The sequence below is a fragment of the Paenibacillus sp. sgz302164 genome (assembly GCF_056120505.1).
On record NZ_JBVYOL010000008.1, the window covers coordinates 230,686 to 288,356 of the forward strand.

A 57,671-nucleotide genomic window follows, 5' to 3' on the forward strand; every position below is an offset into this window, starting at 1 on the left:
TGTTGATGATCTCGCTCATCGACGCCTTCAAGTCGTATCCGCTCATGTATGCTCTTACTGGCGGGGGCCCCGGCAAGTCAACGACATTTATCGTGCAGTACATTTATGAAATCGGTTTTACGAAGCAGGAGCTGGGGATGGCGAGCGCCATGTCGGTCGTTCTTTTTGCCATTATCGGGATTTTCTCGGCGCTGCAATTCCGTCTTTCCAAAGGAGGGGTCAACTAGTGAGAAAAGCCGGCATTGGAACTTATGCGATTTTAATCGCATTGGCTTTGTTTTGGATATTTCCCGTCCTTTGGACCGTGTTGTCTTCCTTCAAAACGAAAACCGATTTGTACAGCTGGCCGCCGGCTTTAATTCCTCCGACTTTTTCGTTGGAGCACTTTATCAGCGCTTTCGATAAAGGGCATTTCGGAACGTATTTTCTCAACAGCACGATTGTGACAATTGCGTCTACGCTGCTGCTGCTGTTGATCAATACGATGGCGGGATTCGCGCTGGCCAAATATCGCTTTAAAGGCGATACGATCCTACTGGTCGGATTTATTTCCACGTTGATGATACCGCTTGAGGTTATCATGATTCCGATCTTTAAAGTCATTTCTTTTCTGGGGCTGTACAACAATCTGCTCGGCATCATCATTCCGCCCGCCGCTACGCCCACCGGGGTATTTCTGGTTCGCCAGTACTTGCTGTCCGTCCCGGATGAACTGCTGGAGGCTGCGCGCATTGACGGTGCGGGGGAATGGAAAATATTTTGGCGCATCATACTGCCGATGGCCAAGCCGATTATTGCGGTTCTGGCGATATTCTCGTTCATGTGGCGTTGGGATGACTTCTTGTGGCCTCTCATCGTGATTAGCGATCCTGCCAAATATACGATCCAACTGGCCATATCGAACTTTATCGGAGAATACAACGTCGACTGGGGAAGCTTGCTGGCCATGTCCACGATCACGATGATTCCCGTGCTTGCGGTTTTCCTGATTTTCCAGCGGCAATTTGTACAAGGCATCGCCACATCTGGCATGAAAGGATGATTTCATAAATGACAACCGGCAGTAACTATTTGGCTTATGCCCCGCTGCAGCTGCGGCACCGCGTTATCAACCGTTGGCTGATCACCGGCATTTTAACCCGTAACGTGCGGTTCGAACCGATGACGATGGAAGGGGATATCAACGATTGGCTGATTAAAGGCTTTTCCATCCATGAAAATCCTTGCCGCAAGGAATTTGTAAACGAGAGACGGGCGTCCGAGCCGAAGCTTCCGTTCGCCGCCCCGCCTGCGCTGGGAGAACATTTTGCCCTTTGGAATTCGGAAGCGCAATGGAGCGTTTATTTCCCGTGGGGGAACTCGCGCGTTGAAGAGTCCGGCTTTTATTACGTGCCGACTCATATGCTGAGATATGGCTATACGGTAGTTGTCAGTCCCTCTGCGCATAAAGCCGTGTTCAACTTGAAAACGTGCGGCGGAGTTGCGTTATGGGTGAACGGACGTCTGGTCTGCGATTTCACGCCTTTCACAAGAAATATCGAACAAAAGACGCAGGTGGAAGTGGAGCTTGAAGCCGGGGAGAACACGTTTTTCGTCTGCCATGAGGATCTGGCGGAGCGGGATACGCTGTACCATTTTACGCTGGAATATACGGGAGACGCTTCGCTTGAGCTTCGAATCCCGCTTGCGGATTCGGAAACGGCGGAGGCTGTGCAGGGCATCGAGGATGCGTTAGACCGGGCTTATTTCCCGAAAGACAGCGTTACGGATGAGGAGATTCGGATTGTTTTCGAACAGCCGTTCAGCCAAAAGTTTACTTTTGACGTGAATTACGTCAGCTTCTTTGACGGCCGGCATTCGATGCAGCGGGATCTGGAGCCCGGGGAGCGGAATCTGGTTCTCGGCCATACGGACGATTTCGGAATCGACTACAAGTACTTTGAACTGGTCGCTCATGTCGGCAAAGCTGCGGTACGCAAGCTGTTCGGCATCGAGCTGCACAACAACCGGTTCCAGCCCCTGCTTAGCCAGGACATGACTGTGGAAGAACGCAAACGGGCGGCGCTGGCGTGTGTGGCCGAACTTGGTATCCCCAACATCCATTCCGCCATTGCCAAGCTGAAAACCGGCGGCGCTCCCGAACAATCCCGGGAGATGATTCTTCAAGGACTCGTCGGCATTCAGGAGAGGCGGGATTGCGCCGACTTCTATTTAATCGCCTTGTTCCGGTTTTGGCGGGACTACCGCGAAAGCGGGTTGTTCGACGACCGTTTCTGGTCGCAGATTAAGGAAACGATTCTCGGCTTCCGGTACTGGATCGATGAGCCGGGCGACGATGTCATGTGGTTTTTCAGCGAAAACCACGCGCTGCTGTTCCACAGCTGCCAGCTGTTGGCAGGCCAGCTGTTCCCTGACGACAAGTTTGCCAGCAGTGGCGAGACAGGCCGTCAAAGGCAGAAGAAAGCGGAACAGCAGCTGCAGGGCTGGTTCGAGCGCTTCTTCGACGAAGGGTTAGCCGAGTGGAATTCTAACGCCTACATTCCAATCGATTTCCTCGGACTGATTCAGCTCTATGATCTGGCCGAGCTGCCGGTACTGCGGGAGAAGGCCAAGCAGGCAATGGATCTCTTGTATTACTACATGGCTGCCGAAGCCCATCAAGGTTATTTGACCTCGACGTTCGGCCGCAGCTACGAGAAGGAGCTGTTCGGCAACCATGCTGCCGGTACGACCTCGTTGATCTGGGTCGGCTACGGTATAGGCAATGTGAACAGCACGACCTTTAATGTGTCGGTGTACTTGTCGGATTATACGCCGCCGCAGGAATTTGCCGGTCTGACTTTGCTGCAGCCGGAGGAGGAGATGGAGTTTCAGCTCGAACAAGGAAAAGACGGCTACGCCAAGCTCAGCCACTACCGGACAAGCTCGTTCGCGATGTCGAGCATTTCCGATTTTCGCCCCGGCTTGAAAGGATATCAGGAACACGTGCTGAATCTGGCATTTTCCCCAGTGGTTCAGGTTTGGGTGAACCATCCCGGAGAGATCTATCCTCACGGCTCAGGCCGGCCATGCTTCTGGGCAGGGAACGGCTACTTGCCGAAAGTCGGGCAGTACAAGGGACTGGGAATTCTGCTGTTCGATATCGGCGAGGAGCACGACGCGGATTATACGCATGCCTACTTCCCGACTTATGCGTTTGCCCGCACAGAGCGCCGAGGCTCCTGGTTTTTCGGCGAGACCGATGGCGCCTATTGCGCCGTGTATGCCGCAGGCGGTCTTGAGCTTACGCAGGAGGGCACGAACCGGGGACGCGAGCTCATTTCCAAAGGGCGGCGCAATATTTGGCTGGTAAGGGCGGCGGATCGCGGGGAATTCGGATCTTTCGAGCAGTTCGTCGACAGCATGATCAAGACGCCAGTAGAAGCGTCGATAGAGCTGCTGCAAATTCGCTGGGACGATGCCGTTTACGGGGAAGCCCGTTTCGGTTGGCGGGAGCCACTGGTTGTGAACAGTGAGGCCGTGCAAATCAAGGACTGCGGAGTACAAGGCCGATTGGTGCGAAAAGGAAGGGTGGCTTCATGCAATTGAATCAAGACATGATGATCAGCGCGATACAACGCGTCTCCAATGCGATGAAATTCATGAAAAACGAAGGAATGGACGAGATTTATCCCATCGGGCTTATTGATATTCATCTGTGGGAATGGCCTCAAGGCGTCGGCCTTTACGGCATGTATCAATATTACGAAGAGACGAAGGATGCGGACACTCTTCAGTTTTTGCAGGAGTGGTTCGACGCCCGCCTGCGCGAAGGCTTGCCCGAGAAAAACGTGAACACTTGCTCGCCGCTTTTAACGCTTATTGCTTTATGCGAGATTACGGGCAAAGAGGAATATATCCGGGTATGCGAAGAGTGGAGCGGCTGGATCATGGACCGTGACAACGGATTGATCAGGACCGGGGACGGCGCGTTTCAGCATATGATCAGCGGGGACCCGAACGACGGGCAAATTCTCATCGATACCTTGTTCATGACCGTGCTTTTCCTGACGAAGGCCGGCGTATATTTTAAGCGCCCGGAATATGTCGAAGAAGCGAAAAAACAGCTCCTCGTCCACATCAAATATTTGTACGACCGCCATTCCGGACTGTTTTTTCACGGCTGGGACTTCAATGGAAGGCACAATTACGGGGCTGTACGCTGGGGGCGCGGCAACGGCTGGTATACTTGCGGCATCGTAGATTTCCTGGACATGGCGGAGCTGGAGGACGGAATCAAGCAGTATTTGCTCGACACGCTGCGCAGTCAGGTTCAAGCTTTGGGCGCGCTTCAGGAAAAGGGCGGCATGTGGCATACGGTTCTGGACGATCCGTCGTCCTATGTGGAAACGTCGTGCACGGCCGCTTTCGGCTACGGGATTTTGAAGGCTGTCCGCAAAGGCTATTTGCAGCAGGATGATTTGCCGGCCGGACTTAAGGCGCTGCAGGCTGTGCTGGATCGAATCGACGCGAACGGGGTAGTTCAGGAGGTTTCCTACGGCACGCCGGTCGGCAATGACGCCCAATTTTACAAGGACATTCCGATTTCTCCCATGACTTACGGTCAAGCGCTAACGCTTTTGATTTTGATGGAAGGCTTGCGTTACGCCAATAGTTCCAGCTGACGGCAAATATTAGGGGGCTCATGCCCCGATGGTCCTTGATGCGTTCAATTGGCCTCAGCTGTAAAAAGAGCGGTTCTTAAGTCTTATTGAAGACTTAGGCCGCTTTTTTATTGTTTGTTTAGTTCGGTTTGCCGTATAAAGAAAAAGCTTGAAAACGATAACAAATTGTTGTTTAATACATTTATATCATATTTTTATTAATCAATTTATGTTTTTATTAACTAAATGAAGAGGTGTTTTTGATGTCCCAGAAAGCGAAAATGATTGTAGACAAAGATTTTACGATCGGGGAAGTCGATTCGCGCATTTATGGATCGTTTATCGAACATTTGGGCCGGGCTGTCTATGGCGGCATTTACGAGCCGGGGCACCCGCAGGCGGATGAGCAGGGTTTTCGCGCGGACGTACTGGAATTGGTGAAAGGCCTGGACGTGCCGATTGTCCGTTATCCGGGCGGCAACTTTGTCTCCGGCTACAACTGGGAGGACGGCGTGGGACCGGTCGCACAGCGCAAAAAGCGCCTGGAGTTGGCCTGGCGGACCGTTGAGCCGAACCTGTTCGGCTTGAACGAGTTTATGGATTGGTGCCGCAAAGCGAACACGCAGGCGATGATGGCCGTCAATCTGGGCACTCGCGGACCGGATCAAGCGCGGGAGATCATGGAATACTCGAACCATAAGTCGGGAAGCTACTGGAGCGATCTGCGCATCGAGCACGGCTACAAAGACCCGCATAACATCAAAACGTGGTGTCTGGGCAACGAAATGGACGGACCTTGGCAAATCGGGAGTAAGACAGCTGTAGAATACGGCCGCATCGCCAATGAAACGGCCAAGGTGATGAAGTGGGTCGATCCGACGATCGAGCTCGTCGCATGTGGCAGCTCTTCGCTGAAGATGCCGACTTTCCCGGAATGGGAATCGACCGTTCTGGACCATACTTACGATCATGTCGACTACATTTCCCTGCACCAGTATTACGGCAACCACGACAACGATACGGCGAACTTCCTCGCCCAATCGCTCGGCATGGATAAATTTATTCATACGGTCATCGCCACATGCGATTATGTACAGGCGAAAAAGCGCGGCAAAAAGAAAATCAACCTTTCCTTTGACGAGTGGAACGTCTGGTATCATTCCCATGACGCGGACCGCAAAATCGAGCCCTGGAGCATCGCGCCGCCGCAGCTCGAAGATGTTTATAACCACGAAGACGCCCTGCTCGTAGGCTGCATGCTGATCAGCATGCTCAAACGCGCGGACCGCGTGAAAATGGCCTGCATGGCCCAACTGGTCAACGTCATTGCGCCGATTATGACGGCTAACGGCGGGCCGGCGTGGAAGCAGACCATTTACTACCCGTACATGCATGCGAGCGTATTCGGCCGCGGAACGGCGCTCGTTCCATTGATTCAATCGCCGAAGTACGACGCGAAGGACTATACCGATGTGCCGTACCTGGAGGCGGTTGCGGTGCATAACGAAGAGCGCTCCGAAGTGACGGTATTCGCAGTCAACCGCCATCTGCAGGAGGCGCTGCCGCTGGAGCTGGATTTGCGCAGCTTTGGCTCCAGCCAAGTGATCGAGCATATCGTGCTTGAGCACGACGACATTAAAGCGGCCAATACCCAAGACGCGCCGGACCGCGTGAAGCCGCATGGCGGAGGCGACGCCGCCGTCGCGGGCGGCGGCCAAGTGCAGGCGACGCTGGCCAAAGCGTCCTGGAACGTCATCCGCTTGAAATTGGCGTAACCGGCGGTCGGTTTTAGGCAGCCCTTATCCTCTGACGAGGATGAGGGCTGTTTTGCTTTGGCGGGAGCCGGGGAGGGAGTCCGCCGGGCATTCGTGCGGATGGAGGGGCGCGCCGAAATCCGGCGAAAATGCACCGGCTTTTATGCCGGGCGTGCTGGGGTCTTGCCCTGCGCCGTGTGGCGCCGCAAAGCGCGCCGCCGGTCGAGGCGCAGCGTGGATGGAACGGTTGCACAGCGGAGCCGCATGAGGCGGCTTGGCGGGCACCGGGCCAGTGGAAAACCTGCAAAAGTGCAGGAATTTTCCGTGGAAATGGCCCGTTTCGGCGAAAAGCCTGCGAAAGTACAGGAATTTTCGCCGAAAATGAGCCTTGAGCCCATGCGCGGGTGAAAAGCCTGCACAATTGCAGGGATTTTTCGCTCCCGGTGTATCGGCAAGCAAAAAACTGCACTTTTGCAGGCTTTCTTCACGCAAAACCAGGCAGCATTGTGCTATAGGCCTGACGTGCGGGTGTCTTTCTCGCAAGCTTCTTCGCGCAAAGCCAGGTAACCATGCGGATGGGGGAGCGCCGAAATCCGGCGAAAATGCACCGGCTTTTATGCCGGGCATGGGGTCTTGCCCTGCGCCGTGTGGCGCCGCAAAGCGCCGGTTGAGGCGCAGCGTGGATGGAACGGCTGCACAGCGGAGCCGCATGAGGCGGCTTGGCGGCCACCGGGCCAGTGGAAAACCTGCAAAAGTGCAGGAATTTTCCGTGGAAATGGCCCGTTTTGGCGAAAAGCCTGCGAAAGTACAGGAATTTTCGCCGAAAATGAACCTTGAGCCCATGCGCGGAAGAAAAGCCTGCACAATTGCAGGAATTTTTCGCTCCCGGTGTATCGACAAACAAAAAACTGCGCTTTTGCAGGCTTTCTTCACGCAAAGCCAGGTAACCATGCGGATGGGGGGGCGCCGAAATCCGGCGAAAATGCACCGGCTTTTATGCCGGGCGTGGGGTCTGGACCTACGCCGTGTGGCGCCGCAAAGCGCGCCGCCGGTCGAGGCGCAGCGTGGATGGAACGGTTGCATAGCGGATAGGCGTGAGGCGGCTTGGCGGGCACCGGGCCAGTGGAAAACCTGCAAAAGTGCAGGAATTTTCTGAGGAAATGGCCCGTTTTGGCGAAAAGCCTGCGAAAGTACAGGAATTTTCGCCGAAAATGAGCCTTGAGCCCATGCGCGGGTGAAAAGCCTGCACAATTGCAGGAATTTTTCGCTCTCGGCGTATCGACAAGCAAAAAACTGCACTTTTGCAGGCTTTTTCCGTGCAAAGCCAGGCAGCATTGTGCTATCGGTCCCGTCGCGCGGGATTCTTTTTGCAGGCTTTTTCCGTGCAAAGCCAGGCAGCATAGGCTATCGGCCCTGACGTGCGGGATTCTTTTTGCAGGCTTTTTCCGTGCAAAGCCAGGCAGCATTGTGCTATCGGTCCCGTCGCGCGGGATTCTTTTTGCAGGCTTTTTCCGTGCAAAGCCAGGCAGCATTGTGCTATCGGTCCCGTCGCGCGGGATTCTTTTTGCAGGCTTTTTCCGTGCAAAGCCAGGCAGCATTGTGCTATCGGTCCCGTCGCGCGGGATTCTTTTTGCAGGCTTTTTCCGCGCAAAGCTAGGCAGCGTTGTGCTACTGAGGCCCCGTCGTGCGGGTGTCTTTCTCGCAAACTTTCTCCGCACAAAACCAGGCAGCATTGTGCTATCGGCCCCGTCGCGCGGGATTCTTTTTGCAGGCTTTCTCCGCACAAAACCAGGCAACATTGTGCTATAGACCCCGACGTGCGGGTGTCTTTCTCGCAGGCTTTCTTCACGCAAAGCCAGGCAGCATAGGCTATCGGCCCCGACGTGCGGGATTCTTTTTGCAGGCTTCCTCTGCGCAAAGCCAGGCAGCATTGTTCTACCGGCCCCCACTGTGCGGGTTTCTCCAGCCCTGCCTATGAGCGGCGGAGCCTCATACCGCGCGCGGCTCCCAGTGCGCGGTGCGAGCTGCATGACGGCGGTCGGCCACCCAAGCCGCCAACCTCCGAGCGCCCCCGCTCATCTTCGAAAGACTCTCAACAATTCTGCTCTCTCAATCGCCAAGAATAAAAATTGGAATTTCGATGCACCATAAACTTGTGCGGGGCTTAGGCAGCTCTTGCCGGGCGATCCCTTTATTTTACACCGCGTGGTTTGGTATCATGGTGGAAAAAAGACAGGGAGTTATCGCTTATGAAATTTTTGCCGATTTGCTTGATCGGGCTGACGGTATTTCTTTCCGGCTGCGGCCAGCAAGGGGGACAGGCCCCCGCGGTGGAGTCCGTCAAGGCGGATGCGCCAACTTTGTACAAAAATTACTGCATGTCCTGTCACGGCGGCAATCTGCAGGGCGCCAAGGGGCCAAGCTTGCAAAAGATCGGAGACAGACTGGATGAAGAAGATTTGATTCTCCGCATCCAAAAGGGCGGGGGCGGTATGCCTCCTTTTCAGGTAAGCATGACGGATGAAGATGTAAAAGCGCTCGCGGCCTGGCTGGCAGCGATGAAGTAACTTTCACAAAGCCTTCACAATTTCTTCATAAATATCATTTACAATAGGGGGCTGAAGGAGAGTGATGAAAATGCGCTTGACCTTTCGGCCCCAAAACTTCGTATACACTACGCTGAAGCAAAACCGTATTAGCGCTTACAGCCTTATTATTTGTATGCTGATAGTTGCGCCGTTGTTGTCCATACTGGGAATCGAGTATTTGGTGCGCGGTTCGATCCATCAAACGCTGGATTGGGTCATGTCCAATAAAGTGTATTTTGCGCTGAATGTGTTTTTGGCATTTTGCGTGTACAGTTTGATTTATGCCATTCTCGGTTCGCTGATCGTATCCATGGGAATAAGCACGCTGCTGCTGGGTACCGTATCGTTAATCAGTTATATGAAAACAAGATTGATCGGCGAGCCCTTTTTTCCGTGGGACATCCTGCTGAATAAAGAAAGCATGAGCATCGCCTCACTTGTGACAGGCAAAGCCGCTTTGATCCGGATCGTATCCGTCGCGCTGCTGTTCGTCGTCATTTTGCTGCTGCGCTTTATCGTACCGCGTTTGTCGCTGCCCATCTTCGGGCGTATCGCCTTAGGTCTGTTTTCCCTCTATGCTTTATACGCGTTCGGCGTGAAAACAACGCTGGCCGGGAACATTCTCGATCGCGCAGGTGTCAATGAAATCACCTGGAACCAGAGCGAAAACTATACCGATAACGGGCTGGCGCTCGCTTTTACGATGAATGTCAAAAACTCGATCGTGCAAAAGCCGCCGACCTACAGCAGCGAAGCCATGGCGACTGTAGCCGGCCATATTCAGAACGCCTCGCTGAAGTCTTCGACCGGTGACGGGCTCATTAACGGCAAACAGCCGAACGTCATTTTTGTCATGAATGAAGCGTTTTGGGACCCGACGCTGCTGACGAACGTCAATTTCAGCGAAGATCCCGTTCCGACCATCCACCGTCTGCAAAAGGAATCGTCCTCAGGCTTTTTGCTGTCCCCGCAATTCGGCGGCGGCACGAGCAACGTGGAGTTCGAGGTGCTTACGGGGAATTCCATGAGCTTTTTGCCGGGCGGCTCCATTCCGTACCAGCAATACGTCACGAAACCGGTGCCGAGCCTGGCCAGCTACTTTGAAGGCAAAGGCTACAAAAGCCTGGCCATCCATTCCTACGAAGGCTGGTTCTGGGACCGCAACAACGTCTATAAGCAATTTGGCTTCGAAGGCTTCAAAAGCAGCGAGAACTTTGTCAATCCCGAGGTCAAAGGCTATTACATCTCCGATGACGAAGTATCCCGCTCCATCATGCAGGAAGTCGATAAGTCGGACCGGCCGATGTTCATTTATGCGGTAACGATGCAAAATCACGGTCCTTACGACGAGAACCGCTACGGAGACAATCCGATCAAGGTGCAGGGACCTTTGTCCGACTCGGCCAAATCGATTCTGGAAACGTACACGCACGGCGCCCACGATGCCGATCAGAGCTTGCAGCTTTTGATCGACCATTTTCAGAAATCGGATAAACCGACTTTGATTGTGTTCTACGGCGACCACCTTCCGATGCTGGGCTACGATTACCAAGTGTATCACGAGTCCGGCTTCATCCAGTCAGGCAACGATTCGCAGTGGTCGCTGGAAGAGTTGAAAAAAATGCACAGCGTCCCAATGGTCATGTGGTCGAATTTCGATATGCCGAAAGAACAAATTCCGGTGCTCAGCAACTCTTTCCTGGGCGCCCACGTACTCGACCGGCTGAATATGGAAAAACCGGCCAACTTCTCGATGGATGCCCAGCTTTCCGCGCAAATCCCGGGCATGCTGAGCAATCTGGTTGTCGACAGCAACCAGCAGCTGCATGCGAAAGCCCCCGATTCGGCCAAACAGATGATTGACGATTATCGGAACATGCAGTACGATTTGCTGTTCGGCAAGCAATATTTAGCCGATTATATCGACCATGATTATTTGACCAAAGCCGCAATCCCGAGCTACAGTACCGATCCTGACAAAGAAACGGTTTTGGCGGAGGAAGCCGCACATACTCCGGCGGCCGCAGGCAAATCGCAGTAATCAAGAGAAACATCCTCGTCACATTAAAGTGAGGGGATGTTTTTTTGCTTGCCATTTCCAGGGTAATTTTGATAATATAGAAAACGCTCTCTCTACGCGGCGGCTGCAATGAATACCAATTGTTACCAGGAGGTGTTACATGCTCTTCACGGTGCTGGCACGCAAGGCGTACGCGAGAAATTTGCAGTATCGCGGCTCGCACTTGCTGCACAATTTGGTCAGCATGGCTTTCGGCTTCATTTACGTGAGCATCTGGACCGGACTGGGCCAAGATGCATCGCTCGGCGCTTACGGCCGGCAAGGAATGGTCGGTTACATCGCTTTTAACCAGTCCATACTATGGCTCACCCTGTTTCTTACCAATGGGCTCGGCCTCGAACAATCGGTGCGAACCGGTCAAATTGCGCTCGATCTCATGCGCCCCGTTCATTTGTTTTATCAGGCAATGAGCCGGGAATGGGGACAGATAGTCTACCAGTTTTTGTACAAATTTTTACCGATCTACATCCTCTACTTCTTCATCTTCTCCCTGAAGCATCCGGATCGCGGCTCCGTCTATGTTTGGACCGCGGCAGCACTCGTTTTTGCAGCTTACATCTCCATTTGCATCAATTACTTGATCGGCGTCGCCGCTCTCTGGACAACCGAATCCCGCTGGCTGTACTGGGTCAATTATGCGCTGAGCATGTTGTTATCCGGTTTTTTTATCCCTTTGGAGTGGCTTCCGGCATGGCTGCGCACGGTCAGCTCGCTGTCGCCCTATCCCTATTTGATCTACGTTCCGACCCGAATCTATATGCAGCTTGAGCAAGGAACTGACGCACTCGGCGCCCTCTTATGGTGCATCGGGTTTACTTGTGCCTGTCTGGCGCTTACACGCTGGGCCCGCAAAAAGCTGGAGGTGCAGGGAGGATGAACGCTTTGAAGCTATATTTGCTGCTCGTCCGCTCCAGCTTTCGAGGGCAGATGCAGTACAAATTCAACTTTATTTTTTCAATGCTCATGGCTTCCATGGTACATATTTCCGAATTTTTGATGGTCGCGCTGGTCATGATGCGGTTCGGCAATGTCAAAGGCTGGAGCCTCTATGAAGTGTGCTACTTGTACGGCGTAATGATGATGTCCAAAGCGATTTACCGCTCTTTTGCCTCGGACGTGCACCATCTGGAAAAATATCTCGTCAGTGGAGATCTTGACGCGCTTTTGACCCGGCCCGTTCCGGTGCTGCTCGCGCTCATGACGCAGAACGTAAAGCTTTTGCTTGCCGAAACGGGGCAAGGGCTGCTGCTGCTCGCGATATCCATGCGGGCGCTGATGGCCTCCGGGCAGATCGGATGGGCTTCCGTTCCGCTCACTGCGCTGATCATCCTGACCGGCGCGGTTCTATTATTTGCCATCGGGCTTGCCACGGCGGCGGCCGGTTTTTGGCTGACGCGCATCGAAGCGCTGCAAAACATGACGGAGGACGCGGCCCAGACCGCCTCGCGCTATCCGCTCGCTTTATATCCGAAATGGCTGCAAGGCATGCTGCTCGTACTCATTCCGGTCGGTTTTGTCAACTACATCCCTTCACTGTATATTTTGCGGCAGCAGGGCGGGATGTGGCTTATCGCCGTCACGGCGGCCGCAGCATGCGCTGCGCTGCTGATAGCGCTACGAGTGTGGAAAATAGGCATGTCCCACTACCAAAGCACCGGAAGCTGACGCAGCGGACCGGAAGCCGTTCGCGGGTAACGCTGTGCGGTGAGGAAACGATAAAAGGAGCGATCTCTTTGATTACCGTAACGAATCTGCGCAAAACATTCAAAACCCCGCTCGTCCAAGAAGGAAAATTTGCCGGGCTGCGGAGCTTGTTCTCTAGAAAGTACCGGGAAAAAGAAGCGGTGCGCGACGTGAGCTTTACCGTGGAATCCGGGGAATTCGTCGGGTACATCGGCCCGAACGGAGCGGGCAAATCGACGACGATCAAAATGCTCTCCGGCATCCTTCACCCGACATCGGGGGAGGTGCTGATTCACGGGCTGAGCCCGCAAAAGCACCGAAGGCGCGTCGTCCGCCGCCTGGGCGTCGTTTTCGGGCAGCGCAGCCAGCTGTGGTGGGATTTGCCTGTCAAAGATTCCTACGAAATATTGACGGCGATGTACCGGGTCGAGGAAGCGGACGCCCGCCGCAGGCTCGGAGAGCTGGAGGAACTGCTCGGACTTGGCGAGTTCCTGCACACGCCCGTGCGCAAGCTCTCGCTCGGTCAGCGGATGCGGGCCGATTTGGCCGCGGCGATGCTGCACGATCCGGATATTTTGTTTCTGGATGAGCCTACTATCGGCCTCGATGTCGTGGCCAAGCGCAGCATACGCGGCTTTTTGGAGGCGCTGAACCGCGATTTCGGCAAAACGATTCTGCTCACGACGCACGACATGGACGATATCGAGCAGCTTTGTAAGCGGGTTATCGTCATCAACCACGGCCAGATCGGTTACGACGGCTCGATCGGCGAGTTGCGAGAGAGAATCGGCCTGCCGACGATGATAAAGATTACGTTTCGCGGCGGCTACCGGGTTCCGGCCGGCCGCGAGCTTCCGTTCCGCATCGAGGGGCAGGGAGACCGCACGCTTACGCTGGCCTGCAACCGCCGGGAGCTGAAAGCGATGGAGGTGCTGAACACGGTCAGCGAGTGGGGCGAGATCGACGACGTGCACATGGAAGAGCCCGAATTTGAAGAATTGATCCATGGGGTGTATAAGTAAAGTAAGCATATCTTCATAAAACGATCAAGCTTTGAGGAAAGGAACATTATCGCATGGCTATAGACAAACAGGAGCGGCAGCAGGAAGCAAGCCGGCTGGCCGGAGTCCGGGAACGGATGGTAACGCGCATCGCAGAGCTTGCCCAAACCGTGGATACCCGCCAGTCGGACGTATCGGCGATCCGCCGCAACTTCTGGGACGATATTTCGGTGAACGCCGATAACGACGACGATGTCATTGAAACGGCGGCCAGCATTACGCAGCAAAGCATTGCGCTATCTCGCCAGGAGCGCAGCTACAGGCTGGCGGCAGACGCACTCCGCAAGCTGACGCGCGTAGTGGACGCGCCTTATTTTTGCCGCATCGACTTTGCAGAGGAAGGGGAGAGCCGCCCGGAGCGAATTTATATCGGGCTGACCTCCTTCGTCGATCCGCAAACCGATGAGATTTTGATTTATGACTGGCGCGCCCCGATATCCGGTCTGTTTTACGATTTTCCGCCGGGGCCGGCCGGTTACCGGACGCCGGAGATGGACGTAAGCGGCGAACTGCTGCTGAAGCGGCAGTACATCATCAAAGGCGGCGAACTGCAGGATCTGTTCGACACCGGGATCAGCATCGGCGACGACATGCTGAAGCAGATGCTCAGCCGCAGCGCCGACGAGAAGATGCACAGCATCGTCACGACGATCCAGCGCGAGCAGAACCGGATCATCCGCGACGACCGGCACAAAGTGCTCGTCGTGCAGGGCGCCGCGGGCAGCGGCAAGACGTCCGTCGCGCTGCAGCGCATCGCGTACTTGCTGTACAAATACCGGACGACGCTCAGCGCCGATAATATGATTTTGTTTTCTCCGAACTCGCTGTTCAGCGATTACGTGTCCAACGTCCTGCCGGAGCTCGGCGAAACGAACATGCAGCAGACGACTTTTCAGGACTATTTGACGCACAAGCTTGAAGGGACAGGCCTGTCGGCCGAAGACCCGTACGACCAGCTTGAATATTTGCTGACCGGGAGCGAGCGGGACCCGGACTATGCGGCCCGGCTGGAAAGCATCCGCTACAAAACGTCGGCGGCTTTTCTCGGAGTTATCGAAGCGTACGGCGAAAAGTTGAAAACCGCCGGCATCCGCTTCCGCGACTTCGCGGTCGGCCGCAAAGTTTTGCTCTCCGCAGAGGAGCTCAGCGGCCGCTTTTACGGCAAAGCTTCGAATCAGTCGCTCGGCGACCGGATGGAGCACCTTACCGAGTGGATTGTGGAGAGGCTGAACGGCATTCAGGCCGACGCGGAAAAGCGGTTTTACCGCAAAATGACCAAAGAGCCGACTTACCTGGGCACCGAGCAGGAAATGAAGCGAATGAGCCGCGCCAAGGCGCACCGGGCGATCGAGCCGCTCAAGGAGCGGGCCCGCAATCTGGCGTACATCGATGTGCTCGGCATGTACCGCGAGTTGTACGAAAATGCTGCGCTCCACGCGCAGTTGACTGGGGCCGCCGGGCAAGCGGTCCCTGCGGTCTGGGAGACGATTCGCGCATTCGCCGCCGCCCGGCTCGGGCAGGAGCGGATTTTGTACGAAGACGCCACGCCGCTCGTGTACCTGAAAGGCTTGATCGAAGGCCAGCAGACGGTCAACACGATCCGCTACGTCGTAGTCGACGAGGCGCAGGATTACTCGCCTTTTCATTACGCGTATTTGAAAAAACTGTTCCCCCGCGCGCGCTTTACCCTGCTGGGGGACTGGAACCAGGGCATCTTTACGCACGCGGATCAGGGCGGAGAGTTCGCCTCCATCAGTGAGCTGATGAAAGAGCAGGAAACGGAAACCGTCCGGCTGGTCAAAAGCTATCGCTCAACCCGCGAAATCACCGATTTCGCCAGCCGGATTTTGCCGCACGGCGAGCCCGTCGAGCCGTTCAGCCGGAGCGGCGAGCCGCCGCAGACGGAGCGCGCGGCGGACGAAGCCGACCTCAGCCGCAAGGTGGCGGCGGCTGTCCGCAAGCGCTTGGGCGGCGGAGCCGGGTCCGTCGCGGTCATTTGCAAGACCGAGAGCGAGGCCGTCCGCGCTCACGGGCTATTGCTCCCGCTGCTGCCGGAGCTGCAGCGGATCAGCAAGCAGACGCAGCACTACGAGGCCGGCGTCATGGTCGTGCCCGCGTACCTCGCCAAAGGGCTCGAGTTCGACGCGGTGATCCTCTACGACGCCGGGGCCGATGTCTACGCGGAGCCGAAGGAGCGCAAGCTGTTCTACACGGCTTGCACCCGGGCGCAGCATCATCTGGATCTGTTTTACAGAGGGGCGCTTACCCCTTTTCTTTCGGAAATATAGACGGCAGTCCATACCCATCCGCCCTGTGCCTCATACGATATGTATCAAGCGGGAACGGTAAAGTTCCATGCGCGGAAGGGAGGAATAACCATGTCACATTTCGGATTCCACACGAACACGGCTGTTATTCTCGTGCTTTTCATCCTGTTGGTTATCATCCTGCGCACGTTCTAATTCCGGGCGGGATCATGACGGGGGAGCGACAACGGTTTCGGTTTGGTTTGGTCTGCCGGTCCAAGCCGGGCAGGGCCTGATGAGATTGCTCATCGGGCCTTTTTTTGATAAAAATTACACTGCGCAGAGTATCCCACCGCTGAAAAGGGACGCTTCCGCCCACAGCTTGTTCGCTGTGCCGTTTTTGCGAAGCTGCGTGGGGGAGCGGCCACTCGTCTGCAAAACCTGCAGAAGTGCAGGCTTTCTCCGCGAAAGTGGCTCGTTTTGGCGAAAAGCCTGCGAAAGTGCAGGAATTTTCGGTAAAAGCGGCCCCGAGCCCGCGTGTCCGATGAAAAGCCTGCACATTTGCAGGAATTCCTCGCGGCAAGCGTACTAAGGCGCAAAAAGATGCACTTTTGCAGGTTTTCCGTAGCGTTGACAGGTATGCCGCTAGAAGTCTGTCCGGTGAACCTAAGTAGAAGGTATGTGTATGCGAAATGACGGGTGCTATGCAGCGTTAGCAGCCTATATGCAGTCATGATGCTCAACTCACAGCAGAAAAGCCAAGGCTCCGGCGGCGCGATTTGTTGAAAAGCGGCCCGCAATGCGGATCGGAGATGAAGATTATGTAAACGCTGTCGCTCATCTTCGAAAGACCTTGATAGAGTAGAGATTTTTCTAACAACGTTTTTTTCGACAAATAGCTACAAACTGAGATGCGTGTCCCAAGACTTAGGTCAGTCGTTTCGCCCGGGAGCGCAGCCGCAATTGCTTCCTTGGACACAAGCGGAAGCATTCAATTTGTGTTATCCTACATGAAAAATACAATTATTTCCATCGCATGCTCGATAGTATCCGTTTGCGGAACATTCCCGTTTATTACTTGGTCATGTGCCCAGGGCACCAGATCAATGAAATCCGCCAAAAGTGTTGAAAAATGGAACATCCTAGCGTCACACTACAAGTGAGAATCGTTTGCAACTTAAATGTTGACAAAATTTCATACAGTACTGCAACGGCAATGCAAACGATTCTATTGCAAATGCATCTCTATTTTTTATTTTATGAGGGAGGTGAGTACCGGTACCGGTAACGGCCTCGAATGAGGTTATACTCACAGATGCGGGCCAGACAGGAGCTGCAAGGAAAGAAGGCGAGAGAGCAAGGACAACTGCTCTGCGCCAATAAAGGGAGGGTTATTGATGAGAAAGGTACAACTGGGCAAAAGCGGCTCCAATGTAAGCCAAATCTGTTTGGGCTGCTTGAATTTTGGCACACGCAACAACACAGAGGTATCGTACGGACTGCTGGATCGCTATTTGGATGCAGGAGGCAGCTTTCTGGATACGTCCAACAACTACGCATTCTGGAGCGAAGCGGGCGTAGGCGGCCAGAGTGAAACCCTGCTTGGGGAGTGGATGAAGGAGCGCGGCAACCGCGACCGAATCTTCCTCGCGACGAAAGTCGGCGCGAACCCGACCTTCAAGGGAGGCGGCTTCGATGCCAAGGAAGGACTGTCCGCTGCTGCGATTATGAAGGCTGTCGACGAAAGTCTGACCCGTTTGCAAACTGACTACATTGATCTGTATTATGCGCATATCGACGATATGAGCACGCCGCTTGAGGAGACGATTGAAGCGTTCGACCGGCTGGTCAAGGCAGGCAAGGTCCGGACGCTGGGCTGCAGCAACCACTATACCTACCGGCTGGAACGTGCCAAAGCGATTGCGCATGCCAATGGCTGGACACCGTATAGTTGCATCCAGCAGCGGTATACGTACCTGCGTCCGAAGCCGGGAGCGGATTTCGACGTGCAGATCAGTGTATCCGACGAAATGCTGCAGTACTGCTCATCGCATGACGATGTGACGCTGTTGTCGTATTCCCCGCTGCTTAACGGATCATACACCCGTTCGGACCGCGAGCTTCCCCATCAGTACACCGGAGCGGACGCCGAGGCGCGTATTCGGGTATTGAGGGAGATTGCCGAAGAGACGGGGGCTACGAAAAACCAGGTCATTCTGGCATGGATGCTCCAAAGCAAGCCGCCGGTTGTTCCGGTTATTGCAGCGAGCACTGTAGAGCAGCTTCAGGAGAATCTGGATGCGCTTGAGGTTGTTCTCAGCCCTGAGCAGCTCCATCGATTGAATACGGCTGCTGCGATATAACACAATGAAATTTAATAGAAAAGGGGTGTAACCCTATATGGATAGCGATGAAACCATTGCAACGATTCCCAAGATCTGGGTAAACGTTAAGCACCGAATGCCGTTGTTCGGGCACATCATGAAGCTGCTGCGGTACAAGCAGTGGACGAAGAACGGCTTTATTTTCGCCGGCGTTCTGATTTCGTTCCACCAGATGACTATCGGCATGGTCGAGAACACCATACTGGCCTTACTGCTGTTCTGCGGCATCTCAAGCTGCGTCTATATCATCAACGATATTGTCGATATTGAGGCTGACCGGCTTCATCCCGTCAAGAAGATGAGGCCGCTGCCGGCAGGACATATCAAGATTCATCAAGCGCTTGTGATCCTGTTTATTCTGGGGCCATGCACGCTGGTGCTGTCCTTTCTGTTGAACATCTATTTCGGGGCAGTCATTCTCAGTTATTTTATCCTCAACCTCTTCTACTCCTTCAAGCTCAAGCGGTATGTACTGATCGACGTCATCATTATCTCAATCGGTTTCGTCCTGCGGGCATTGGCCGGATGTCTCGTTACGAGCGGCAAAGTATCCATCTGGTTCCTGCTCAGCATCGCCTTCCTCACCTTGTTCCTCGGCTTCAATAAACGGCGCAAAGAAATTTTGACGCTGGCAGACCACTCCACGCACACACGCAAAAGCTTAAGCGAATACTCGATCGGCTTGCTCAATGAAATTATCCCGATGCTTACCGCCTGCTCCATTCTCACCTACTCCTACTTCATCATCAACGAGACACAATCCAAGTATTTGATTGTCACCATCCCCCTTGTTCTGTACGGCATTCTAAGATATCAGTACCTGACTAATAAAACCGAATACGGGGAAAGTCCGGAGCTTGTGCTGCTCAGGGACAAGCCGATGCGCCTGATCCTGCTGCTGTGGCTTGTCGTCTACGTATCTCTGCAGAGCAATGTGATCGTGTAGCCGCAAGCGGCGGCAGTACAACCAATCCAAGTGGAAATAGGGTAGATGAATATGAGTATGAAGGCATTGTCCCGGGAACGCGCAGGCAGGCTCGCCTCCGGATTGTTGAGCAATCGGGCGATCGCAAGCTTTTTCAGCAATTTGGGCACCGTGTTTATTTTCCGCATGGTAGCGGCTGTTCTGAATATTGCCGGCCTCATTTTGGCTGCCCGGCATCTGGGTGTCGTTGCCCTCGGGGATATCACTCTGGTGCAAAATATCGCGTATTTCCTCATCATTCCAATGGTATTCGGCATTCATCTTTCGACCATCAAGTACTACCCGGCCTATTCCGACCAGCCCTCCGAGCAGGACAAGCTGCAGGAGCAGCAGATCATAGGGACGATTGTGGTCTGCAATACGATACTGGTCATTCTATGGACGGCGTTGTATCTCAGTGTGACCCAGGCGATGAATGTGTTCGGGCATATATCGGCGACGGAGTGGACGCTCAGCATTGTGTTCGCAGTGGCGCTTAATTTCTCGATGGTGTCCGAATCGGTGCTGAGGGCGAAGCAGAAGTTCTTCCTGCTCAGTGTGGCCAAATTAATCGGCACATGCGTGTTCTTCATCATCGTGCTGGCCTGCTATACCCGGCTGGATACGTACCCGTATTTCATTATCGCTTTGATCGTCAGCTTCGTGCTGTTCACACTCATCGCATTGATTGGGCTGCGGGGCAGCAAATTCACCTTCTCCAAGGAGATGGCGGGGAAGCTGTACCGGTATGGCGGCGTGACCATGATCAGTCTGCTGTTCTCGAACATTCTGTTTGCCAGCGACTTGTTCATTGTCAATTATTTTTGCTCCAGCTATGACGTGGGCATGTATTCGGTCTATCAGGTCAATGTGAAGAACTTCTTCAATCTTCTGTTCCATGAGGTGTTCGCGGTCGTCTTTCTGCCGACGGTAGCTCAGTTGGACAAGGGCAGGGTGTACAGCCTGATCGTCAGGTTCATCCCGCTGCTGCTTCCGGTTGCGATCATCGGCAACATGCTGCTGTGTGTCGTGCTGCTGTTCTTCTACGGCAAAGGGTATCCGCTGAACTGGACGTATGTCGGATTGGTATCCGTGAGTACAGGGTTTCATTTCATCTACTGGATTTTCCATTCGGTATTCTCCATGGAGGGGAAGAAGGGGGCCATGATGTGTCTGACGGCACTTGGCATTCCGCTGCCCTTATTGATTGCGGTGTATTTGGTATTGACGAAATATAACGGGATTTGGGGAACGATGGTCGCGAACCTTATCACCCAATGCGTACTGCTCGGAACGTTCGTCCTGCTGATTCGGTTCAAGTATCTCAAGCAGGCGAGACAGACGGCTTCCATACAGCAGATGCAGGCCTAAAAGGCACTCCCGGATGATGGAGGATGAGGGCGTATGAAGATCAGTATTGTCATACCGACCAAGGACAAGCTGTCCCGGCTCCGGTTAACGCTGCAGGGGCTGGAGGGTCAGATTGACCGGGATGCGGAAGTGATTGTTGTGTTCGACGGCTGCGACCCGGCGATGGTGGCGGCGTTCAGGGAGCTGAAATTCGCCTATAAGCCGGTCATGGTCGTCTGCGGGAAAAATGTCGGCCGGTCGGCTGCCCGCAATCTGGGGATCGAGAAGGCAAAAGGCGAGATCGTTGTGTTCCTCGACGACGACCGGGTACCGGGGGCGGACTTCGTGAAGAAGCATATCGAAGGGCAGCGGAAGCCGTGCATTCTGCTTGGCGAGCGACAGGATGTGCTGTTTACGGAGAAGGAAATCGAGGAGCTGTTCCAGTATGGCAATCAGGAGGAGCGGCTGGCGATTTTGCAGGCGAAACTGGTCGATCAGGAGCTTCATAAGCCGCTGCCGATCAAGCCGACCAGCAGGCTCAACTGGCTGTCGTTCTATACCGGCAATGTATCGGTCCGCAGGGAGCATCTGATTAAGGTAGGTATGTTCGATGACAACTTCAAGGGCTGGGGGCATGAGGATCTGGATCTGGGCATCCGTCTCTCCAGGCTCCGGCTGGCGTTCAACAAGGACAGCAGCATCAGAAGCTATCATCTGCTCCATGACAGCAGCTTCAACGTGGCGGAGCGGACGATGCAGTCGATGAAAAATCTCAAGTACATGATGAACAAATATAAATTCAGCCTGACGTACTGGGTACTGTCGGTCTTCTACATTAAGCACAAGCTGTTCGGCCTCAGTATAAACCGGCAGATTATGCAGGAGAAGCCGGCTGCAGAACAATGGAAGGGGTGAATGGTATGAGCCATGGCATGAACCGCGATCTTTTGGTTTCTATCATTATTCCGAACTATAACTACTCGAAAACGTTGCCCAAATGTCTGGATTCGCTGATGCATCAAACCTACGAGCCGATCGAGGTTATCCTGGTCGACGACGGCAGTACGGACAATTCCGTTGAGATCGCGCGGCAGTATCCGTGCACCATCATTCAAACGAAGAACAACGGCGTCTCCGCAGCCCGCAATACCGGCGTTGCCCACGCGAAGGGCGAGATTGTGTTCTTCCTCGACAGCGACGTGGCCCTGTTCCCCGATGCGATCGAGCATACGGTCCGCGCCTTCGAACTTGACCCTTCGCTTGGCTCGGTCTGCGGCATCTATGCGAAGGAAGCGCTGTTCAACGACAGCTTGTTCGAGGAATACCGGACACTGCAGAACTATTATTGGCGGATCAGCTCGGAAGGGTATGTGACGGCCGGCTTCTTCTCTCTCGGCGCGGTCAAGAAATCGGTATTTATCGAGCTCGGCGGCTTCGACCAAAAGCTGAACAATTCCGAGGATATCGAATTTGGCCATCGCATCAATGAGAAATACAAACTTCTCCTGACCAGCGCGGTCATGGGCTATCACGATGAAGAGCACCGGTTCAAACGGCTGGCGAGAAAAATGCATGAGCGTGCCCGGCAGCGGATTCCTTTTTACTTCCACCGCAAGAAATTTACCAAAGGATTCGAAACCCCGCTTCGCGGGCTCGGTATGTTGTTCGTCGGACTCAGCACGCTGCTGCTGCCCTTATCCGTCGTCCATCCTTATTTCTTCTACATGCTGATCGCAAGTCTTGCGATCTTCATTTTGACGGATTTCGGACAGTATGTGTTTGTGCTCAAGGAGAAGGGGCTGCTGTTCACGCTCTATTTTATCGGTGTGCATTGGGGAATTACGGCCGTCTGCTTCTGGGGCTTCGTACGCGGTTTTTTCGAATATTTCGGCAGCAAAGAGTTTCGTCTTAAATATAAATACGGGGAGTGACCATCGATGAAGAAAAATGTGCTGATTACCGGCAATAACGGCGTGCTCGGCAAAAACATGGTAGAGTACCTGCAGACTTATGCCAAGGATGATTATGAGCTGGTTCTGATGGATTTGGTCCATCCGCCCGAGCATGTCATGAAGTTCAAGACCGTCCGCTGCGACATCCGGGACAGGCAGCAGGTGGAAGAGGTGATGAAGGATATCGACATCGTCCTTCACTGCGCATCGGCTTCACCGACGTTCACGGAGGAGCAGATTCTCGACATTATCGTCAACGGCACTCGCACACTTCTGGACGGGGCGTTCCAAACCGGCAGGGCGCAGCGCTTCGTCTACATTTCGTCGACCTCGGTCTATGGCGTTCCGGAGAAGGCGCCGACGACCGAGAATGATGAGGTGCGGCCGTATGACCCGTATAATAAGGGGAAAATCATTGCCGAAGGGCTATGCGAGAAATGGCGCGAGCAGGGCAAATGCGTCACGATTCTGCGACCTCGCTCGTTCCTTGGCCTGCATCGGCTGGGCACCTTCGCCATTCTGTACGAGTGGGCGAGCGAAGGCCGGCATTTCCCGATGTTGGGCAAAGGGACGAACCGCTATCAGCTGCTCGATGTTGAGGATCTGTGCCAGGCGATCTACATGGCGATGATCAATGACGTGGACAAGGTCAACGATCTGTTCAATATCGGGGCCAAAGAGTTCTCTTCGATCCGCGAGGATTATCAGGCGGTTATGGATGAAGCTGGTTTCGGCAAGCGGATCATCTGCTTTCCTGCGCTGCCGATGACCGCGGCGCTGTATGTGCTGGAGAAGCTGAAGCTGTCGCCGTTCTACAAGCGTCTATATATGAAGCTGAACCGCAATCATTATGTCTCGCTCGATAAGGCGATCAATCAGCTTGGCTACCGTCCGAAATATTCGAATCAGGACTCCCTCGTCCGCAATTACCGCTGGTATCTGGAGCATCAGCGCAAGACGACGGATCGTTCGACGGGGCTTGGGAATAATTCGCTTTGGAACCAAGGAGCGATCAAATATGCGAAATATTTTTTCTAAGCGTAATTGGAGAGAGGTCGCTGCAGTTGTACTTGTTTTGGTCGTATTCATCTGTCTGCAATTCATTGCCGGACATGCGGCTTGGTGGAATGTCGTCAGCAGCGTCCCGCCTTTTTCCGTCCTGTTCCTGCCGGTGTTGAGCGCCCTGCTGCTCATTCGGGCAAGACGCAAGGCATTCCTGCTGATCTGCACGCTGCTGCTGCTCATTGTGGTCATTCCGCGGGCGGACATCAACTTCGATGCGCTTCACTTCTCCAGGGCTTCGGCAAGCGGCGATGGGGACAGTGTGAAGGTGATGGACTGGAATACGGAGTTCTGGAATCAGGGCGAGGAGCCCTCCCAAATGTACACCTTCCTGAAGGAGAGCAGGCGGGATCTGTATATTTTGGAGGAATATCTGTACAATACGCCGGATTGGAAGCCGTATTTGATCGACAAGCGGGCCGAGATTGAGGCCGCCTTCCCGGGTTATGAGGTAGTGACGGAGGATCAGTTCGCCGTCATCAGCAAGTACCCGGTGAAGCGGCATACGCTCTCTGCCACCAAGCAGGCGCTGCTGCTGACGCTGGATGTCGGCGGCAAGGAGCTGAATGTCGTTGGCATGCATCTGGAACCGCACGTCGACCTGGGCAACAGCGTTATGACCAAGGCGTTCTGGGACTATGCCGAGCGACGCCATCAGAGCCGAACCATTGGACTCGAAGAAGCGCAAGCCTTCATCGATGAAGTAGGAGACAAGCCGCTGTTCGTCACGGGCGACTTCAATACGACGCTGCTCATGGGCAGCCTAGATGCGCTCCGCAGCGAGCTGAACGATGCCGCAAAATATTCGGGAAGCCTGTTCCCGACCACATGGGAAGTTGGCGGCCATTACCTGTGGCGGATCGACCATTTCCTGTACAATCCGAACGTGAAGATCCTCTCTTATACCACGTCTCCGCAGCCCGAACTATCGGACCACAAAGCGCTGCTGGTCAATTTGCAGATCAAATAGCGGCTGTGCCGCGCAGTGGATGATTGCAGTGCCGGCAGGCTAAAGGGCCGGCATGGCGCAAACGTAGGCCCCCTCGTTGTGAAGGGGGCCTATTAGGCTGTGGTCGACCGACCGCCAGCATGCAGCGCAATACCGCGCGATGGGAGCTGCGCGCAGTGCGATTGAAAAAACCGCACGCCATGGCCGACAGCCAGAATCCGCCTTGCGGTGCAAAGAAAACCTGCAAAAATACATGAATTTGCGCCCGGTATGCGCTGATCACGAGAATTCCTGCAAAAGTGCAGGCTTTTCGCCGCGCAAAGGAGCTCGGGTTCATTTTCATCGAAAAAGCCTGCACTTTCGCAGGCTTTTCGCTAAAATGAACCATTTCCGCAGGAAAAAACTGCACTTTTGCAGGTTTTCTTCGGTTCTGGCTCGCAAGCCGGCTTATGACCGCCCGCCATGCAGCTACGAACGCGCCCCGCCGTCGCGCCCCGCGCCCGCAGTTGCGCCCCGCCGTCGCGCCCCGCGCCCGCAGTTGCGCCCCGCGCCCCGCATTCGCGCGCCCCGCCGTCGCGCCCCGCCGTCGCGCCCCGTGTTCGCGCATCCGCGCCCCACAGTCGCGCTCCGCACCCCGCGCCCTGCCGTCGCACGGTGTTTGCCGGTCGGCCGTGGCGAAACCCGAGGCCCCCTCGTTGTGAAGGGGGCCTATTTTGGGTTTCCGGCCGATGGAACGCACGAAGTTGATGCTTGTCATGGCGACTCTGCTCTTTTAGTCGTTCGCCGGCTGCTGCCCAAGCAGGAACTGGGGCTTGGCGCTCCGGCCCAAACACCTATACGAATTGCCTGCCTTTTTTCGGCACTTTAGAAAAAATTAAGAATTGTTTTAGGGCAGCTTTAGAACTGTTTTATCGGCAGTTAAGTCTTGGGAGATATGATGGATGTATAGAAGCGAAGGCGCTTCGAACTAGGAGTCTGTTCGATGAACCACGTAGAAGGTGTATATGCAAAAGTAATTCCGTCGGGCAGACTCCCAGCGGGCCGGCCGAAGCCGGCAGCATATAGGAGGAGGAAACAGGTAGATATGAAAAAGTTGGCGATGATCGGTTTAGGTGTGGCTGTAGGGAGTATGATGCTGGTCACTTCGGTATATGCAGGGGTGGGGGACGCGCCCGGCTACGAGACTTTCAAATCGGCCGTGAAAAGTACGGCGGCTGTAACGAATGTGACCAGACAGGTTCAAGTCACGCTGCAGGATAACGGCGAATCTTTGTTAAATGTCAGCTCCACGATCAAGCAGGACCGGGCCGGACAGGCCGGAAGCGCCCAAATCACGGTGAAAGGCGGTGCGGACGAGCAGACGATTCAGGTATACAACCAGGACGGCAAGCAAATTGTAAAAACCGGAGAATCCGATGTGTATAAAGTGCTGGACCATTCGAACTTCGCCGGCAAACACGGCAAATTCGCGGATTCGAAGCACGAAGCCAATCCGGAAATGATCCAAGAGGCGGAGAACGTAGTGGATGCGCTCGTCGGAAATCTCAAAAACTACGTAACGATGAACGACGCAGCCGGCAACGCCAAAGATATTCACTTCAAGCTGTCCGGCAGTCAAATTCCTCCGGTTGTCAACACGGTAGGCTCGCTGCTGATCAAGCACAGCACCGCGGACAACGCCAACAAGCCTATGCCTAAAGCGGCGGAAACGCTGGGCATCGATGTGGCCAGTCTGAAAAATAGCTTGCCGCAGCTGACGCAGGACATCAAGATGGATGAAGTGGAAGTCAACGCGACGGTAGATGCGGACAATCACATCACGAACCAGACGGCGCAGATCCGCATTTCCGGCAAAGACGGCAAGGGAGCGAGTCACGATGTCGTGCTGAACGTGGGTATGAGCCTGTCCAACCTGAACGCCACGACTCCGGATAAAGTGGATCTGACCGGCAAGCAAGTGGAAACCGTGAAGCTCGGTGAAGGGCATTTCGATCAAGAACAGTAATGATGAAGCGGGAGCGGGGAGAGCGTCCATTCGGGGCGTTTCCCGCCGCTCGGACGGAAAGGCAGGCAGATGACATGAAACCGATAGTCGAGATCGATAGTCTCACAAAAACATACAGCAATTCGCGCGGCATCCACGAGGTGACGATGACGGTCCGTCAGGGCGACATTTACGGCTTTTTCGGTCCCAACGGGGCCGGCAAAACGACCGTGATGAAAATCATGGCAGGACTGTGCAGGGCGGACCGGGGCAAGGTCAAGCTGTTCGGTTACGATGTCTCCACTCATTATGAGCAGGCGATGGAGAAGGTGGGGGTGCTCATCGAAACCGCTGAGGCTTACTCGTATATGAGCGGCAGAAAAAATTTGGAGCTCGCGGCTCGCTTCTATCCGCAGATCGGCAAAAACCGGGTCGACGAAGTGCTGGAAATCGTCGGGTTGGCGCCTTTTCAGCATGAAAAGGTCGGCGGGTATTCGCTCGGCATGAAACAGCGACTCGGTCTTGCGGCTGCAATGCTGTCCGGCCCGGAGCTGATGATTCTGGATGAGCCGACAAACGGGCTGGATATCGAAGGCATGGTGGAGATCCGCGAAACCATTATGCGGCTGGCGCGCGAGGAGCGCATTACGTTTCTCATCTCCAGCCATCTCATTCATGAAATGGAGCTGATGTGCAGCCGCATCGGGATTATTCACCAGGGCAGGCTGATCCGGGAGGCTCTTGTCGAGGAGCTGCTTGAAGAACACGATTCGCTGGAAGCGTCGTATTTGCACGAAATTAAAGAAGTCAGGAAGGTGGCCCTTCATGCATAGCTTAACGGCGGGCATCTACAACGAGACGATCAAAATTGCCTCGAAAAAGAAGACGGTCTTTTTCCTGGCCGTCATTTTGCTTCTGCCGGTGGCGGCGGGCTTGCTTCTGTCCCGTTTTCAGAACGGGATCGGCATCGGCGCAATCGCATCGCAGGATTTTCCGATCCTTATGCTCGGTTTGTTCACCGGGATTTTCCTCCCGCTCTTCGTATTCATGGGCGCGGCCGATTCGTTTTCCGGCGAGATGGGGGACCGGACGATGAAAATCACGCTGACCCGGCCGATTTCGAGATTCAAAGTGTTTGCCTCCAAGCAGATCGCCTTGGGCATTTACATCGCTTTGTATTTGGCCGCGGCGCTGTTGGCGTCGATCGGCGCATCGTTGTTTTTTCAGCATTTTGGCGGCCCGGCTGCGCTGCTTGATTGGTTTATCGCCTATACGGTCGCATTCGCGCCCTTGTTCGCGCTCAGTCTGGCGGCGGTATTCCTGGCGCAGTTCTTCACCAGCAGCAGCGGCGTATTGACGGTCAGCATCCTGGTGTATCTCGCCTTCAAGGTGGCTGCGTTTTTCATCCCGCAAATCGCTGCATACTCGCCGACAGCTTACACGGATTGGCATATGCTGTGGATCGGCGCATCGCTCGCCGGAGGGAAAATATGGAGCGTGTTTATGTTTTTGGCTGCATGTAGTATATTGTTTTTTACAGCAGGGTATTATTTTTTTGACAAAAAGGAGCTCTGATTCGCATGTCCATCCGCTTACGGCTGGTGCTTTCCTATATAGCCATGCTTCTTGTGCCGCTTGTACTCTCCGGGCTAGCCGTAATTTTGATCGGCATTGCGACATTGGGCAATATAAAGTCGTTATTTGATGTGGATTACAGCCAGGGCAATCCGATCAAGCGCGTCGTCGATCAGGAGGCCGAAATATTCGCTGACATTAAAACAAAATCAGCAGGCCAGCCGGATATTTTTCTGAATCCGCAGTTTGTCAAAGAACTGGAAGACCGGCTGCACAAAATCAACATGGGCCTGATCGTCCGCAAAAATAATGAAATTGCTTACGCTTCTCCTTATTTGAAGCAGGCGGATGCCTTAGACCCGGCGATGCTTCCCGATTATGGCGATACTTCCACCGGCAAATTCCATCGAAGTCAAGGTTCGCTGTGGATAACTCGGCAGCAGGACTTTACTTTTTCCGACCGGAGCAAAGGGTCTGTTTTCGTTTTTCTGGACGGCAGCAATTTTCAAAAATATTTGCACCAGTTTTCCAACTCGTTCATTTTTGCCTTTATCGGCATATTGGTTCTTACGAACGGCGTATTGACCTATTTGGTCTCGCGGAGCATCATTCGTCCTTTGCGGTCACTGAAGCAGGCTGCCGTGCAGATTAAAGAAGGCAACCTCGATTTCGAGGTCGTCCCTCATTCCGACGATGAGATCGGCCAGCTCAGCATCGCGTTTGAAGAAATGCGGCGCAGGCTGAAGCACTCCGTCGATTTGCAGCTGCAGTACGAGGAGAACCGCAAAGAGCTGATTTCGAATATTTCGCACGATTTGAAAACGCCGGTCACCGCGATCAAAGGCTACGTCGAGGGCATTATGGACGGCGTCACCAATTCGCCGGATAAGCTGGACCGGTATGTCAGAACGATCTATAACAAGGCGACGGATATGGACCGGCTCATCGATGAATTGTTTTTATTTTCCAAACTCGATTTGGGCAAAGTGCCGTTTCAGTTCGAACGCGTCGATCTGGGCCAATATGTGCTGGACTGCGCGCAGGAGCTGCAAATGGACATGGAGAAGAAGGGCATCCGTTTTGAACTGATGGAGCTTCCAGACAAGCCCTGCCATGTAACGGCGGACCGCGAGAAACTTAAGCGCGTGCTTTTGAACATCATCGAAAATGCGGTCAAGTACAGCGCAGAAGCGGATAGCAGAATTTGGATCGGCGTGAAAGAAATTGACGGTCAAGCCGTCATTCATATAGAAGACAACGGTCAAGGCATTCCGGAGGAAGCGCTGCCGCATATTTTTGACCGGTTTTACCGGGCTGACCCGTCGCGCAATTCGTCTACCGGAGGCAGCGGACTGGGGCTCGCCATCGCCAAGCAAATTATGGAAGAGCACGCCGGGTTGATATGGGCATCCAGCGCAGTCGGCCGGGGAACGACGGTATATATCGCTTTGCCGTTAAGCAAGCCTGAGGGGGAATTGAAGTGAGCCGCATCTTGATTATTGAAGACGAGCAAAGCATCGCCGAATTGGAGCGGGATTATTTGGAGATCAACGGCTACGAAGCCGATATCGAGAACAGCGGCGACAAGGGGCTGCAGCGCGCGATGAGTACGGACTACGACCTGATCATTCTCGATTTGATGCTGCCGAAAGTGGACGGCTTCGAAATTTGCCGCAAAATCCGCTCCGAAAAAGACATTCCGATCCTAATGGTATCCGCAAAAAAAGAAGACATCGATAAAATTCGCGGTCTCGGCATCGGTGCCGACGATTATATTATCAAACCCTTCAGCCCGGGGGAGCTTGTAGCGCGGGTCAAAGCCCATTTGGCCCGGTACGAACGACTGATGGGCCGCCGCGAGTCCCGAAACGACGAAATCCGCATCCGCGGGCTGATGATCGATAAAACCGCGCGCCGCGTTTTCGTCAATGAGAAAGAAGTCATTTTTACGACGAAAGAATTCGACTTGCTGGCCTATTTGGCGATGAATCCGAACCGGGTGTTCAGCAAAGATCAGCTTTTCGATCACATATGGGGGATGGATTCCATGGGGGATATCGCGACGGTCACCGTCCACATCCGCAAGCTGAGAGAAAAAATGGAGCAGGACCCGTCGAACCCGCAGTACATTGAAACGATCTGGGGAGCGGGATACCGGTTTCGGATATAAAGTTTCTGAGATGAGCGCCGGCCGATATGAGTTCTGCATTGCCATAGAAGTGACTAAGCCGGGGAAGTTGCTCCCCGGCTTTTGTTTTAACATAGAGCGCAATCAGGTGAAGGTTAGTTGTCCGGGTCGCTAATGGAAATAATCCCCTATTCCCCTGAGGGCATGCCACCAGAGGGGACACCTCTAGTAGGCATACCTCCGAAAGGCATGCTACCAGAGGGCATGCCCCCGAAAGGCATACCACCAGAGGGCATACCTCCGAAAGGCATACTACCAGAGGGCATACCACCAAAAGGCATACTACCAGAGGGCATACCTCCGAAAGGCATACTACCAGAGGGCATACCACCAAAAGGCATGCCACTAGAGGGCATACCTCCGAAAGGCATACTACCAGAGGGCATACCTCCGAAAGGCATACCGCCAAAGGGCATGCCACCAAAAGGCATACCACCAAAAGGCATACCACCAAAAGGCATACCACCAAAAGGCATACCACCAAAAGGCATACCACCGAAAGGCATACCACCCAAAGGCATACCGCCAAGCCCGCCAAAGCTTCTTAAAGGTTGACTATCCATATTTCTCCTCCGTTCATAAGGTAGACATTTGACTATGTATTGTATGATCCTTGTCATATTCCGTTCGTTGATTGATGTAAAATAGGCTTGAACAAACAGAGCCAATCAGGATTTCAGATTCCTGTTGCATATCCCGTATTCAGACAGTCCTCAAGTGAGTAAAAAGTACGAGCTGCGATTAAAACGTATGAACATTGCAACAATGTAAAATAGTTTACAAAAATGAATTGTTAAGATATTGTAAATATATTTATAGCTTCTAAGTTATCGCATAAAGGGAGAGAGTGCGTATGTTGATGGACGTGGATTATCATATTGTTTTAAAATTGGTCATTTCAGCCGTATTTGGCTTGATCATAGGCTTGGAGCGGGAAGTGCGCAATAAACCTCTCGGTCTGAAAACGACGTTGGTCATCTGCATGAGCAGCTGCCTGCTGACGATCGTCTCGATCGAATCCGCCAACAAATTCGCGGTCGCCGGGCTGCATGTGATGGACCCGATGCGGCTCGCGGCCCAAGTGGTGAGCGGAATCGGCTTCCTCGGAGCGGGCGCGATTCTCCGCAAGCATAACGACGTAATCGTCGGGCTTACGACAGCCGCGATGATATGGGGAACGAGCGGACTCGGTATCGCCGTAGGGGCCGGGTTTATCGGGGAAGCTTTTGCCGGGCTGCTGCTCATCATGATCAGCGTCGTCGCGCTTCCTTTTTTCATTAAGAGAGTCGGCCCGAAGCCGCTGCTTTTGAAAGATTTGCGTGTCAGACTCGTTGTCTCCAGCAAAGGAAATTTGACGCACATCATTAAATCGATCATTGCCAGCGGCTACAAAATGAAAAGCGTGCACATCAAGGAGCTGAGCCGCGAGCAGCAGGAGCTGAACTTCATCGTATATATCGATAGAAAATACGCCACCGAAGTTTACGAGGAACTGAAAGGAATGGAATTCATCGAGATCGTGGAAGTGGAGACACTCTAGCTTTTCACCGGTTGGAATGTGATGGGAAATTGCTTTACCCCGTAGACAAACGGGCTTTGAACGGTTGCAAGCTGTGAACCCGGCACGAAACGGATATCTTTCATTCGTTCCAGCATGGTTCGCAAAGCGATCTGGCTTTCCAACCTGGCCAGAGGCGCACCCAGGCAAAAATGAATGCCGAATCCGAAGGAGAGATGGGCGTTCGGCTTCCTGTCTATAATCAACTTGTCGGGATCGTCGAACCTGCTCTCGTCACGGTTAGCCGAGGCAACCCAGGAGACTACCTGATCGCCTGCTTTGATTTGCTTGCCGCCAATCTCGGTGTCGGAAACGGCAATCCTCCCAATAGCCTGAATAGGCGGATAGTAACGAAGCACTTCCTCAATAAAACCGGGAATGAGATCGGGATTCTCTCTCAACTGCTGCTGTACGGTCTGCTCTTCCGTTAGACAGCGAACCGCATTGGCCATAAGATTCGTAGTCGTTTCGTTGCCGGCTGCCAAAAGGAGAATGGAAAACCCGAGTATTTCTATATCGTTCAGTTTTCGTCCTTCGATCTCAGCTGAAAGAAGCAGCGAAATCAGGTCTTCCTTGGGCGCGGTTCTGCGCTTCTCTACAATTTGGCTAAAGTAAGCTTGCAGCTCGTCAAGGGCCCGTTTTTTTGTCGCCATCACCTGATTGAGCGCTTCTTTCGTATTTGTATCGGCTCCCATCACGAGAATATCGGACCATTCTTTAAACAAATTGCGATCCTGCGGCTGAACGCCCAAAAGCTCGGCAATCACGATAACAGGCAGAGGAACTGCAAGATCGTGTACCGTATCCATGCTGCCTTTGTCCAAAACGGCGTTCAGCAATTCATTCGTAATGGACGCAATGTGCGGCTCCAGTTCGGAAATCACCTTCGGAGTAAAAGCTTTATTGACCAACGCTCTCATCTGCGTATGTTTCGGAGGATCAAGGGTCAATATGGATTCGTTCTCTGCTCTGGTGAGCGAGCGGCGGGAGGAAAAGGATCTTTTAAAATTCGATGTACGTCCTCATAGCGAAACACATCCCAGCAGCTACGGCTTTCATCGTAACGCACGGGTGTCGTTTGGCGAAGTCGGTTATAAATAGGGAACGGGTGAAGCCGTTTCTCTGCGGTATCCAGCTCGGCCATCGGGATGATGTTGGCGTATAGGACCGATTTTTTTGTTTCCATAGATGTGGGTAGGCTCCTCTCGCGGATTCATTTCAATTACAGTTAACATGCCCTGCAAATTAACAATATAATCCTGTTTCCGCATGCAATCTGCTCCTGAGATACGGGCGATGCTCCAAATGCTCAATATGGAACAATAGTTGACCTTGTATCTTACTACAGGTTTTAAAATAACGATAGAAACCTGTAGGGGTGATAAAATTGGAAAAAACGAGTGTCGAACGACTTGCCGCGATTAAACAATATTTAAAACGAACAAGCGGATTCGGTGAGAAATCAGTTGACAAAATTCGGCGGGAAATGGCCGACTCGGCGGCAAATATGTGCATCTCCCCCGACATGATCGTCCAAAAGGCAACTATCGGCCAATTAAGCGGAGAGTGGATTGTTCCTGCCAATCTTACTCCTGAAGCCGATAAACATGCGATCCTTTACTTCCATGGGGGCGGATTTGTTGCAGGCACCTGCGAGTTTTACCGTGATTTGTCCGCGAGAATAGCGGAGTCCAGCGGTGTAAAAGTGCTCACCGTCGAATATCGTCTGGCGCCGGAGCATCCGTATCCGGCTGCTAACGACGATTGCTTGAGTGCTTTTCGCTGGCTGCTTGCGAGCGGATATTCAGCCGGCAATATTGTATTCGGCGGGGATTCTGTCGGAGGGAGTCTTGCGCTTATGACTTTGATTTCTTTGCGGGATAACGGAGAGGAACTTCCGGCAGGCGTTTTTCTGATTTCCCCGCATACCGATCTTGTCCATTTGGACGGCGAATCGTATCTGAGTCGATCGGAGCTCGATCCTACGGGGAGCATAGAAGTAAATCGGAGGTTGCTGGATGTTTTTTTAGGCGGTCGGACGAAAGAAATACCTTTGCTGTCGCCGTTAAGGATGAATTTGAAAGGCTTGCCTGATCTGTTCATCCAAGTCGGTGACCATGAGGTGTTGCTAAGCGATTCCACACGCTTTGCGGACCGTGCAAGAACAGCAGGTGTCGGAGTTACACTGGAAGTATGGGAAAATATGTGGAGCGTATTTCATTTTTTAGCATACATGCTGCCGGAAGCTCAGCAGGCCATCGCTAATATCGGTCAATATGTACGAACGAAGCTAACGCCTCTATAGCCAGGCGATAAACGGCCGTTCCGAATCCAAGCAGGACGGCCGTTTCCGACTTCAAACCGCGAATCGCGCGGATTGCAGAGGTCGCACCACGCGCAGCTCCCAGCGCGCGGTGTTGCGCTGCATGACGGCGGTCGGTCGACCACAGGAGGCGCAATGACTTCCCCGGGGGGAAGCAGCAGCCTCCGTCGTCTAGCCGGTGACGGCGACCGCAGCCGCGAATTTTTTGCCGAATTCTTTGAGCTGCTGTTTTTCATCGGCAGAGGGGTTCAGCTCGACTTTGAAGCCGTTCAGCACTTTTTCCGCGCCAAGCTCGGCGAGCTTTTCTTCCAGCGTATCGATGGCTTTGCCGAACTGCGCGTATGAAGAATCGGCGGAGCCGAATACGGCGGATTTGCGCCCCGACAGATCGAGATCGTCCATTTCCTCGTAAAAATCTTCGAATTCGTCAGGCAGGTCGCCGTCTCCCCATGTATAAGCGCCAAGCAGAATGCCTTCGTATTCGGTCAAGTCGCTGCCGCTGGCGTCCATGACATTTTTGACAACAGGCTCGACTCCCGCTTCCCTGATTCCGTCGGCAATGAGATCGGCCATCTCTTCCGTATTTCCTGTCATACTGGCAAAAACGATAATAATACTGGACATCGGTATCCCTCCACTGGATTAGATCTTTTTTTTTGAAAATGGTTAGGTTCGTACAGACGATAAAATCGCTCTGTTGGTAAGCCCTCCACCGCTAAGGCGGCGGCAGGGAAAGCAAATCAAATACATATTAATTGATAATGATTATCAATGTCAATATGTGCGCTTAAAAATTGTTGGCTTCACTCCGTTTGATCTGCCGGTGGTCAAGAACAACAAGTTGCGCATACCGGACTACAAAACGTTCTGTACTACGAACCGGTTTCCAACCTGGGGCAGGCGGATATAATGGCAAAAAGCCGCCCGGGCTAGTGGGACCCGGGCGGCTTTTTGCCGTTATGCGGACTGCGCGTAGCTCTCGGCCGCGAGGCACAAATAATACGCCAGCCCAACCTGCTGGCTCTCCAACATCCCGCGGTGAAAATCGTCCGCGAGGAAAAAGCGCGCCTGCGCCGCATAGCCGGCGCCGTCGATCTCGTGCCCGTGCGTCCGCAGGAACGCAAGGTGGCTGCCGATCAGCGCATGTACTTCGGCGCTGTCGATTGTGAGCCCCGAGCGCAGCGCATCCGCCATTCCGGTCATGAACCGGATGGCTTCCCTCGCGCTCTCGTTCATTTCCGCCGCCTCGACCGGCCCGGCCGCGAGCAGATCATAGTCGTACGTTTCTTTCAGATAATCGTTCTGCTCCTTGAGCGCGTCCTTCCATTCGTCCTCGCTGTGAAAACCTTGAAACAGCTCCGATGGATGCATAGGTTCTCCCTTCTTCCGCTTTGTTATCGTTTGCTCCAACGTGTGAATCAGCTTCTCCAGCCGCTGTTTGCGGGCGGTCAGCAGCTCTTTTTGCTCAGCGAGCAGAGACTCGTGTCCGCCTTCCCCTTCCAGCAGTTGTTTGACGGTATCGAGCGAAAAATCAAGCTCACGGTAATACAAAATGCGCTGGAGCCTTTCAAGCTCCTCCATCCCGTATAAGCGATATCCTGCTTCCGTCGTTCCCTTGGGCACGAGAAGCCCGATTTTGTGATAATGGTACAGCGTTTTGACGGTTACGCCGGAAACATCGCAAACCTCTTTAACGGTGTAGAGCACTGTGTTCACCTCCTGTTTTCAACGATAAAGCCTTACCTAAGGTTGGAGTCAACACCCGAATGAAATATAAATTTGATGTAAGAAATAGGGTACCTTTTTGACCGCGAATCCTGCAAGCGCAAGGGACAGGATGGAGCCACAAGCCGTCGGGGCTGTTCGGCATCGTGGTCGGCCGACCGCCGACATGTAGCGTGACACCATGCACTGGGACGGGAGCTGAACGCGGTGCGTCCGGGGATCGTCCGGCATCTTCGGCATATTGCCAGAACGGTGATTTCATTGCGGATTTTCCTTGCATAGTGTTGCAATATTTAGACAATTCCATTATAGTAGTATTAAACAAAACTACTAGTGGGGTGGATGCGCATGAATCACTGCTTTATCGTTCTGCTGCAGGTCGATCCCGCCTGGCTGGCGATGCCGCGCGAATCTCGCAGGGAATATGCGGCAGAGCTGTATGCCATTATCGGGCGTCACGCTCCGCAGGTGAAAGTGCGCTATTTCGATGCGGATGCGTTCAGCGGCAAGTGCAGCGATTTTGTCGTTTGCGAGACGGAGGATACGGTCGCCTATCACAACATGTGGGAGGAACTCAAAGATTCCCGGGCTTTTTGCGTCGGGTTTTACCGGATTCAAGATGTGATCTATGGCATTCAAAATGCGTACCAGGCGTACGAGACCGGAGTTTTGGGCATGGAGCCCGAAGTGTATACGACCTAGTAGTTTGTTGAGGGACTACGTAGAAGATGTGTATGCAAATTGACAGTGTTGATGCAGCGTGAGCGACAGTATATGCGGTCATGATTCATTGGGTATGCACGAAAGCAGCTCCGTCGGACGGACTGCTAAAAGGGGGAATGGCTTGTGGAAGATATCCTGCAGCATCTGAAAAATATCGGCTTCACGGAGCTTGAAGCCAAATGCCTGCATGTGCTGGCGGAATCAGGCACGCAGACGGGCTACGAGATCGCCAAGCGGCTGGGCGTTTCCCGCTCTAACGTCTACTCCGCGCTGCAAAAGCTCGCGGAGAAAGGCGTCGTGCTGACGAGCCACGGCGAGCCGACGCATTACCAAAGCGTGCCGATCGCGGAGATCGGCGGCAAAATCGAAGCGGAGCTGCAAGCTTCGATCCGCTTCGTCAAGGCGCATATGCCGCAGCAGGATGCGCAGCGGTCCGAGTACTTCAGCCTGGAGGGCGACGCAAAGGTCGTGGAGCGCATCCGCACCGAGCTGAGGAAAGCGAAGGAGGAGGCGCTTCTCGACCTGTGGTCCGAAGAAGCGGAGCTGCTGAAGGACGAGCTGGTTCACGCGCAGGAGCAGGGCGTGCGCGTGCTCGTATCGTGCGTCGGGGAGGCGGAGCTTCCAGGCGGGATAGTTCTGTTTCCGCACGGCCGTGAGGAAACATGGCAGGAACGCGGCGGGCGCAAGTTCACGCTGCTGATCGACCGCAAGCTCGCGGTCATCGGCACGAGAGGCGGCGGCGAGCCTGCGAAAGCGATGCTGACGGAGCATCCGGCGATGGTGGAGCTGCTGCTCAACAACTTTTTCCACGACATTGTGATGCATGAGCTGATGAAGGATATGGGCGCCAAGCTGGAAGACAAATACGGCAAAAACTTTAAAAAGATCGTGCAAAAGTATACCGAAGCCGTCAAGCCGGCCGAGGCGAAAGTTATCGAGGGGAAAAGGCGCAAAAAGAAATGACGGCGCCATTTGTGAAAGGAGAAGTGTTGGCAGCGATGGATAAAACCGGCATATTGCAGGCCGCCGAAACGTATGTGAAGGCCAAGCTTGAAAAGGACAGCAGCGGCCACGACTGGTGGCACATTTACCGCGTCGTGCAAGCGGCGCGGAGGATCGCCGCCGAGGAGGGCGCCGACGGCTTCGTCTGCGAGCTGGCGGCGCTGCTCCACGATGTCGCCGACGATAAGCTGAACGCGGATCCCGCGGCGGCGGAACGGGATCTGCGCGAGTGGCTCGCCGCCAGCGGCACGCCGGCGGCGGAGATCGAACATGTGCTGGAGATCATCGGCACCATGTCGTTCAAGGGCGGCGCGCGTCCGCCGATGCGCACGCTGGAAGGCCGCGTCGTGCAGGATGCCGACCGGCTGGATGCGATCGGCGCGATTGGCATCTCGCGCGTGTTCGCGTATTCGGGCTGGAAGGGACGCCCGATTCACGATCCTTCCGTCATGGTGCGGGAGCACATGACGGAGGCGGAGTACCGCGGCGGCAACGATACTGCGGTCAATCATTTTTATGAGAAGCTCCTGAAACTGAAGGAGCTGATGAATACGGACTTCGCCCGCCGGATGGCGGAGGAGCGGCACCGCTTCATGGAGCTGTACCTGGAGCAGTTTTACGCGGAGTGGGAAGGCGACAAATAAGCGGACCGGCGCGCGGTTCCGGCTGGGAGCGCGCCCGTGTCCCCGACATTGACGGTACGGACCGGCAAAAAACTCCTCGGCCGCCATGGCATCAGGGCAAAATCTGCGAAAGTCAGGCTGTGGGGAAACCTAATGTGGTCGAACGACCGCTGTCATGCAGCACAACACCGCTCGCTGGGAGCTGCGCGCGGTGCGAAAAAAACGCCAGAGCCTGTCGCACCATTTGCCTGTTTGCGCGAAGAAAACCTGCAAAAGTACAGTTTTTGCTCGATGGATATGCCTGACCACGAAAAATTCCTGCAATTGTGCAGGCTTTTCGCCTCGAACATGGGCCTAGATTCAAATTCATCGGAAATTCCTGCACAATCGCAGGCTTTTCGTCAAAATGGACTGTTTTTAAGGGAAAAACCTGCACTTTTGCAGGTTTTTCCTTACCAAAGCCGTCTTGTCCCCCCCTTCTTCAGCTCGGCGACCCGCGCAGGAGAGGTGTGGGCTGGGGAAGAGTGGATGTGCATCCTTTCCGCCTCCATGGTTACCGAAGGATCGAGCCTTTCCCGGCGTTCTTTCCGCCTTCAGAGTTGCCAGAGGATCGAGTCGTCTCCGGCAAGCTTTCCGCCTTCAGCGTTGGTGAACGCTCAAGCTGCCTCTAGCATGCTTTCCTCCCTCAGCGTTACCGAATGAGCGACCCGGCCCCAGCGGGCTTGCTTTTGGAAGTTTTCCGCAGCCAATCCCCCGCACTGCCGTCTCGCTCCGCTGCTGCGCTATGTTTTGCTACGATCAGCCTTTGGTCCGCTGCGCGATACGTCTATTTCAACGACCCGGAAGGCGATAAATAAGCCTTCTTTTTTCTTTTCCAATGGACCGGCTGCGAATTGCCGGGAAGTTCCATCCGGCAAGTTGAATTTTGTGATAAAATAAAGTGAAATGAAAAAATCAACCTTGAGCAGAAAGAGATGCTAAATGAAAAAAGAAGCGAAATATATGGCAACAGTTTCTTTGGGTGTGATGGGGGCCGGATTCGTCGCTACGCTGCCGTTTTCTTCATCGGCATGGGTTGCGTTCCTGCAAGGCGGTTTCGAAGCGGGCGTCGTCGGCGGGTTGGCGGACTGGTTTGCGGTCAGCGCTTTGTTCCGGCATCCGCTGGGCATTCCCATCCCTCATACGGCGCTGCTTCCCCGCAACCGGGAGAAGATTACGAAAGCGCTCGTATCTACGGTGGAAAATGAACTTCTCTCCAAAGAAACGATCCGGCTGCGGCTGCAGCAGATTCGTTTTTTGGAGCGCGGTTTGGAGATAGCTGAGCAGCAGTTGCACAGCGAAGCGATTCATGGCGCGCTGACGCTTCTTGCCAAACAGGCGGTTCAGGCGGTCGATACGGAAAAGCTGGCGCCTCTGCTCGCGGAGGAGCTCCGCCAAGCGCTGCAGGATATCGATACGGGTCGATTGATCCGGTCTTTGGTCGATGGCGTGACGGAACGAGGCTATGACGGGAAGACGCTTGATTTTATGCTGGACAGAGCGGAGGCCTGGGCGGTCAAGTTTGAAACGCGCGATATGCTTGGCGCCGCGGCGATCAAGGCTCTTGAAGGGCTGCAGTCCAACGGCTTCATGGCTTTTGCGGTAAATGCCTTTATTGGCATGCTGAGCGAGGACAAGGTCGGAGCGATTATTCAAAACTTCATCCTTTCCTACATCGAGCAAATGAGAGCGAAAAACCACCCGCGGCGGGAAGCTTTCCTCGACTACATCCGCCGGGAGCTGAACAAGCTGGATTCCAACCCGCAGCTGATCGCGGAGTTGGACCGTCTCAAGACGCGTCTGCCCGAGCTGTTCTCGCTGGAAGAAAAGCTGTCCGCTCTGCTGCTGCGCCTTAAGGAGAAGGCGGTGGCGTTCGTGGAGCGTCCCGATTTTGCAGCCGAATATGTGGTGCCGATGCTGTCCGGCGCGCTTGCTTCTTTGAGAGCCAATCCTGACAGAATGGATAAGGGAGAGCAGTGGATTCAGCAGCAAATCGCCGGCTATTTGGAACAAAATCATAGCAAAATCGGTCAGCTTGTCAAAGAAAATCTGGAGAAGCTCGACAACGACACGCTGATCGAGATGATGGAGGACAAGGTCGGCAAGGACCTGCAGTGGATTCGCGTCAACGGAGCGATTTGCGGCTTTATTATTGGGCTCGCCTTGACTGGCCTGAAGCTTTTGACGTAACCGGTTCCTGCTTTTGCGAGCGGATGGCGGCATTGGCTGCAATAACGGGACGACCCGAATGGAGGTGCCAGGTTTGATTGAAATTAAGGAAGTCAGCAAAACTTTCACGCAGCGCATCGGCGGCAGCTATACGGCGTTGGACAATGTGTCCCTGACGATACGAAAGGGAGAGTTCGTTTCCCTGCTCGGGCCGTCCGGCTGCGGCAAATCTACGGTTCTGAACCTGGTCGCAGGTCTGGAGCCTTACAAGCAAGGTACGATCGAGGTGAACGGCAAAAAGGTTACGGGCCCCGGCGCGGACCGCGTCGTCGTCTTTCAGGAGCACGGCCTTTTTCCGTGGCTGACGGTGCTGGACAATGTGGCTTTCGGCCTCAAACAGCGGGGAATCGGCAAAAAGGAGCGCCATGAGCTGGCGATGGAGCAGATCAAGTCCGTGCATCTCAGCCGCTTCGCGGACCGCTACCCGCATGAGCTGTCGGGTGGCATGCGGCAGCGGGCGGCGATAGCTCGGGCGCTGGCGATGGACCCGGAAATTTTGCTGATGGACGAGCCTTTTGCCGCTCTGGACGAGCAGACCCGGCTTATTTTGCATAAGGAACTGGAAGAAATCTGGATGCGTACGCGCAAAACGATTCTCTTCATTACGCATAACATTCGCGAGGCCGTCATTTTGTCGGACCGCGTCGTTGTCATGTCCACCCGTCCGGGCAAAATCAAGAAGGAGTTCGCCGTGAAGGCGGCAAGACCGCGGGACAGCGCGGATTCGGTGCTGCATCATGTGGAGAATTCGATCATGGCTGCGCTGGCGGACGAGCTTGAAAAGGTAGTAAGGGAGGAAACCGGCGATGAGTACAGCATCAAGAAGAACGATTTTTCTGGTACTGCTTCTGATAGCGTGGGAGGCGGGATTTAGAATTTTCGGGTGGGGCTGGAAATTTCCTTCCGTTACGCAGACGCTGCAAGCTTTTTATGACGGCTTTGTGCACGGCGAACTGCTTCAAGCGACTATAGCGAGCATGGTCAGGCTGCTTATTTCTTTTGTGATCGCCACCACGGTTGGCGCAACGCTCGGCTTTTTGTTCGCGCGTTTTCGTCTGCTGGATGATACGATCGGTTTTGTGGTGGTCGCTTTGCAAACGATTCCGAGCATCGCCTGGCTGCCTTTTGCCATTATTTGGTTCGGTCTTAACGAAACTTCGGTTATTTTCATCACGACGCTGGGCGCTACCTGGACCATGGCCTTGTCCAGCCGAACCGGCATCAAAAACATTCCGCCGATCTATTTGCGCGCCGCGCAGACGATGGGGACGGGAAACGGCTTCAGGATGTTCGTGCAAGTCATGATTCCGGCGGCTCTGCCCCATATGATCAATGGACTGCGTACGGCTTGGGCGTTCGCGTGGCGCGCGCTTGTCGCCGGCGAGCTGATTGCCAAGGGCGTCGGGCTTGGCCAGCTTTTGCAGGACGGGCGCAATTTGGGCGATACTTCGCTGATGCTGTGCATCGTCATCATGATCGCGGTGCTTGGCACGGTATCCGACCATTTTTGCTTCAAAAAGCTGGAAGACAAGGTGCTGGAACGGTACGGCCTAGCCGGGTCCAAGTCATAACGGGAGAGCGGCGAGATGAAAAAAATAGCATGGATCATGTCGGTGCTGCTGCTTGTTTCCGCTTTGCTGACGGCTTGCGGGGAGTCCGAGGGTTCCGCAGGGAAGGCCAAGAAAGTGCGGCTTGGCGTGTTCAAAAATGTGACGCACGCCGCCGCGTACATCGCGCTTGAAAAAGGTTACTTCCGCCAAGCCTGGGGCGATGATGTCGAGATCGAAGTTTCCGCTTTCGATAACGGCTCCGACCTCTCCATCGCCATGGCGACCGGAGATATCGATATCGGCTTTGTCGGGCCGGGGCCGGCGACGACGTTTTTTTTGAAAAGCCGGAACTACCGCGTCGTATCGGGCTCGAACAATGGCGGTGCCGTGCTCGTGGCGCGAAACGGAGCGGGAATTAACAGTGTAAAAGATTTAACGGATAAAACGGTCGCCATTCCGTCCAAAGGGAATACGAACGAAATCTCGCTGCGGATGCTGCTTGGCCAGGAAGGCGTGCCCATCGGCAAAGACAAGGGCATGGCGCACCTGATCGTGCGCTCCCCTTCGGATACGCTGATTTCGTTCCGCCAAAAGGAGATCGACGCGACTCTTGTACCCGAACCATGGGGAACGCAGCTGGAAAAGGCGGGGCTCGGCAAAGTGATCGTGGACTGGGACCGCATACCGCCTCACAACGGCGATTATCCGACCGTCATCATGGTGGCGAGCGACAAATTCCTGCAGCAGCAGCGCGATCTGGTGAAGGGCGCGATCAAGGCGAACATGGAGGCGATCGATTTTCTGCGCAGCAACCCTGAGCAGTCGTACGATCTGATCAACAACGAGCTGAAAAAGTACTCCGGCAAAGGGATGGATAAAGCGTTGATCAAAGCTTCGCTTTCCCGGCTGAAGCTGACGACGGATGTGGACGTGAAAGTGATGGAGGAAATGGCGAAAGTGTCGATCGACGCCCGTTACATTAAGGGTGTGAGCAAAGACGAGCTCGACTTGAGCCCGTTCGTGGATCTCTCTTTGCTCGAAGAAGTGAAGAGCGGCAAGTAATGCGAAGAGCCCGTTTCCGCCCGCAAGGGAGGAGGGGCTCTTTTCTTTGGCGCGCAATGAGGCTCCCTCGACCGGAGCGCGCTCCACCACAGGAGTCTGGCGGTCGGAGTTACTTTTTGCTGCTCACGCTGCATCACCAGTGCACCTTCTACTTGGATCATCGGGCAGACTCCTGACCGGAAAACCTGCGAAAGTGCAGGCTTTTTCGATGAAAACGGTCCTTTTTTGGGAAAAGCCTGCGAAAGTGCAGGAATTATCCGCCATGAAGGGGGTTAAGCCCTGGATTGAGCGAAAAGCCTGCGGATTTGCAGGAATTTCCCAAGGCAAGCATGCTAAGGCGAAAAAAGATGTATTTTTGCAGGCTTTCTGAGCGTCGCACCCGACTAGACAGAAAAATTTGCTTGTCCAGAAGTCCGGCGGTCGGAGTTACTGTAGATCATCGGACAGACTTCTAGAGCCGCGGATGGGGTTCCTGCACAGTTGGCTGCTAATTTGGTTGCTGCGGAGTGTTCGCCGGTTATTGGCGTTCTGCCCGGGGGAGTTCCGGGAAATACTGCTTTACAACGATAAACGTTTCGGGTATACTCTCAATTGTGGAATCGATTACTCAATTGTGCGGTTCATGAGGATTAAGGAGATAGGTTATGGGTAATATTACAATCAAGGAAATTGCAAGATTATCCGGCGTGTCCAGCGCAACGGTCTCTAGGGTGTTAAACAACAACGGCAGATTTTCGGAAGAGACCAGGAAAAGGGTTATGGACGTTATCGGTAAGTTCGAATACCGTCCCAATATCGTTGCCAAAAGTTTAAGAACCAGCAAGTCCAAGACAATAGGGGTAATCGTCCCGGATATTACGAATGAGTTTTTTGCCAGCATCGTGCTTGCGATCGAAGCGTACTGCCTCTCGCATGATTATTCGGTGTTTATTTGCAACACGAGCGAAGACGCGGAAACGGAGAAAAAGTACATTGCCGACCTGGAAGCCAAAGGTGTAGACGGAATCGTCTACTGGTCGGGGAACGCCGAAATTCCCGTCGAGCTGGTAACAAGCCCGATTCCCGTAGTTTGCATCGACCGGAAGCCGAATTATAAGGCCAGCGGCAAAAGTATTGCCGTGATCGAGTCCGACAACTTCGGAGGCGGCTATCAGGCGACCGTAGAGCTGCTTGAAAAAGGTTGCAGAAAAATTGTGTTTTTAAGAGACGAACGCGATGTTTCCACGATGATCAACCGGTATAACGGATATTTGCATGCGCTTTCCGAATACGGCTGCAATCTGGGCCTGGAATACGTCATCAAGACGAAGGTGGATGTAGACTGCGCCAAGCAGGCGATGTCCGGTTTTGTCGCCAAAAACTACGAATTTGACGGCGTTTTTGCGACGACGGATTGGCTGGCGGTCGGGGCTTTGGTTTCGCTGCAGGAGCACGGGATTCAGGTGCCAAGTGATGTCAAGCTGGTCGGCTTTGACAACATCAGCGTGTCCCAGTACATCTCGCCGTCGATCACAACGGTGAAACAGGATACGCAAAGATTGGGAACGGCAACAGCGGAAAATTTGCTGGATATGATTAATCAGCGCGCCGACCGGGGCCATTCTTCCAGCGTTGTAGTCCCTGTAGAAATATTGAGAAGAGCTTCCACCGGGCTTTCATAGTTTTTCAATCGGGTACCCAAGAGAGGAGGTGCTTCTTTTTTGGAGAATGGGTAATCGATTGCTCAACATACATTGCAAACAAAAAACGGGAGGTTTTACTGGTGAACAAAAAAGCGGGTTCTTTTATTTTTGCCATCATCATGATTGTTGCCCTAGTACTGTCGGGCTGCTCCAAGCAAGAGACACAGCCGCAGGGGGCCCAAGCAAGCGCCGATAGCGGTGCCAAGCAAGGAGACAAACCGAAAATTGCGGTTATTTTGAAATCGCTTGCAAATCCGTTCTGGTCCACGATGAAGGCGGGCATCGAAAAAGAAGCGAAAGAAAAAGGGCTTAACGTCGACATTTTTGCCGTCGCTTCGGAGGACGATTTGCAAGGACAGGTGAAAATTTTCGAGGACGCGATGAACAAAGGCTATGCCGGTATCGCCGTTGCTCCGCTTTCGCCGGTGAACCTGATTCCGAGCATCGTTCAGGCGAACGAAAAAGGAATTTATGTCGTGAATATCGACGAGCAGGTGGACGTTAAAGAGCTGAAAAACGCCGGAGGGTATGTGTTCGCTTTTGCCACGACGGATAATGTGAAAGTTGGCGAAAAAGGAGCGAAGGCGATCGTCGACAAATTGGGCGCTGCAGGCGGCGAGGTTGCGATTATGGAAGGCAAGGCAGGCAATATTTCCGGCGAAGCAAGAAAAAGCGGCGCTGAAAAGCTGTTTAAATCCACGCCGGGCATCAATTTGGTGACAAGCCAGCCGGCCGACTGGGACCGCACGAAAGCGCTTGACGTAGCAACGAACATGCTGCAAAGATTTCCGAACTTGAAAGCGATTTATGCGGCGAACGACACGATGGCGCTGGGCGCTCTCCAGGCTGTGACGAATGCGGGCAAAGATAGCCAGGTCATCGTAGTAGGCACGGACGGCAATCCGGAGGCGCTCGAATCGGTAAAAGCGGGCAAACTGTACGCTACCGTTGCGCAAGACCCTGCCTTGATCGGCGTAACCTGCGTGCAAAAACTCGTCGGGGTTATTGAAAAGAAAGCGAAAGGCAGCAAGGATATGGAAGCGGAGTTTGTCGCAGTCGATTCCAACTTGATTAAGAAGTAACGAACCGGGGATCCCTGCACGCCAATGAAAGCGCATTATAACGAATCAAGGTGAACGGCGGCGTCCCCGTGTTTAAGCAGGATAAAAGGGCTGCAGCCGGGGGCGTTCTCAGGGACCTTCTCAGCAAAGGAGGAAGTCATTTGGAATGCCTGGTGGAAATGAATCATATTTCGAAGCATTTTTCCGGGGTCAAAGCGCTGCAAAATGTTTCGTTTCAACTGCTCGCAGGCGAAGTGCACGTGCTGCTGGGTGAGAACGGAGCGGGCAAGTCGACGCTGATGAAAATTTTATCCGGGGTGTATGAGCCTACGGAGGGGAGCATCGTCATTTGCGGCAAAGAGTTCGGCAAATTAACTCCCAAGGAATCGGTCGACCAAGGGATCAGCATTATTTATCAGGAGTTGAGCCTTGTCAACGAGCTGTCCATCGCCGAGAACATTTTTTTGGGCAAGCTGCCGATGATCAAAAAGTTCGGTATTCCGGTCGTCGATTACTACAACATGGAGGCTCTGGCCGAAAAAATGCTGGAAAAGATCGGGCTGAAGCGTTCTCCGAAGGAACTGGTCGAAGCGCTGTCGATCTCTGAAAAGCAGCAGGTCGAGATCGTCAAATCGATCGCCGCAAGAGCAAAGGTCATCATTATGGACGAACCGACGTCTTCTTTGACGATGGAAGAGACCAAGAAGCTGTTTGGCATTATCCGCCAGTTGAAAAGCTACGGAGTCGGCATCATTTATATTTCCCACAAGCTGAACGAACTGCTCGAAATCGGCGACCGCGTCAGCGTTTTGAAAGACGGCAAATACGTCGGAACGCGAAACATCAAAGACGTGACCCGGGAAGATCTCGTAACGATGATGGTAGGCCGGGCGGTCAATGAGCGGCATTTGCGTCCGGAGGACAGCGAGCACCGGGGGAAGACGGAAGTTTTGCTCAAAGTCGAAGGGTTGACGAGAAAAGACAAGAAGGTCAAAGATGTCAGCTTCGAGCTGTATAAAGGCGAAATTTTAGGCTTCGCCGGTCTGATCGGTTCCGGAAGAACGGAGCTTATGAATGCTCTTTACGGCGCCGAGCCTGTCCAATCCGGGCGGATCGAGCTGTTCGGCCGGGAAGTGAAGGTGAAAAACCCGTTTCACGCGATCAAGCTCGGCATCGGGCATGTGACCGAAAACCGTAAAGAGACCGGGTTTCTGAAAAATTTTGAAATTTGGAAAAATGTTTCGATTTCCCGGATGCTCAAAGATTCCAAGCTCGGGGGAACTTGGGGGCTCGTGAACCGGAAATGGGAAAAACAAGTGGCCGCCGAGTACAAAGAATCGATCCATATCAAATGCGCCTCCGTCGAACAAAACATTACGGAACTATCCGGCGGCAACCAGCAAAAGGTGCTGATCGGCAAATGGCTGGCGGCGAATTCCAAATTGATTATTTTTGACGAGCCGACCAAAGGAATCGACGTAGGGGCCCGCGGAGAAATATACAAAATTATGCGAAGCCTGGCGGAGCAGGGAATCGGCATTCTAGTCGTGTCTTCGGAGCTGCCTGAACTGCTCTCCGTATGCGACCGGATCATCGTGTTCAAGGAAGGTTCCATTAACGGGACATTATCAAATGAAGAGGCTACGGAAGAAAACATCATGCTGGCCGCAACTTCATAGGGCAAGGGGCAAACGATCATGCAGAAATTTAATGTCTTTTGGAGCAAGTACGGCACCTTCGGCATTTTGATTCTGATTGTGCTGATGCTGGGGATTTTGTCTCCGCAATATTTTTTAACGGCAAATAACTTGACGCAAGTCGTGCTGCAAAGCGCGATCACCATTCTGGTCGGCTGCGGCGAATTTTTCACCATTCTCATTGCCGGGATCGACTTGTCCGTCGGTTCCGTGATGGCGCTGACGGGCATGATTACGGCGAAGCTGCTGGTGGCCGGCGTTCCCGTGCCGCTTGCGATTTTGCTCGGAGGAATTGTCGTAGGCGCGCTGCTCGGCGGTTTTAACGGATTTTTGGTCAATAAAACGGGCCTGCATCCCTTTATTGTCACGCTGGGCACGATGTCGATCTATCGCGGGATTACGCTGATCATTTCCGACGCGAAGCCGGTATTCGGCTTGCCGCAAACGTTCAAAAGCGGAGTGGCCGGATGGCTGGGCCCGATCCCGATTCCCGTCATCATCGCGCTTGCGGTAGCTTTGTTCTTCATGTTCGTGACCGATAAAACGAAGCTCGGCCGGAATATTTACGCTTTGGGCGGGAACAGCCAGGCCGCATGGTTTTCGGGCATCAATATCAAGCTGCATACGCTTGTCGTTTTTGTGATATCCGGCATTGCCGCCGGGATTGCGGGGGTTGTCATGACCGGCCGCCTGGGCGCTGCCGAGCCTTTGTCCGGATCGGGGTATGAAACTTTTGCCATCGCAGCCGCAATTATCGGCGGAACGAGCTTTTTCGGCGGGAAAGGCAAGATTATCGGCGTCGTGATGGGCGGTCTCATCATCGGCGTTATCAACAACGGGCTCAACATTCTCAGCGTACCGACCTACTATCAGCAAATTGTGATGGGTTCGCTCATTATTTTGGCTGTTGCGCTGGACAAATTGTTTGGAGTAAAGAGATAATACCAATCGGATAGGAGTGCTTTGGATATGAGTTACAAATTTTCGCCTTCTCTTATGTGCATGAATTTAATGGACATTAAACATCAGGTCAGCGTGCTGAACCAACGGGCCGACATGGTGCATGTCGATATTATGGACGGCCATTTTGTCAAAAATATTACGCTTTCTCCCTTTTTCATCGAGCAGCTTCGCACGGATTTGACGATCCCGATAGATGTTCACTTGATGGTGGAAAGGCCCGCCGACTTTATTCAGACGATTATCGATGCCGGAGCGGATTACATTACTCCGCACGCGGAAGTGATCAGCAACGACGCTTTTCGCATTATCGATCAAATCAAAAGCGCAGGCCGCAAAGTAGGCGTTGCTCTGAATCCGGCGACGCCGCTTAGCTTCATCAAGGAGTACATCCATCTTTTAGATAAAATTACAATTATGTCCGTCGACCCGGGCTTTGCCGGGCAAAAGTTCATTACCGAAATGCTGGACAAAATCAGGGAAGCCAAACGGTTGAAAGCGGAATTCGGCTACAACTACCTGGTCGAAATCGACGGTTCCTGCAACGTCAAAACGTTTAAAACGATTGAGAGCGCCGGAACGGAAGTGTTTATTGTCGGCACATCCGGGCTGTTCAGTCTGGACTCCGATCTGAATAAGGCTTGGGATATCATGATGTCGCAGTTCCATGAGCAGGTGGGGAGCGGGTCCGGGAAGTGAGGAAGCAGCGATGACAGGCGAGCATAAACCATTTGTGTTAGGTATCGACATCGGAGGGACCCATATCCGGCTTGGGGCTGTGACGCGGGACGGCGAGCTTCATCAATTTGCCATTCAAAGCACGGCGGTATTGACGGATTCCGGGGATCCTATCGGGCAGTTAAAACGGATCATACATGAATACCTGAAGTCGTGCGACGGCGATTTACTGGCTATTTCCATCGGATTTCCGGGTATTATCAGCAGGGACAAAAAGATCATATTCTCGTCCCCGAACCTTCCGGGATTCAATCAGGCGAATATTGTGGACCCGCTCGCAGCCGAGTTTCAGGTTCGGGTTTTTATCGACAATGACGTGAATTTTTTGCTGCTGCATGAAATCGTGCGGCAAAACTTGCCGAAGTCGGGCGTTATCGTGGGATTTTACATCGGTACGGGATTCGGCAATTCGATTTACGTCAACGGGCAATTTTTGGCCGGGAAAAACGGCGCAGCAGCGGAGCTCGGTCATATCCCCGTCCTCGGACGCGAGGAGACTTGCATTTGCGGAAATCCCGGCTGCATTGAAATTTACGCATCGGGAGCCCGGCTGCAGGAGATCAAGAAGGAGCATTTCCCAGCCAGCGAGCTGCATGATTTGTTCGGGATGCATTTTTCTTCTGATGTGATTCAGCAGTATTTGAACGCTCTGTCCATCCCGATTGCGACGGAAATTAACATTCTCGACCCCGACTTCATTATTATCGGCGGCGGAGTCGTCAATATGGACAATTTTCCGAAGCGGGAACTGGAATCCTACATTTATCTTCATGCGCGCAAGCCTTATCCGGCTAACAATTTGAACATCAGCTACGTGCAGGCGATCCAGACGGCGGGTGTTCTCGGAGCGGCGTATTACGCTCTGCAGGAAATGGGCGATTGACGATCCCGCCCCGCGATTTTGACTGAGAGGAGTTTCTAGAATGATGAGGGGACAGCAAGATTTCCTGGAGCAAAAAGCGGTTCAAGCCGTTCGCGTTCTGTCGATCGACCAAGTGGAGGCGGCCGATTCGGGCCATCCCGGCCTGCCCATGGGGGCGGCGCCAATGGCATATGAGCTGTGGACCCGGCACATGAAGCATAACCCCGGCAATCCGGGCTGGTTTGACCGCGACCGCTTTGTTTTATCGGCCGGACACGGTTCCGCGCTGCTGTACAGCTTGCTTCATCTGACCGGGTACGATTTGCCGATCGAGGAGCTCAAGCGGTTCCGCCAATGGGGGAGCAGGACTCCCGGGCATCCCGAATTCGGGCATACGCCCGGCGTAGAGGCGACGACAGGCCCGCTTGGGCAAGGCATCGGCATGGCTGTCGGCATGGCGATGGCCGAGGCGCATTTGGCCGCCGTCTATAACCGCGAAGGCTTTGAAATCGTGAACCACCATACCTACGCGCTCTGCGGTGACGGGGATTTGATGGAGGGTGTTGCCGCCGAGGCGATTTCCATGGCAGGCCATATGAAGCTGGGGAAGCTGATCGTGCTCTACGATTCCAACGATATATGTCTGGACGGCGATTTGAGCAGCGTGTTCAGCGAACATATCGCCGGCCGGTTCGAAGCTTGCCGTTGGCAGTACTTGCGCGTCGAGGACGGCAACGATGTCCGGCAAATCGGCGAAGCGATTCGCCGGGCCAAGGCGGAGTCGGATCGCCCGACGCTCATTGAAGTGCGGACTGTGATCGGCTACGGCAGTCCCAATAAGGCAGGCAAGTCGGCGGCGCACGGATCGCCGCTGGGTAAGGAGGAAATTGCTCTGGCGAAGCAATTTTACGGTTGGGAAGACGAGCCGTTCGCGATTCCGACGGACGTCAGGGAGCATTTTGGCTCCGTCCAAGCCCGCGGGGCGGAGCTTGAGCAGGAATGGGCGGAGAAGCTCGCCGCCTATGAGCGGTCTTACCCCGAGCCGGCCGATCGATTGAGGCAGGCGATTCGGGGAGAGCTGCCGGCCGATTGGGATCGGGAGCTGCCTGTTTTCGCGCCGGAGGCTCCGCCTATGGCGACGAGAGAGGCGTCAGGGCTGGCGCTGAACGCCGCCGCCCGGCATGTATCCGCCCTTATTGGCGGATCGGCGGATTTGGCTTCGTCCAACAACACGATGCTCAAGGGCGAAGCTTCTTTCGGGCCCGGCCGGTACGAAGGCCGCAACGTATGGTTCGGCGTCAGGGAATTTGCGATGGGCACGGCTTTGAACGGTCTGGCGCTTCATGGAGGGGTGCGGCCTTACGGGGGAACTTTCTTTGTGTTCTCCGATTATTTGAAGCCTGGCATGCGCTTGTCGGCGCTGATGAAAGCGCCCGTTATTTTCGTGCTCACGCATGACAGCATCGCGGTCGGCGAAGACGGCCCGACGCATGAGCCGGTCGAACAGCTTGCCGGCCTGCGGGCTATGCCCGGGCTGATCGTCATGCGCCCGGCGGACGCAAACGAGACGACGGAAGCTTACCGGTACGCCTTGAGTCAAAAGGCGGCCCCGGTCGCGATGGTCCTGACCCGGCAAAAGCTGCCGGTGCTGGAAGGTACGGCGACCGGAGCGCGCGAGGGGGTCGCCAGAGGGGCTTACGTCGTCGCCGATCCGGCGAACGGGGCGCACCCGGCCGTCATTTTGCTGGCCACCGGGTCGGAAGTGCAGTTGGCAGTCCGCGCCCAGGCGCAGCTGGCGGACAAAGGCATCCCCGCGCGCGTCGTCAGCATGCCGAGCTGGGAGCTGTTTGAGGAGCAGCCCGAGTCCTATAAGGACGAGGTGCTGCCGCCGGACATCGAGGCGCGCATCGCCGTCGAAATGGCGCACCCGCTAGGCTGGGAGCGCTACACGGGCCGGCGCGGCCGGATCATCGGCGTCCGCACGTTCGGCGCGTCTGCGCCAGGGGGCACCCTCATGAGCGAGTACGGCTTTACCGTGGACAACATTGTGGGCAACGCACTGGAGCTGCTTGCGAAGCTTGAGACTGCCGAAAAACCCGCCCGCTAATGCAGGCAGGGTGCGATCGGCACGTCTAGCAAGCACGACCGGCATCGCGCGCTCGCGTTGAAAAGCAGCAAAAGCACATTAGCAACAAGATATTCCTGCGAAAGTCGGCAATTTCCACGAATAGATGGGCTTGGACCAAGCTCGGACCCATTCTGGCGGAAATGCCTGCACAAACGCAGGTTTTTTCACAAATTGAACCACATTATACGGAAAATACCTGCACAATCCAGGCTGCAACGGTAATCCACACACCAGAGCCGGCCGCACAATCCAGGCTGCAACGGTAATCCACACACCAGAGCCGGCCGCACAATTCAGGCTGCTACGGTAATCCACACACCAGAGCCGGCCGCACAATCCAGGCTGACCCGGCAACCCACACGTCAGAACCGGTCGCACAATCCGCCTGCGCGAGGAAAACCTGCAAAAGTACATCTTTTTCTCGAGGGATACGCCGACTACGGAATATTCCTGCAATTGTGCAGGCTTTTCACCGCGAACGTGGGCTCAGGATCATTTTCGTCGAAAAAGCCTGCACTTTCGCAGGCTTTTCGCCAAAATGAACTATTTTTGTGGAAAAAACCTGCACTTTTGCAGGTTTTCTTCCTTCAAGCCGCGTTGTCCCCCCCATTTCAGCTTCACAACCGAGCAAGAGAGGCAACCCGTCCGTCGCTGATAAACAATCTAATTGTTCGCAAGTTTTCTACACATTTAAGGAGGTACGTCCGTCCGTTTTCTCACTAAACAGCCTGCACAATCGTGCACAATCGGAGGTTTTTGGCTTGCCCCCGCAGCTGTCACAGGCTTTGCGTCTAGCCCACCGCGCATCTTGCCCGCCGCTTGCGAAGGTGCGCAGGCTTGCCACGCCGGCTCATGAGCGAGCGGCTGTGCAGTCCCGAAAAAAGGGGCCGCCCCAAACTAACCCCGCCCAACGTCCGCCACGGTTGGTGAAAGTTGGCCCAACGGGCAGCCATGGTGGGTGAAAGTTGGCTCAACGGGCCGCCACGATGAGTGAAAGTTGGCCCAACGTCCGCCGCCATGGGTGAAAGTTAGTTCGAGACAGCCCTTTTCGGCATGTCATCGGCTTATGTGTGCCTTTCGCACCGCGCGCATCTCCCAGCGCGCGGTGTTGCGCTGCATGACGGCGGTTGGTCGACTACTTGTGTTACCGTGCTTCGCGCCTGCCGATCAGGCGTTTAGTTCGCGCCGGCGGCCTGCTGCTCGCTTTTTTGCTGCATATGCGCTTTGGCGTCGATCACTTTGCCGCTGCTGCGCTCGGCGGATGCAGCGCTCATCAGGCTGCTTCCCTGAAAAATGCCGCCTTCCTGAATCACGACGGAACGAACGTCGATGTTGCCGATCAATATGCCGGAGCTCGTTATGATGAGCTTGCCTTTGGTAAAGATGTTGCCTTTGACTTTACCGGCTAAAATGACATCGCGGGCATGAATGTTCGACTGAACGACGGCATTCTCGCCGATTGTAATATCCCCGGCGCATTCGATATCGCCGTTGAACTGGCCTTCGATGCGCACGCTGGCCTCGGAAATCATTTTACCCTCGCAAATCGTGCTTTCGCCGATTAACGTATCGGTCGTTTTGGCATCGATGCTTCTTACTTTGCCGTTTTTGAACATTAGCGTTCATCCTTTCTATCGGAAATGAGATAAGGAGTGGGGTCGATCTGGACGCCGTTCTTATGTACCTCGTAATGAAGATGAGTTCCCGTGCTGCGGCCGGTTGTTCCGACAAGACCGATGTTTTGGCCTTTGGTTACGGTTTCTCCCCGCCTGACGAGCAGCTTGCTCATGTGCATGTATTCCGTCTCCAGCCCGCGCGAATGATCGACAATAATATGATTGCCGTGTTGATCGTCATAGCCGGATTCGATGATTTTGCCGGCCGCCGTCACATAGACCGGATCGCCCAGTTCCCCGTCAAAGTCGATGCCCGTATGCATGGTCGGTTTTTGCGTAAAAGGGTCCCGTCTGATGCCGAAGCCCGATGTGATCGTGTGCGAGACGATCGGCCACAGCGTAGGCGTAATGCTGCGGAGCCGCTCCGCTTCCGCAAGTTTGGCCTCGGATTCCGTCAGATTGCTCAGGAGCTGGTTAATGTCTCCGACAAGCGAGCTGAGCCCTTGCTTCGTATTGGCGACAAGCTGAAATACTTGCCCGGAACTGACGGGCACTTCTTCACCTCCGACATCGTTTCTTGTTCCGGATGGAGTCGGGCTTTTCGTGCTTGTCCCTCCGGTCTGGCTCATCAGTTGGACGACGTGATTCAGCTTTTTGATTTCTTCCAGCTTCGTTTTGAATTCCTCGGCTTGCTGCGACAGGTCGATCAAATTGTTTTGCAGCTGTTCAAGCTCGCCATTTTTAAGGGAAATTTGATCGATCCATTGACGCTCTTGTCCATCAAACGACTCCTGCATCGTGGTCGTCGCTTCATTGAAGTAGGTATTCATCAAGTAAATGGTTGCAAAAAAACCGATCAGCACAAGTGCAATGACGCTGGGCACCACATAAAGGCTGCTTTGTGGAAGCTTGATTCGTACGGTTCGACGGTTGGCGCCCGGAATAATCATTAAGGTCAGTTCCTTTTTACCCCAGATGAACTTCAACCGATATCCTTCCTTTCCGTAACAAAGTCTCCCTCCTTGTTTTCGATTGTATTCGTCAAATCTTCGAGTCATGCCTATTTTATTTGGACAGAAAATCAGTAAGCCCTTTACAGGATGTCCACATGGTACGAGCAGAATTTGGAAAAAAATGCATGTTTCACGGAATTCGGTAACATACTAGTGCAGCTTTGCCTATAACTTTTTGATGGTTGGCATCGTCTATACGAGTATAAGGAGGGAATATGAAATGAAGCTGAAAATATTTATGTACACGGCCATCATGGCCATTCTTCTTGCAGGGTGCGAACAAACGGTCGGGACTGCCGGGGAAACGCAGCATCCGGATGCCAGCCCCGCCGCCGGTCAATCGGCATCTCCGCAGCCGACGGCCCCTTCGAGCGCGCCTCCAGTGAGCGCCGCCGAAAGCCCGGCTCCCAGGGTGCCCGCCCAGACTCAAATGGGCAAAGTAACGGCGGTTCGACTCGCCGATGCGAAGTCCGGCTGGGCCGGCGGCGAAGGCTGGATCGCCAGAACCGATGACGGCGGAGCGCATTGGCAAATGCAGTACCAAGGCGCAGGCGCGGTCAAGCAGCTGTTCGCCTTGAATGACCAGGAGGCGTGGGCGACCGTCGGCGATAACACGGAGCTGCTGAGTACGACCGACGGCGGCAAGCATTGGAGCAAAGCCGGAAAAGCGCCCAACCAGGGCTTCCTGCACTTTGTTTCCAAACAGGAAGCCTACAGTGCGAATGCAAAGACCTTAGACGGCGGCAAAAGCTGGACCCAGCTTGCCGTGCCTGCGAATATCGTGGGGGATGCTTATTTTCACGATAAAGAGAACGGCTGGGCGGCCGTGCAGGCCCAAGGCGCCATCGAAGTGCAGCGTACGCAGGACGGCGGCCGTACGTGGCACAAGGTCATGTCGCGGCAATCGGCAGCGCCGCTCAATGGAGCCGTCATCCGGTCGGCGGGCGCGAATGACGCATGGATCGAGCTCATCGGCGGTTCCGGGATGACGCAAACGTCGTACTCCTTGTTTCACACAGCAGACGGCGGCAAAACATGGCAGACCGTCATCGCCAATTCGACGGCCGGAGGAGGGCCTGCGCCCGGGTTCCCGCTTGGCTACAACGACGGTCCGTCGAATACGGGGACGAAGCCCGGCCCGCTTTATGTCATGAACGGCCAGGTTGCCTTCATGGGCGGCCAATGCCCGTCTTGCGACAACGGACAAAATACGATCGGCTGGACGAAGGACGGCGGCAAAACGTGGACGAACGGGAAAGCGTCATTCAGCGGATACGGAGAGATGCTGCTGGCAATGGCCGATGCCGAACGGGGCTGGTGGATCACCACGGACAACAAGGAGCCGTCCGTCATGTATACAACCAAAGACGGCGGGGCGAGTTGGACCAAGGCGCACACTTTTGCCAAGCCGCAATAACTTTGTAGAAACTTTGATGAAACTTCTCGATTTGTGTCGCCGTAGTATAAGGTATAAAATAGAATAGATAAGTCTTAGAACAAGGTGGAGACAAAAAGTGAAAACAAAAGTTATTGCAATTTTGACGGCTCTTTTATTAGTCGCTAATACATCGATGGTTGACGCGAAAAGCAGCGCGCCCAGCACGTCGTCACGCTCGGGTTCGTTCTCGACCGGCTCCGGCTCCAAGTCGAACTCCAATTTTAGCGGCGGTTCCAGCAGCAAAACGTCGCCAAGCACATCGACCGACAGCAGCAGCTCTAGCTCGAGTTCCAGCTCCAGCTCCGGTTCGTCCAGCAGCTCGACCTCCTCAGGTTTCAGCGGCGGATCGTCCAGTAAATCGACCGTACCGAGCATGTCCAGTTCCAATTCAAGCTCAAGCACTAGCAGCAGCACGTCGGGCAGCACAGGGTACCAGCGTCCTTCGTCCAGCGTAACAAGCGGAAGCTCGATTAATCCTAACAACGGCAGAACTTACAGCAGAGGCAGCACTTACTCGGAAACCGTTCCGTCCGGAACGCGGGTCAGCAGCTTCTGGCCGGTAGTAGGAGCTTTCGCGGCAGGGTCGATGCTCGGCTCGATGATGCATCCGTGGGGCGGCTATTACCCGGCTTCCGGCGGAGGTTACGTGCACCAATCGTTCTCCTTCTTGTCTTTGATTATGGATTTGATTGTGATCGGGGCGATTGTCGGTTTGATCATGTATGTGTACAGAAAGATGCGCAGAAGGAGCTACTAAACGATGAGAATATTATTGGACCAACAGGATGTTTTGGACTCCGTTCATGTGTATATCGCCGCTCAGGATAACCGCGGGAGAGTGGAGGGAAGCGCCCCGCACAACGTTCATGAGGTGGAGCTTTTCTATAACGAACGGCAAGGGTTTTCCGCCAAAGGTTTGTTGTACGGCAGACAGTACCGTCTGAATGAGCGGGATGTCATCGATGCCGTCGCCTTGTATATGTCGTCCTATTATTCTTTCCGGGCGGACCGCTTGCTGGTCAAGCTTTCCTGGGACGAAGACGGACACCAGGGAGCATTCAGCGCCGACGTTCTTGTAGAACGGTAATTTCATAATCAGGCATGTCAACGAAAGGATCCGGGGAAACCCGGATTTTTTTATTTTAACCAAGAAATAGGATAGACATCGGTCTTAACGCT

Annotated in this window: 51 protein-coding genes and 1 pseudogene (1 of these 52 running past the window's edge); 46 read left to right on the top strand and 6 right to left on the bottom strand. The window is 54.1% G+C overall.

The genetic code is table 11. From position 1 onward, the window contains the following. The 5 genes from AC0LWT_RS15550 to arfA form a co-directional block, all read left to right on the top strand. On the top strand, positions 1-227 hold the end of the coding sequence (locus tag AC0LWT_RS15550; RefSeq protein ID WP_474682171.1) for a carbohydrate ABC transporter permease. The gene continues 691 nt to the left of window position 1, outside the view; only the last 227 of its 918 coding nucleotides appear in the window; the start codon falls outside the window, past its left edge; its stop codon occupies positions 225-227. Beyond that, positions 227-1,042: a carbohydrate ABC transporter permease gene (locus tag AC0LWT_RS15555; RefSeq protein ID WP_474682172.1), complete on the top strand. Its 816-nt coding sequence runs from the start codon at positions 227-229 to the stop codon at positions 1,040-1,042. Before AC0LWT_RS15550 ends, AC0LWT_RS15555 begins: the two co-directional genes overlap by 1 nt. Before the next feature lie 8 nt (positions 1,043-1,050). Further along, positions 1,051-3,588, top strand: coding sequence for a hypothetical protein (locus AC0LWT_RS15560; RefSeq protein WP_474682173.1), 2,538 nt, complete (start codon positions 1,051-1,053; stop codon positions 3,586-3,588). Then, a complete protein-coding gene (gene bglB, locus AC0LWT_RS15565; RefSeq protein ID WP_474682174.1) occupies positions 3,579-4,664 on the top strand; it encodes a beta-galactosidase BglB in 1,086 nt (361 codons plus the stop codon). The genes AC0LWT_RS15560 and bglB overlap by 10 nt, the downstream gene beginning before the upstream one ends. A 242-nt stretch (positions 4,665-4,906) precedes the next feature. Next, positions 4,907-6,418 carry an arabinosylfuranosidase ArfA gene (gene arfA, locus AC0LWT_RS15570; protein ID WP_474682175.1) on the top strand — a complete coding sequence of 504 codons (1,512 nt, stop codon included), beginning with the start codon at positions 4,907-4,909 and terminating at the stop codon, positions 6,416-6,418. 24 nt (positions 6,419-6,442) lie between these two features. Here arfA and AC0LWT_RS15575 read toward each other — a convergent pair whose 3' ends face one another. Next, positions 6,443-7,798 carry a hypothetical protein gene (locus AC0LWT_RS15575; protein ID WP_474682176.1) on the bottom strand — a complete coding sequence of 452 codons (1,356 nt, stop codon included), beginning with the start codon at positions 7,796-7,798 and terminating at the stop codon, positions 6,443-6,445. 848 nt (positions 7,799-8,646) lie between these two features. Between AC0LWT_RS15575 and AC0LWT_RS15580 the strand changes: the two genes are divergently transcribed. From AC0LWT_RS15580 to AC0LWT_RS15680, 21 genes are all read left to right on the top strand, one after another. Beyond that, positions 8,647-8,964, top strand: a complete 318-nt coding sequence (locus AC0LWT_RS15580) for a c-type cytochrome (protein ID WP_474682177.1) — start codon at positions 8,647-8,649, stop codon at positions 8,962-8,964. Positions 8,965-9,028: 64 nt separating this feature from the next. Beyond that, the gene (locus AC0LWT_RS15585; RefSeq protein ID WP_474682275.1) at positions 9,029-11,026 is read left to right on the top strand and encodes an LTA synthase family protein; all 1,998 of its coding nucleotides are present in this window, start codon (positions 9,029-9,031) and stop codon (positions 11,024-11,026) included. A 139-nt stretch (positions 11,027-11,165) separates the two neighbouring features. Next, a complete protein-coding gene (locus AC0LWT_RS15590; RefSeq protein ID WP_474682178.1) occupies positions 11,166-11,942 on the top strand; it encodes an ABC transporter permease in 777 nt (258 codons plus the stop codon). Then, positions 11,939-12,730 (top strand): ABC transporter permease, encoded by a 792-nt coding sequence (locus tag AC0LWT_RS15595; RefSeq protein WP_474682179.1) that lies wholly within the window; start codon positions 11,939-11,941, stop codon positions 12,728-12,730. The genes AC0LWT_RS15590 and AC0LWT_RS15595 overlap by 4 nt, the downstream gene beginning before the upstream one ends. Before the next feature lie 68 nt (positions 12,731-12,798). Further along, positions 12,799-13,770, top strand: a complete 972-nt coding sequence (locus tag AC0LWT_RS15600; protein WP_474682180.1) for an ABC transporter ATP-binding protein — start codon at positions 12,799-12,801, stop codon at positions 13,768-13,770. 53 nt (positions 13,771-13,823) lie between these two features. Then, positions 13,824-16,097: an RNA polymerase recycling motor HelD gene (helD, locus tag AC0LWT_RS15605; protein WP_474682181.1), complete on the top strand. Its 2,274-nt coding sequence runs from the start codon at positions 13,824-13,826 to the stop codon at positions 16,095-16,097. Positions 16,098-16,187: 90 nt separating this feature from the next. Next, positions 16,188-16,271, top strand: coding sequence for a YjcZ family sporulation protein (locus tag AC0LWT_RS15610; RefSeq protein ID WP_474682276.1), 84 nt, complete (start codon positions 16,188-16,190; stop codon positions 16,269-16,271). Positions 16,272-17,452: 1,181 nt separating this feature from the next. Next, a complete protein-coding gene (locus AC0LWT_RS15615; protein ID WP_474682182.1) occupies positions 17,453-18,418 on the top strand; it encodes an aldo/keto reductase in 966 nt (321 codons plus the stop codon). Positions 18,419-18,455: 37 nt separating this feature from the next. Then, on the top strand, positions 18,456-19,385 hold the full coding sequence (locus AC0LWT_RS15620; RefSeq protein WP_474682183.1) for a decaprenyl-phosphate phosphoribosyltransferase: 930 nt from the start codon (positions 18,456-18,458) through the stop codon (positions 19,383-19,385). A 51-nt stretch (positions 19,386-19,436) separates the two neighbouring features. Next, positions 19,437-20,774 carry an oligosaccharide flippase family protein gene (locus AC0LWT_RS15625; protein ID WP_474682184.1) on the top strand — a complete coding sequence of 446 codons (1,338 nt, stop codon included), beginning with the start codon at positions 19,437-19,439 and terminating at the stop codon, positions 20,772-20,774. 33 nt (positions 20,775-20,807) lie between these two features. Beyond that, positions 20,808-21,668, top strand: coding sequence for a glycosyltransferase family 2 protein (locus AC0LWT_RS15630; protein ID WP_474682185.1), 861 nt, complete (start codon positions 20,808-20,810; stop codon positions 21,666-21,668). 5 nt (positions 21,669-21,673) lie between these two features. Beyond that, complete coding sequence (locus AC0LWT_RS15635; RefSeq protein ID WP_474682186.1) at positions 21,674-22,684, top strand: glycosyltransferase family 2 protein; 1,011 nt, start codon at positions 21,674-21,676, stop codon at positions 22,682-22,684. A gap of 6 nt (positions 22,685-22,690) precedes the next feature. Then, entirely contained in the window at positions 22,691-23,743 is a 1,053-nt protein-coding gene (locus AC0LWT_RS15640) for an NAD-dependent epimerase/dehydratase family protein (RefSeq protein WP_474682187.1), read from the top strand. Beyond that, positions 23,724-24,737, top strand: a complete 1,014-nt coding sequence (locus tag AC0LWT_RS15645; protein WP_474682188.1) for an endonuclease/exonuclease/phosphatase family protein — start codon at positions 23,724-23,726, stop codon at positions 24,735-24,737. The genes AC0LWT_RS15640 and AC0LWT_RS15645 overlap by 20 nt, the downstream gene beginning before the upstream one ends. A 1,063-nt stretch (positions 24,738-25,800) precedes the next feature. Next, complete coding sequence (locus AC0LWT_RS15650; RefSeq protein ID WP_474682189.1) at positions 25,801-26,721, top strand: hypothetical protein; 921 nt, start codon at positions 25,801-25,803, stop codon at positions 26,719-26,721. A gap of 74 nt (positions 26,722-26,795) precedes the next feature. Next, a complete protein-coding gene (locus AC0LWT_RS15655) occupies positions 26,796-27,533 on the top strand; it encodes an ABC transporter ATP-binding protein (RefSeq protein WP_474682190.1) in 738 nt (245 codons plus the stop codon). Next, the gene (locus AC0LWT_RS15660; RefSeq protein ID WP_474682191.1) at positions 27,526-28,275 is read left to right on the top strand and encodes a DUF2705 family protein; all 750 of its coding nucleotides are present in this window, start codon (positions 27,526-27,528) and stop codon (positions 28,273-28,275) included. Before AC0LWT_RS15655 ends, AC0LWT_RS15660 begins: the two co-directional genes overlap by 8 nt. Positions 28,276-28,280: 5 nt before the next feature. After that, positions 28,281-29,759, top strand: a complete 1,479-nt coding sequence (locus AC0LWT_RS15665; protein WP_474682192.1) for a sensor histidine kinase — start codon at positions 28,281-28,283, stop codon at positions 29,757-29,759. After that, positions 29,750-30,445 (top strand): response regulator transcription factor, encoded by a 696-nt coding sequence (locus AC0LWT_RS15670; RefSeq protein ID WP_474682277.1) that lies wholly within the window; start codon positions 29,750-29,752, stop codon positions 30,443-30,445. The genes AC0LWT_RS15665 and AC0LWT_RS15670 overlap by 10 nt, the downstream gene beginning before the upstream one ends. 117 nt (positions 30,446-30,562) lie before the next feature. Beyond that, complete coding sequence (locus AC0LWT_RS15675) at positions 30,563-31,018, top strand: hypothetical protein (protein WP_474682193.1); 456 nt, start codon at positions 30,563-30,565, stop codon at positions 31,016-31,018. 298 nt (positions 31,019-31,316) lie between these two features. Continuing rightward, entirely contained in the window at positions 31,317-32,003 is a 687-nt protein-coding gene (locus AC0LWT_RS15680; RefSeq protein WP_474682194.1) for an MgtC/SapB family protein, read from the top strand. Here the strand turns inward: AC0LWT_RS15680 and AC0LWT_RS15685 are convergent. Further along, positions 32,000-33,207, bottom strand: a pseudogene (locus tag AC0LWT_RS15685) (cytochrome P450). The gene AC0LWT_RS15680 and the pseudogene AC0LWT_RS15685 sit on opposite strands and share 4 nt — an antisense overlap. Positions 33,208-33,408: 201 nt before the next feature. Here AC0LWT_RS15685 and AC0LWT_RS15690 point away from each other — a divergent pair. Next, positions 33,409-34,326, top strand: coding sequence for an alpha/beta hydrolase (locus tag AC0LWT_RS15690; RefSeq protein ID WP_474682195.1), 918 nt, complete (start codon positions 33,409-33,411; stop codon positions 34,324-34,326). 189 nt (positions 34,327-34,515) lie between these two features. Here AC0LWT_RS15690 and AC0LWT_RS15695 read toward each other — a convergent pair whose 3' ends face one another. Beyond that, positions 34,516-34,968 carry a flavodoxin gene (locus AC0LWT_RS15695; protein WP_474682196.1) on the bottom strand — a complete coding sequence of 151 codons (453 nt, stop codon included), beginning with the start codon at positions 34,966-34,968 and terminating at the stop codon, positions 34,516-34,518. Between the two features lie 333 nt (positions 34,969-35,301). Beyond that, complete coding sequence (locus AC0LWT_RS15700) at positions 35,302-36,051, bottom strand: MerR family transcriptional regulator (RefSeq protein ID WP_474682197.1); 750 nt, start codon at positions 36,049-36,051, stop codon at positions 35,302-35,304. Positions 36,052-36,417: 366 nt separating this feature from the next. Here AC0LWT_RS15700 and AC0LWT_RS15705 point away from each other — a divergent pair, with 366 nt between their 5' ends. The 16 genes from AC0LWT_RS15705 to tkt all read left to right on the top strand — a co-directional run bounded on the left by AC0LWT_RS15705 (position 36,418) and on the right by tkt (position 52,404). Continuing rightward, positions 36,418-36,771 carry a darcynin family protein gene (locus AC0LWT_RS15705; RefSeq protein ID WP_474682198.1) on the top strand — a complete coding sequence of 118 codons (354 nt, stop codon included), beginning with the start codon at positions 36,418-36,420 and terminating at the stop codon, positions 36,769-36,771. A 144-nt stretch (positions 36,772-36,915) separates the two neighbouring features. Next, positions 36,916-37,755 carry a TrmB family transcriptional regulator gene (locus AC0LWT_RS15710; protein ID WP_474682199.1) on the top strand — a complete coding sequence of 280 codons (840 nt, stop codon included), beginning with the start codon at positions 36,916-36,918 and terminating at the stop codon, positions 37,753-37,755. After that, positions 37,752-38,438, top strand: coding sequence for an HD domain-containing protein (locus AC0LWT_RS15715; RefSeq protein WP_474682200.1), 687 nt, complete (start codon positions 37,752-37,754; stop codon positions 38,436-38,438). The genes AC0LWT_RS15710 and AC0LWT_RS15715 overlap by 4 nt, the downstream gene beginning before the upstream one ends. A 36-nt stretch (positions 38,439-38,474) precedes the next feature. Next, positions 38,475-39,119 (top strand): hypothetical protein, encoded by a 645-nt coding sequence (locus AC0LWT_RS15720; protein WP_474682201.1) that lies wholly within the window; start codon positions 38,475-38,477, stop codon positions 39,117-39,119. A 279-nt stretch (positions 39,120-39,398) separates the two neighbouring features. Next, on the top strand, positions 39,399-40,646 hold the full coding sequence (locus tag AC0LWT_RS15725) for a DUF445 domain-containing protein (protein ID WP_474682202.1): 1,248 nt from the start codon (positions 39,399-39,401) through the stop codon (positions 40,644-40,646). 73 nt (positions 40,647-40,719) lie between these two features. Next, positions 40,720-41,559 (top strand): ABC transporter ATP-binding protein, encoded by an 840-nt coding sequence (locus AC0LWT_RS15730; protein ID WP_474682203.1) that lies wholly within the window; start codon positions 40,720-40,722, stop codon positions 41,557-41,559. Beyond that, complete coding sequence (locus AC0LWT_RS15735) at positions 41,492-42,256, top strand: ABC transporter permease (protein WP_474682204.1); 765 nt, start codon at positions 41,492-41,494, stop codon at positions 42,254-42,256. The genes AC0LWT_RS15730 and AC0LWT_RS15735 overlap by 68 nt, the downstream gene beginning before the upstream one ends. A 15-nt stretch (positions 42,257-42,271) precedes the next feature. Then, a complete protein-coding gene (locus AC0LWT_RS15740; protein ID WP_474682205.1) occupies positions 42,272-43,297 on the top strand; it encodes an ABC transporter substrate-binding protein in 1,026 nt (341 codons plus the stop codon). Positions 43,298-43,343: 46 nt separating this feature from the next. Beyond that, the gene (locus AC0LWT_RS15745) at positions 43,344-43,667 is read left to right on the top strand and encodes a hypothetical protein (RefSeq protein WP_474682206.1); all 324 of its coding nucleotides are present in this window, start codon (positions 43,344-43,346) and stop codon (positions 43,665-43,667) included. A 274-nt stretch (positions 43,668-43,941) separates the two neighbouring features. After that, entirely contained in the window at positions 43,942-44,958 is a 1,017-nt protein-coding gene (locus tag AC0LWT_RS15750; protein WP_474682207.1) for a LacI family DNA-binding transcriptional regulator, read from the top strand. Between the two features lie 101 nt (positions 44,959-45,059). Continuing rightward, a complete protein-coding gene (alsB, locus tag AC0LWT_RS15755; RefSeq protein ID WP_474682208.1) occupies positions 45,060-46,061 on the top strand; it encodes a D-allose transporter substrate-binding protein in 1,002 nt (333 codons plus the stop codon). Positions 46,062-46,201: 140 nt separating this feature from the next. Continuing rightward, the gene (locus AC0LWT_RS15760; protein WP_474682209.1) at positions 46,202-47,719 is read left to right on the top strand and encodes a sugar ABC transporter ATP-binding protein; all 1,518 of its coding nucleotides are present in this window, start codon (positions 46,202-46,204) and stop codon (positions 47,717-47,719) included. Between the two features lie 18 nt (positions 47,720-47,737). Then, entirely contained in the window at positions 47,738-48,679 is a 942-nt protein-coding gene (gene alsC / locus AC0LWT_RS15765; RefSeq protein ID WP_474682210.1) for a D-allose ABC transporter permease, read from the top strand. 27 nt (positions 48,680-48,706) lie between these two features. After that, entirely contained in the window at positions 48,707-49,396 is a 690-nt protein-coding gene (alsE, locus tag AC0LWT_RS15770; RefSeq protein ID WP_474682211.1) for a D-allulose 6-phosphate 3-epimerase, read from the top strand. Beyond that, the gene (alsK, locus tag AC0LWT_RS15775; RefSeq protein ID WP_474682212.1) at positions 49,365-50,318 is read left to right on the top strand and encodes an allose kinase; all 954 of its coding nucleotides are present in this window, start codon (positions 49,365-49,367) and stop codon (positions 50,316-50,318) included. The genes alsE and alsK overlap by 32 nt, the downstream gene beginning before the upstream one ends. A 43-nt stretch (positions 50,319-50,361) precedes the next feature. Next, positions 50,362-52,404 (top strand): transketolase, encoded by a 2,043-nt coding sequence (gene tkt, locus AC0LWT_RS15780; protein ID WP_474682278.1) that lies wholly within the window; start codon positions 50,362-50,364, stop codon positions 52,402-52,404. A gap of 1,196 nt (positions 52,405-53,600) precedes the next feature. On the opposite strand, the gene AC0LWT_RS15785 is transcribed toward tkt, so the two are convergent. Beyond that, entirely contained in the window at positions 53,601-54,041 is a 441-nt protein-coding gene (locus AC0LWT_RS15785) for a bactofilin family protein (protein ID WP_474682213.1), read from the bottom strand. Continuing rightward, positions 54,041-55,027, bottom strand: a complete 987-nt coding sequence (locus AC0LWT_RS15790; protein ID WP_474682214.1) for a M23 family metallopeptidase — start codon at positions 55,025-55,027, stop codon at positions 54,041-54,043. The genes AC0LWT_RS15785 and AC0LWT_RS15790 overlap by 1 nt, the downstream gene beginning before the upstream one ends. A gap of 247 nt (positions 55,028-55,274) precedes the next feature. On the opposite strand from AC0LWT_RS15790, the gene AC0LWT_RS15795 reads away from it, so the two are divergent. From AC0LWT_RS15795 to AC0LWT_RS15805, 3 genes are all read left to right on the top strand, one after another. Further along, entirely contained in the window at positions 55,275-56,471 is a 1,197-nt protein-coding gene (locus AC0LWT_RS15795; protein ID WP_474682215.1) for a beta propeller repeat protein, read from the top strand. Between the two features lie 97 nt (positions 56,472-56,568). Further along, positions 56,569-57,249, top strand: a complete 681-nt coding sequence (locus AC0LWT_RS15800) for a hypothetical protein (protein WP_474682216.1) — start codon at positions 56,569-56,571, stop codon at positions 57,247-57,249. A gap of 3 nt (positions 57,250-57,252) precedes the next feature. Beyond that, entirely contained in the window at positions 57,253-57,579 is a 327-nt protein-coding gene (locus AC0LWT_RS15805; RefSeq protein ID WP_474682217.1) for a DUF2653 family protein, read from the top strand. Positions 57,580-57,671: the final 92 nt, after the last annotated feature.

Coding starts and splice junctions, on each gene's coding strand:
- AC0LWT_RS15660 (WP_474682191.1), top strand. CDS start 27,526: ATGCATAGCTTAACGGCGGGCATCTACAACGAGACGATCAAAATTGCC.
- AC0LWT_RS15805 (WP_474682217.1), top strand. CDS start 57,253: ATGAGAATATTATTGGACCAACAGGATGTTTTGGACTCCGTTCATGTG.
- AC0LWT_RS15595 (WP_474682179.1), top strand. CDS start 11,939: ATGAACGCTTTGAAGCTATATTTGCTGCTCGTCCGCTCCAGCTTTCGA.
- AC0LWT_RS15630 (WP_474682185.1), top strand. CDS start 20,808: ATGAAGATCAGTATTGTCATACCGACCAAGGACAAGCTGTCCCGGCTC.
- AC0LWT_RS15610 (WP_474682276.1), top strand. CDS start 16,188: ATGTCACATTTCGGATTCCACACGAACACGGCTGTTATTCTCGTGCTT.
- AC0LWT_RS15750 (WP_474682207.1), top strand. CDS start 43,942: ATGGGTAATATTACAATCAAGGAAATTGCAAGATTATCCGGCGTGTCC.
- AC0LWT_RS15635 (WP_474682186.1), top strand. CDS start 21,674: ATGAGCCATGGCATGAACCGCGATCTTTTGGTTTCTATCATTATTCCG.
- AC0LWT_RS15615 (WP_474682182.1), top strand. CDS start 17,453: ATGAGAAAGGTACAACTGGGCAAAAGCGGCTCCAATGTAAGCCAAATC.
- AC0LWT_RS15590 (WP_474682178.1), top strand. CDS start 11,166: ATGCTCTTCACGGTGCTGGCACGCAAGGCGTACGCGAGAAATTTGCAG.
- AC0LWT_RS15645 (WP_474682188.1), top strand. CDS start 23,724: ATGCGAAATATTTTTTCTAAGCGTAATTGGAGAGAGGTCGCTGCAGTT.
- AC0LWT_RS15680 (WP_474682194.1), top strand. CDS start 31,317: ATGTTGATGGACGTGGATTATCATATTGTTTTAAAATTGGTCATTTCA.
- AC0LWT_RS15650 (WP_474682189.1), top strand. CDS start 25,801: ATGAAAAAGTTGGCGATGATCGGTTTAGGTGTGGCTGTAGGGAGTATG.
- bglB (WP_474682174.1), top strand. CDS start 3,579: ATGCAATTGAATCAAGACATGATGATCAGCGCGATACAACGCGTCTCC.
- AC0LWT_RS15725 (WP_474682202.1), top strand. CDS start 39,399: ATGAAAAAAGAAGCGAAATATATGGCAACAGTTTCTTTGGGTGTGATG.
- tkt (WP_474682278.1), top strand. CDS start 50,362: ATGAGGGGACAGCAAGATTTCCTGGAGCAAAAAGCGGTTCAAGCCGTT.
- AC0LWT_RS15665 (WP_474682192.1), top strand. CDS start 28,281: ATGTCCATCCGCTTACGGCTGGTGCTTTCCTATATAGCCATGCTTCTT.
- AC0LWT_RS15705 (WP_474682198.1), top strand. CDS start 36,418: ATGAATCACTGCTTTATCGTTCTGCTGCAGGTCGATCCCGCCTGGCTG.
- alsC (WP_474682210.1), top strand. CDS start 47,738: ATGCAGAAATTTAATGTCTTTTGGAGCAAGTACGGCACCTTCGGCATT.
- AC0LWT_RS15715 (WP_474682200.1), top strand. CDS start 37,752: ATGACGGCGCCATTTGTGAAAGGAGAAGTGTTGGCAGCGATGGATAAA.
- AC0LWT_RS15740 (WP_474682205.1), top strand. CDS start 42,272: ATGAAAAAAATAGCATGGATCATGTCGGTGCTGCTGCTTGTTTCCGCT.
- AC0LWT_RS15575 (WP_474682176.1), bottom strand. CDS start 7,798: ATGCTGCCTGGCTTTGCACGGAAAAAGCCTGCAAAAAGAATCCCGCGC.
- AC0LWT_RS15620 (WP_474682183.1), top strand. CDS start 18,456: ATGGATAGCGATGAAACCATTGCAACGATTCCCAAGATCTGGGTAAAC.
- AC0LWT_RS15795 (WP_474682215.1), top strand. CDS start 55,275: ATGAAGCTGAAAATATTTATGTACACGGCCATCATGGCCATTCTTCTT.
- AC0LWT_RS15625 (WP_474682184.1), top strand. CDS start 19,437: ATGAGTATGAAGGCATTGTCCCGGGAACGCGCAGGCAGGCTCGCCTCC.
- helD (WP_474682181.1), top strand. CDS start 13,824: ATGGCTATAGACAAACAGGAGCGGCAGCAGGAAGCAAGCCGGCTGGCC.
- AC0LWT_RS15580 (WP_474682177.1), top strand. CDS start 8,647: ATGAAATTTTTGCCGATTTGCTTGATCGGGCTGACGGTATTTCTTTCC.
- AC0LWT_RS15735 (WP_474682204.1), top strand. CDS start 41,492: ATGAGTACAGCATCAAGAAGAACGATTTTTCTGGTACTGCTTCTGATA.
- alsE (WP_474682211.1), top strand. CDS start 48,707: ATGAGTTACAAATTTTCGCCTTCTCTTATGTGCATGAATTTAATGGAC.
- arfA (WP_474682175.1), top strand. CDS start 4,907: ATGTCCCAGAAAGCGAAAATGATTGTAGACAAAGATTTTACGATCGGG.
- alsK (WP_474682212.1), top strand. CDS start 49,365: ATGAGCAGGTGGGGAGCGGGTCCGGGAAGTGAGGAAGCAGCGATGACA.
- AC0LWT_RS15655 (WP_474682190.1), top strand. CDS start 26,796: ATGAAACCGATAGTCGAGATCGATAGTCTCACAAAAACATACAGCAAT.
- AC0LWT_RS15785 (WP_474682213.1), bottom strand. CDS start 54,041: ATGTTCAAAAACGGCAAAGTAAGAAGCATCGATGCCAAAACGACCGAT.
- AC0LWT_RS15640 (WP_474682187.1), top strand. CDS start 22,691: ATGAAGAAAAATGTGCTGATTACCGGCAATAACGGCGTGCTCGGCAAA.
- AC0LWT_RS15695 (WP_474682196.1), bottom strand. CDS start 34,968: ATGTCCAGTATTATTATCGTTTTTGCCAGTATGACAGGAAATACGGAA.
- AC0LWT_RS15585 (WP_474682275.1), top strand. CDS start 9,029: ATGAAAATGCGCTTGACCTTTCGGCCCCAAAACTTCGTATACACTACG.
- AC0LWT_RS15560 (WP_474682173.1), top strand. CDS start 1,051: ATGACAACCGGCAGTAACTATTTGGCTTATGCCCCGCTGCAGCTGCGG.